54 protein-coding genes and 1 riboswitch are annotated in these 57,671 nt (G+C 37.8%); of the genes, 48 read left to right on the forward strand and 6 right to left on the reverse strand.

What is annotated here, in order from left to right; genetic code table 11:
- Positions 1 to 190 precede the first annotated feature (190 nt).
- From ACOMCU_RS15160 to ACOMCU_RS15210, 11 genes are all read left to right on the forward strand, one after another.
- A complete protein-coding gene (locus tag ACOMCU_RS15160) occupies positions 191 to 451 on the forward strand; it encodes a metal-sensitive transcriptional regulator (RefSeq protein WP_010860421.1) in 261 nt (86 codons plus the stop codon).
- A gap of 44 nt (positions 452 to 495) precedes the next feature.
- Positions 496 to 837 (forward strand): rhodanese-like domain-containing protein, encoded by a 342-nt coding sequence (locus ACOMCU_RS15165; RefSeq protein ID WP_010860420.1) that lies wholly within the window; start codon positions 496 to 498, stop codon positions 835 to 837.
- 12 nt (positions 838 to 849) lie between these two features.
- The gene (locus ACOMCU_RS15170; protein ID WP_010860419.1) at positions 850 to 1,146 is read left to right on the forward strand and encodes a rhodanese-like domain-containing protein; all 297 of its coding nucleotides are present in this window, start codon (positions 850 to 852) and stop codon (positions 1,144 to 1,146) included.
- Positions 1,147 to 1,229: 83 nt separating this feature from the next.
- Positions 1,230 to 1,784 carry a sulfurtransferase TusA family protein gene (locus ACOMCU_RS15175; RefSeq protein WP_421050586.1) on the forward strand — a complete coding sequence of 185 codons (555 nt, stop codon included), beginning with the start codon at positions 1,230 to 1,232 and terminating at the stop codon, positions 1,782 to 1,784.
- 15 nt (positions 1,785 to 1,799) lie between these two features.
- Complete coding sequence (locus tag ACOMCU_RS15180; protein WP_421050587.1) at positions 1,800 to 2,195, forward strand: DsrE/DsrF/DrsH-like family protein; 396 nt, start codon at positions 1,800 to 1,802, stop codon at positions 2,193 to 2,195.
- Between the two features lie 84 nt (positions 2,196 to 2,279).
- Positions 2,280 to 3,407, forward strand: a complete 1,128-nt coding sequence (locus ACOMCU_RS15185; protein ID WP_421050588.1) for an MBL fold metallo-hydrolase — start codon at positions 2,280 to 2,282, stop codon at positions 3,405 to 3,407.
- Positions 3,408 to 3,471: 64 nt separating this feature from the next.
- Positions 3,472 to 4,248, forward strand: a complete 777-nt coding sequence (locus ACOMCU_RS15190; RefSeq protein WP_421050589.1) for a sulfite exporter TauE/SafE family protein — start codon at positions 3,472 to 3,474, stop codon at positions 4,246 to 4,248.
- 10 nt (positions 4,249 to 4,258) lie between these two features.
- Entirely contained in the window at positions 4,259 to 4,963 is a 705-nt protein-coding gene (locus ACOMCU_RS15195; RefSeq protein ID WP_421050590.1) for a DsbA family oxidoreductase, read from the forward strand.
- 232 nt (positions 4,964 to 5,195) lie between these two features.
- Positions 5,196 to 6,146 carry a c-type cytochrome gene (locus ACOMCU_RS15200; RefSeq protein WP_421050591.1) on the forward strand — a complete coding sequence of 317 codons (951 nt, stop codon included), beginning with the start codon at positions 5,196 to 5,198 and terminating at the stop codon, positions 6,144 to 6,146.
- 500 nt (positions 6,147 to 6,646) lie between these two features.
- Positions 6,647 to 8,635 (forward strand): ABC1 kinase family protein, encoded by a 1,989-nt coding sequence (locus ACOMCU_RS15205; RefSeq protein WP_010860412.1) that lies wholly within the window; start codon positions 6,647 to 6,649, stop codon positions 8,633 to 8,635.
- Between the two features lie 356 nt (positions 8,636 to 8,991).
- Positions 8,992 to 10,122 (forward strand): NlpC/P60 family protein, encoded by a 1,131-nt coding sequence (locus ACOMCU_RS15210; RefSeq protein ID WP_421050592.1) that lies wholly within the window; start codon positions 8,992 to 8,994, stop codon positions 10,120 to 10,122.
- A gap of 180 nt (positions 10,123 to 10,302) precedes the next feature.
- On the opposite strand, the gene ytvI is transcribed toward ACOMCU_RS15210, so the two are convergent.
- A complete protein-coding gene (ytvI, locus tag ACOMCU_RS15215; protein WP_010860410.1) occupies positions 10,303 to 11,361 on the reverse strand; it encodes a sporulation integral membrane protein YtvI in 1,059 nt (352 codons plus the stop codon).
- A gap of 92 nt (positions 11,362 to 11,453) precedes the next feature.
- Between ytvI and ACOMCU_RS15220 the strand changes: the two genes are divergently transcribed.
- The 19 genes from ACOMCU_RS15220 to ACOMCU_RS15310 all read left to right on the forward strand — a co-directional run bounded on the left by ACOMCU_RS15220 (position 11,454) and on the right by ACOMCU_RS15310 (position 30,289).
- Positions 11,454 to 12,002, forward strand: a complete 549-nt coding sequence (locus tag ACOMCU_RS15220) for a hypothetical protein (RefSeq protein ID WP_010860409.1) — start codon at positions 11,454 to 11,456, stop codon at positions 12,000 to 12,002.
- Positions 12,003 to 12,099: 97 nt separating this feature from the next.
- Complete coding sequence (locus ACOMCU_RS15225) at positions 12,100 to 12,645, forward strand: glutathione peroxidase (RefSeq protein ID WP_421050593.1); 546 nt, start codon at positions 12,100 to 12,102, stop codon at positions 12,643 to 12,645.
- A gap of 153 nt (positions 12,646 to 12,798) precedes the next feature.
- A riboswitch (cobalamin riboswitch) is annotated at positions 12,799 to 13,019 on the forward strand.
- Between the two features lie 174 nt (positions 13,020 to 13,193).
- Complete coding sequence (locus ACOMCU_RS15230; protein ID WP_010860408.1) at positions 13,194 to 13,736, forward strand: hypothetical protein; 543 nt, start codon at positions 13,194 to 13,196, stop codon at positions 13,734 to 13,736.
- 1 nt (position 13,737) lies between these two features.
- On the forward strand, positions 13,738 to 14,691 hold the full coding sequence (locus tag ACOMCU_RS15235) for an ABC transporter substrate-binding protein (protein WP_421050594.1): 954 nt from the start codon (positions 13,738 to 13,740) through the stop codon (positions 14,689 to 14,691).
- Positions 14,692 to 15,013: 322 nt separating this feature from the next.
- Positions 15,014 to 15,781 carry a tyrosine-protein phosphatase gene (locus ACOMCU_RS15240; protein ID WP_010860406.1) on the forward strand — a complete coding sequence of 256 codons (768 nt, stop codon included), beginning with the start codon at positions 15,014 to 15,016 and terminating at the stop codon, positions 15,779 to 15,781.
- A gap of 203 nt (positions 15,782 to 15,984) precedes the next feature.
- Positions 15,985 to 17,364 carry an MATE family efflux transporter gene (locus ACOMCU_RS15245; protein ID WP_421050595.1) on the forward strand — a complete coding sequence of 460 codons (1,380 nt, stop codon included), beginning with the start codon at positions 15,985 to 15,987 and terminating at the stop codon, positions 17,362 to 17,364.
- Entirely contained in the window at positions 17,365 to 18,195 is an 831-nt protein-coding gene (locus ACOMCU_RS15250) for a putative RNA methyltransferase (RefSeq protein WP_421050596.1), read from the forward strand.
- A 78-nt stretch (positions 18,196 to 18,273) separates the two neighbouring features.
- On the forward strand, positions 18,274 to 18,882 hold the full coding sequence (locus ACOMCU_RS15255; RefSeq protein WP_010860403.1) for a lysophospholipid acyltransferase family protein: 609 nt from the start codon (positions 18,274 to 18,276) through the stop codon (positions 18,880 to 18,882).
- Positions 18,883 to 18,939: 57 nt separating this feature from the next.
- Positions 18,940 to 19,404, forward strand: a complete 465-nt coding sequence (locus ACOMCU_RS15260; RefSeq protein ID WP_010860402.1) for a low molecular weight protein-tyrosine-phosphatase — start codon at positions 18,940 to 18,942, stop codon at positions 19,402 to 19,404.
- Positions 19,405 to 19,638: 234 nt separating this feature from the next.
- On the forward strand, positions 19,639 to 20,358 hold the full coding sequence (locus tag ACOMCU_RS15265; protein WP_421050597.1) for a YebC/PmpR family DNA-binding transcriptional regulator: 720 nt from the start codon (positions 19,639 to 19,641) through the stop codon (positions 20,356 to 20,358).
- A 217-nt stretch (positions 20,359 to 20,575) separates the two neighbouring features.
- On the forward strand, positions 20,576 to 21,871 hold the full coding sequence (locus tag ACOMCU_RS15270) for an arsenic transporter (RefSeq protein ID WP_421050598.1): 1,296 nt from the start codon (positions 20,576 to 20,578) through the stop codon (positions 21,869 to 21,871).
- A gap of 434 nt (positions 21,872 to 22,305) precedes the next feature.
- Positions 22,306 to 24,048, forward strand: coding sequence for a methyl-accepting chemotaxis protein (locus tag ACOMCU_RS15275; RefSeq protein ID WP_010860398.1), 1,743 nt, complete (start codon positions 22,306 to 22,308; stop codon positions 24,046 to 24,048).
- Positions 24,049 to 24,129: 81 nt separating this feature from the next.
- Complete coding sequence (locus tag ACOMCU_RS15280) at positions 24,130 to 24,711, forward strand: YdcF family protein (protein WP_421050599.1); 582 nt, start codon at positions 24,130 to 24,132, stop codon at positions 24,709 to 24,711.
- 82 nt (positions 24,712 to 24,793) lie between these two features.
- Positions 24,794 to 26,491, forward strand: coding sequence for a M3 family oligoendopeptidase (locus ACOMCU_RS15285; protein ID WP_010860396.1), 1,698 nt, complete (start codon positions 24,794 to 24,796; stop codon positions 26,489 to 26,491).
- Between the two features lie 472 nt (positions 26,492 to 26,963).
- Positions 26,964 to 28,043 carry an AI-2E family transporter gene (locus ACOMCU_RS15290; protein ID WP_421050600.1) on the forward strand — a complete coding sequence of 360 codons (1,080 nt, stop codon included), beginning with the start codon at positions 26,964 to 26,966 and terminating at the stop codon, positions 28,041 to 28,043.
- Between the two features lie 13 nt (positions 28,044 to 28,056).
- Entirely contained in the window at positions 28,057 to 28,671 is a 615-nt protein-coding gene (locus ACOMCU_RS15295) for an NUDIX hydrolase (protein ID WP_010860394.1), read from the forward strand.
- Between the two features lie 307 nt (positions 28,672 to 28,978).
- The gene (locus ACOMCU_RS15300; protein ID WP_010860393.1) at positions 28,979 to 29,443 is read left to right on the forward strand and encodes a hypothetical protein; all 465 of its coding nucleotides are present in this window, start codon (positions 28,979 to 28,981) and stop codon (positions 29,441 to 29,443) included.
- A 21-nt stretch (positions 29,444 to 29,464) separates the two neighbouring features.
- Complete coding sequence (locus ACOMCU_RS15305; RefSeq protein ID WP_010860392.1) at positions 29,465 to 29,656, forward strand: hypothetical protein; 192 nt, start codon at positions 29,465 to 29,467, stop codon at positions 29,654 to 29,656.
- A gap of 18 nt (positions 29,657 to 29,674) precedes the next feature.
- Positions 29,675 to 30,289, forward strand: a complete 615-nt coding sequence (locus ACOMCU_RS15310; protein WP_421050601.1) for an alpha/beta hydrolase — start codon at positions 29,675 to 29,677, stop codon at positions 30,287 to 30,289.
- Positions 30,290 to 30,376: 87 nt separating this feature from the next.
- On the opposite strand, the gene ACOMCU_RS15315 is transcribed toward ACOMCU_RS15310, so the two are convergent.
- From ACOMCU_RS15315 to ACOMCU_RS15325, 3 genes are all read right to left on the reverse strand, one after another.
- Positions 30,377 to 32,488: an MMPL family transporter gene (locus ACOMCU_RS15315; protein WP_010860390.1), complete on the reverse strand. Its 2,112-nt coding sequence runs from the start codon at positions 32,486 to 32,488 to the stop codon at positions 30,377 to 30,379.
- Positions 32,489 to 32,650: 162 nt separating this feature from the next.
- Positions 32,651 to 33,667, reverse strand: coding sequence for an inorganic phosphate transporter (locus tag ACOMCU_RS15320; protein WP_010860389.1), 1,017 nt, complete (start codon positions 33,665 to 33,667; stop codon positions 32,651 to 32,653).
- A 20-nt stretch (positions 33,668 to 33,687) separates the two neighbouring features.
- A complete protein-coding gene (locus ACOMCU_RS15325; protein ID WP_010860388.1) occupies positions 33,688 to 34,308 on the reverse strand; it encodes a DUF47 domain-containing protein in 621 nt (206 codons plus the stop codon).
- A gap of 420 nt (positions 34,309 to 34,728) precedes the next feature.
- Between ACOMCU_RS15325 and ACOMCU_RS15330 the strand changes: the two genes are divergently transcribed.
- Together ACOMCU_RS15330 and ACOMCU_RS15335 are read left to right on the forward strand one after the other, a co-directional pair.
- Positions 34,729 to 35,415 (forward strand): ABC transporter ATP-binding protein, encoded by a 687-nt coding sequence (locus tag ACOMCU_RS15330; protein ID WP_010860387.1) that lies wholly within the window; start codon positions 34,729 to 34,731, stop codon positions 35,413 to 35,415.
- A gap of 1 nt (position 35,416) precedes the next feature.
- Positions 35,417 to 36,736: an ABC transporter permease gene (locus ACOMCU_RS15335; RefSeq protein ID WP_421050602.1), complete on the forward strand. Its 1,320-nt coding sequence runs from the start codon at positions 35,417 to 35,419 to the stop codon at positions 36,734 to 36,736.
- Between the two features lie 514 nt (positions 36,737 to 37,250).
- Here the strand turns inward: ACOMCU_RS15335 and ACOMCU_RS15340 are convergent.
- The gene (locus ACOMCU_RS15340) at positions 37,251 to 38,411 is read right to left on the reverse strand and encodes a class I SAM-dependent methyltransferase (RefSeq protein WP_421050603.1); all 1,161 of its coding nucleotides are present in this window, start codon (positions 38,409 to 38,411) and stop codon (positions 37,251 to 37,253) included.
- Between the two features lie 194 nt (positions 38,412 to 38,605).
- Between ACOMCU_RS15340 and putP the strand changes: the two genes are divergently transcribed.
- From putP to ACOMCU_RS15400, 12 genes are all read left to right on the forward strand, one after another.
- Positions 38,606 to 40,090, forward strand: a complete 1,485-nt coding sequence (gene putP / locus ACOMCU_RS15345; protein WP_010860384.1) for a sodium/proline symporter PutP — start codon at positions 38,606 to 38,608, stop codon at positions 40,088 to 40,090.
- 182 nt (positions 40,091 to 40,272) lie between these two features.
- A complete protein-coding gene (hflX, locus tag ACOMCU_RS15350; RefSeq protein WP_421050604.1) occupies positions 40,273 to 41,559 on the forward strand; it encodes a GTPase HflX in 1,287 nt (428 codons plus the stop codon).
- 329 nt (positions 41,560 to 41,888) lie between these two features.
- Positions 41,889 to 43,376, forward strand: coding sequence for a peptide MFS transporter (locus tag ACOMCU_RS15355; protein ID WP_036131633.1), 1,488 nt, complete (start codon positions 41,889 to 41,891; stop codon positions 43,374 to 43,376).
- A 161-nt stretch (positions 43,377 to 43,537) separates the two neighbouring features.
- Positions 43,538 to 44,683 (forward strand): M20 peptidase aminoacylase family protein, encoded by a 1,146-nt coding sequence (locus ACOMCU_RS15360; RefSeq protein WP_010860381.1) that lies wholly within the window; start codon positions 43,538 to 43,540, stop codon positions 44,681 to 44,683.
- Positions 44,680 to 45,507, forward strand: a complete 828-nt coding sequence (locus ACOMCU_RS15365) for a GNAT family N-acetyltransferase (protein WP_010860380.1) — start codon at positions 44,680 to 44,682, stop codon at positions 45,505 to 45,507. The genes ACOMCU_RS15360 and ACOMCU_RS15365 overlap by 4 nt, the downstream gene beginning before the upstream one ends.
- A 23-nt stretch (positions 45,508 to 45,530) precedes the next feature.
- Positions 45,531 to 46,637, forward strand: coding sequence for an o-succinylbenzoate synthase (gene menC, locus ACOMCU_RS15370; protein WP_421050605.1), 1,107 nt, complete (start codon positions 45,531 to 45,533; stop codon positions 46,635 to 46,637).
- Between the two features lie 65 nt (positions 46,638 to 46,702).
- The gene (locus ACOMCU_RS15375; RefSeq protein WP_421050606.1) at positions 46,703 to 47,758 is read left to right on the forward strand and encodes a hypothetical protein; all 1,056 of its coding nucleotides are present in this window, start codon (positions 46,703 to 46,705) and stop codon (positions 47,756 to 47,758) included.
- A 287-nt stretch (positions 47,759 to 48,045) separates the two neighbouring features.
- On the forward strand, positions 48,046 to 48,996 hold the full coding sequence (locus tag ACOMCU_RS15380) for an ABC transporter permease (protein ID WP_010860377.1): 951 nt from the start codon (positions 48,046 to 48,048) through the stop codon (positions 48,994 to 48,996).
- On the forward strand, positions 48,989 to 49,942 hold the full coding sequence (locus ACOMCU_RS15385; RefSeq protein ID WP_010860376.1) for an iron chelate uptake ABC transporter family permease subunit: 954 nt from the start codon (positions 48,989 to 48,991) through the stop codon (positions 49,940 to 49,942). The genes ACOMCU_RS15380 and ACOMCU_RS15385 overlap by 8 nt, the downstream gene beginning before the upstream one ends.
- Positions 49,939 to 50,700 carry an ABC transporter ATP-binding protein gene (locus ACOMCU_RS15390; protein ID WP_010860375.1) on the forward strand — a complete coding sequence of 254 codons (762 nt, stop codon included), beginning with the start codon at positions 49,939 to 49,941 and terminating at the stop codon, positions 50,698 to 50,700. Before ACOMCU_RS15385 ends, ACOMCU_RS15390 begins: the two co-directional genes overlap by 4 nt.
- A gap of 59 nt (positions 50,701 to 50,759) precedes the next feature.
- Positions 50,760 to 51,770, forward strand: coding sequence for a siderophore ABC transporter substrate-binding protein (locus tag ACOMCU_RS15395; protein WP_010860374.1), 1,011 nt, complete (start codon positions 50,760 to 50,762; stop codon positions 51,768 to 51,770).
- Position 51,771: 1 nt separating this feature from the next.
- A complete protein-coding gene (locus ACOMCU_RS15400; RefSeq protein WP_010860373.1) occupies positions 51,772 to 52,086 on the forward strand; it encodes an antibiotic biosynthesis monooxygenase family protein in 315 nt (104 codons plus the stop codon).
- Between the two features lie 443 nt (positions 52,087 to 52,529).
- Here ACOMCU_RS15400 and ACOMCU_RS15405 read toward each other — a convergent pair whose 3' ends face one another.
- Complete coding sequence (locus ACOMCU_RS15405) at positions 52,530 to 53,201, reverse strand: hypothetical protein (RefSeq protein WP_421050607.1); 672 nt, start codon at positions 53,199 to 53,201, stop codon at positions 52,530 to 52,532.
- A gap of 324 nt (positions 53,202 to 53,525) precedes the next feature.
- Here ACOMCU_RS15405 and ACOMCU_RS15410 point away from each other — a divergent pair, with 324 nt between their 5' ends.
- From ACOMCU_RS15410 to ACOMCU_RS15425, 4 genes are read left to right on the forward strand one after another with little or no spacing between them, the layout of a single operon-like run.
- The gene (locus tag ACOMCU_RS15410; RefSeq protein WP_421050608.1) at positions 53,526 to 54,428 is read left to right on the forward strand and encodes a polyprenyl synthetase family protein; all 903 of its coding nucleotides are present in this window, start codon (positions 53,526 to 53,528) and stop codon (positions 54,426 to 54,428) included.
- Between the two features lie 12 nt (positions 54,429 to 54,440).
- Positions 54,441 to 54,599: a competence pheromone ComX gene (comX, locus tag ACOMCU_RS15415; protein ID WP_010860370.1), complete on the forward strand. Its 159-nt coding sequence runs from the start codon at positions 54,441 to 54,443 to the stop codon at positions 54,597 to 54,599.
- A 35-nt stretch (positions 54,600 to 54,634) separates the two neighbouring features.
- Entirely contained in the window at positions 54,635 to 56,875 is a 2,241-nt protein-coding gene (locus tag ACOMCU_RS15420) for a sensor histidine kinase (protein WP_421050624.1), read from the forward strand.
- A gap of 1 nt (position 56,876) precedes the next feature.
- The gene (locus ACOMCU_RS15425; RefSeq protein ID WP_230491904.1) at positions 56,877 to 57,491 is read left to right on the forward strand and encodes a response regulator; all 615 of its coding nucleotides are present in this window, start codon (positions 56,877 to 56,879) and stop codon (positions 57,489 to 57,491) included.
- The last annotated feature ends 180 nt before the right edge of the window (positions 57,492 to 57,671 follow it).

Here is a 57,671-nt window from a genome sequence, read left to right on the forward strand (position 1 = left end):
ATAGAACTGGCAAAGTGACGGATAAACCATTTGAAGCGGCGGATAGAACTCGCGAACTGACGGATAAACCTTAACAACAATTTCAACAAAATAAGTTTGAGCTTACACGTTGACATTATACCTGGTGGGGTATAATATGAATCTCGTAAGCAAGTTAAATATCTTGAATCGGAAGGAGGCGTGCACAAGAATGGCATACGACGCAAAAACAGCAAATCGAGTGAAGCGAATGGAAGGCCAATTGCGTGGAATCTTACGTATGATGGAAGATGGGCAAAACTGTAAGGATGTTATTACACAGCTATCTGCCGTACGTTCAGCAGTTGATCGGACTATTGGCGTCATTGTCAGCGAGAACTTGTTGAATTGTGTAGCGACTGCTGAAGGAGATTCGGAGAAGGTGAATTTTGCTATTCAAGAAGCGATGGATTTAGTCGTGAAAAGCAGATGAATTTAATATACCCTTTATAGTATGTGATTGAGAGGAGCTATCACTTGGAAACATGGATTATCATTGTTATCGTTATTGCATTTTTGGTTTGGCGAATGAAGCCGACAAAAGGTGTCCAGTCAATATCTGCAGCACAATTAAAAAATATGTTGAACGAAAAGGACAAAATTTTTGTGGACGTGCGAACACCAGCTGAGTACAAGGGACGCAATATTCCACAATTTAAAAATATCCCACTAGGCTCTAACTTTGATAAATTACCAAAGGACAAAGAAATTGTTGTTATTTGTCAAAGTGGTATGCGTAGTAGTCAAGCCTGTAAGCAACTAAAGAAACAAGGATTTGAGCGTGTAACAAATGTTCGTGGAGGCATGAGCGCTTATTAGGAGGTTGGTATCATGAAAGAGATTTCAGCAAAAGAAGTACAACAAGCGTTAGAACAGGGGCGAGTTTTAAAACTGGTCGATGTACGTGAACTAGATGAAGTGGAATCCGGTCATATCCCAGGCATCATTCATATTCCGCTGAGCTTATTGGAATTCCGTATGCATGAGTTAAATAAAAATGAAGCGTATGTAATGGTTTGTCGTTCAAGTGCTCGTAGTGGTAGGGCAGCTCAATATTTAAGAAGTCGGGGCTTTGATGTCACAAATATGATTGGGGGCATGCTTGCCTGGGAGGGTGAAGTGCAGTAAGAGGTTTGCGGGGGAGATTTTCTTTGCGCCACTCTATATTTTTTTGCCTAAAACAATACCTGTATAGGTATAAGGAGGAAGTTATGCGTATTAAAGCAGATTTTCAGCTAGATGCAAAAGGGTTATCGTGCCCTATGCCTATTGTAAAAACAAAGAAGGCGATGGTTGATTTAGTAGATGGTCAGATTTTAGAAGTATCAGCAACAGATAAAGGCTCTAAGGCGGATATTGCTGCATGGGCGGAAACTGTAGGACATCAATACATTGGTACAACGGAAGAGGATGCTGTGTTAAAGCATTATATTCGTAAATGCGTAAATGATACGGTAGTTGGAAAAGCGTTTGAACCGACAATTGAGTTGGCAGAAATGGTTGGAAAAAACGGGCTTATCCTAGATGTGCGTGAAGAGGTGGAGTTCGCTTTCGGTCATATTGCTGGAGCAAAATCTATTCCGCTGGGTGATCTTGAAGCACGTATCTATGAGCTTGACCAAGAACAAGAGATATATGTGATTTGCCGTACAGGAAAGCGTAGCGATTTCGCGGCGCAAAAGCTTGTTGCAAATGGTTTTACAAAGGTTTATAACGTACTTCCAGGTATGACAGCTTGGACGGGCGAACTAATAAAAACTATCTAATTGGGGGAATTTAATATGTCAAACAAAGTAGCAATTATTGCAAGTAATGGTGGTCTCTTTGACGCGTATAAGGTATTCAATATCGCAACAGCAGCAGCGGCTTCTGACAAGGAAGTTGCCATCTTCTTTACGTTTGAAGGGTTAAAATTAATTCATAAACAAGGTATGCATGCACTACCAATGCCTGACGGAACAGAACATTTCGCTGAAGGCTTTGCAAAAGCGAATGTCCCTGTCATACCGCAGTTAGTAGAGATGGCGCAGGAGTTAGGTGTAAAATTTATTGCGTGTCAAATGACAATGGATGTAATGGGCTTAACAACAGACGATTTTGTAGCTGGTATTGAGGTTGGAGGTGCTGTAACATTTTTAGAATTTGCTAAAGATGCAGCCCCATCTTTAACGTTTTAATTTTCGTGTATATAAAAATTAGCGGAGAGGCTTGTCCTTCCCGCTAAAAAAATCAGAAAAACAATACCTGAGGGGGTACATTCAGTGACAGTACAACAATGGAGCGCTGCGGATGTAGCGAAAAAAGTAATTAATAATGAAGAATTATTTATTTTAGATGTACGAAATGCGGATGCATTTGAGGATTGGAAAATTGATGGACATAAGTTTGAGTACCTTAATGTTCCGTATTTCGAGCTATTAGACGGTGTAGAAGGTATTTTAGCAAAAATCCCGACTGACAAAGATGTATTAGTTGTTTGTGCGAAAGAAGGCTCGTCGCTGATGGTTGCCGATATGTTAGCGGAAGCGGGGCTAAGAGCCAGTTATTTGGCTGGCGGTATGAAAACGTGGAGTGAATATTTAGAGCCGATAAAAGTAGGCGATTTAACAGGTGGCGGTGAGCTTTATCAATTTGTGCGTTTAGGTAAAGGTTGTCTTTCTTATATGATAATCTCTGAGGGCGAGGCAGCAATTATTGACGCTGTTCGTTTCACAGAAGTATTTACAAACTTTGCGAATGAGAAAAACGTAAAAATTAAGCATGTATTTGATACGCATTTACACGCTGATCATATTTCGGGAGGGCGTCATATCGCAGCGACAACAGGTGCGACGTATTATCTACCTCCGAAAGATGCAGAAGAGGTTGTGTTTGATTTTACCCCGTTAGTAGATGGTACTACGGTACAAATTGGCGCAGCTAGAATTGATGTGGGTGCAATTTATTCGCCAGGGCATACAATTGGTTCAACTTCGTTTGTTGTCGACAGTAACTATTTGTTGACGGGTGATATTTTATTTATCGATTCAATTGGACGTCCAGATTTAGCTGGTCTTGCAGCAGACTGGGTTGGGGATTTACGTGAAACGCTTTATAAGCGTTACCGCGAACTTTCGGATGATTTAGTTGTGTTACCTGCTCACTTTATGATCATTGATGAGTTAAATGAAGATGGTGCAGTGGCCAAACGTCTCGGTGAATTGTTTGCTGAAAACCATGGCTTAACTATTGAGGATGAGGCAAAGTTCCGTAGCGTTGTAACGGATAATTTACCACCACAACCGCATGCATATCAAGAAATTCGTCAAGTGAATATGGGTAAAATCACACCAGCACAAGATGAGCAAACGGAAATGGAAATTGGCCCTAATCGCTGTGCAGTAAGATAGGTGGCTAAATTGTGTGCGTAGTGTGCGTGCCTGGCACTCACACAAAAGAAAGAAGGAAAAATAAATGGATGTAACATGGATTATTACTATATTTTTAATTGGTTTTGTAGGTTCATTTGTGTCAGGGATGCTAGGTATTGGTGGTTCGATTATTAAATATCCAATGTTATTATACATTCCACCTTTACTAGGTTTATCAGCGTTTACAGCACATGAGGTATCGGGTATTAGTGCTGTGCAAGTACTCTTTGCTTCGATTGCTGGAGTGTGGGCTTACCGTAAAGGTGGCTATTTGAATAAATCGCTCATTATTTATATGGGAGGGGCTATTTTAGCCGGTAGCTTTGTTGGTAGTTATGGCTCCCAGTTTTTATCGGAGACAGGCGTTAATGTCGTTTATGGTTTACTAGCACTGATTGCGACAGTCATGATGTTTATTTCGAAAAAGCAAATTGATGATAAGCCAATGAATGACATAAGTTTTAATAAAGCATTAGCTGCATCTCTAGCCTTTGTCGTTGGTATTGGTTCAGGAATTGTCGGAGCGGCGGGTGGTTTCCTGCTTGTCCCGATTATGCTTATTGTATTAGGGATTCCTACGCGCATGACGATTGCATCAAGTTTAGCAATAACCTTTATTTCATCCATCGGTGGAACAATTGGCAAGTTAATGACAGGGCAAGTCGATTATTATCCAGCAGCGATAATGATTGTGGCTAGTTTAATTGCTGCACCATTAGGAGCAAATGCGGGGAAAAGTATGAATACGAAGGTATTGCAATGGATTTTAGCCATACTTATTTCGGCAACGACTATGAAGATTTGGATAGATATTTTATAGGGAGGTTCCAATGAAAATTGAAATATTTTCTGATTTCTCCTGCCCTTTTTGCTATATAGGGGAGAAAGAATTTGAGCGAGCGATTGAAGAGGCTGGGTATACTGGCCAAGTAGAGATAGAATTTAAAGCGTTCCGGATCGCTCCGGAGGCACCAAAAGAGCTAGGTCAAAACTTTTATGAGTATTGGATGGCTCATCACCAGGTGACACTGGAAGAAGTGAAGCAAATGACTGCCGGTATTGTAGAGCGAGCAAAGGAAGTGGGACTTGCCTATAATTATGATGAAATAAAAACGGCGCACACAGAAAATGCGCATCGCTTAGCGAAATGGACAAAGCAGTATAGCAAAGACGTGGATTATAATGAAGCCTTGATGGCTGCCTATTTTATTGAAGGTAAGGATTTAAATGATGAGGCTGTTTTGCTAGCAATTATCAAAAACTTAGGCTTAAACATTGCTGAAGCAAAAGAAGTGCTTTCTTCGAGTGATGCTTTTATGGAGGAATTGCATAAGGATCGTTACGATGCGCAGCAAATTGGTGTACAAAGTGTACCGTTCTTTGTATTTGAAAATCGTTATGGAATCAAAGGAGCAGAGCCGAATGAAGTATTCGTACGCACATTGCATCAGACAGCTGAAATGGTTGGCTTAAAGTCTTCGGTGAAGATGGTTGGTAATGGAAAATTGGCGTGTAAGGATGGCTGTAAACTTTAAAGGAATGTTGGCAACCGGGTACAGCAATGTACTCGGTTTTTTGGCATAAAAATAAATATACGTAAAGGGGTATTAAGTCTAGGTTTTTCTGTTATAGCACATTAAATACTTCCGTTTTTATCCAACTTTGTTGTATATAAGGTTCAAATATTAGGGGGTGTGAGAAAAATCACATCCAAAAATACATTATTTTGCTAAAGTAAAGTTAATGATACAGAGGGGGGTATGAAAGATGAAAGCTATAGTAACGGGGATTGCAGGAACGGTATTAATAGCTGGTTCACTTTTTGTGGGAGCAGTCGTAAGCGATAAAATCTTAGGTGATGCGAATGGAGAAACAGAAGATGCAACGGTACAAACACAAGTACCGACAACAGCAGCTTCTCAGAAAGTTGTCTACGCACCACCTAGTATCGAAGAAGTGCCAGATGGACCTATGAAAGAAGCGATTTTATATGGCTATGAGCTTGTGAATAATACACATGTTGCTGCAGATGAATACGTTGGTAATCAATTATCTTGCACAAGTTGTCATGCAGGTGCAGGTTATGATGAACAAGCTTCTTCTTTAGTAGGTGTTATGGCAAATTATCCGCAATACATTGGTCGCTCAGGAAGTATTGTCACGATTGAAGAACGAATTAATGGCTGTATGGTACGAAGCATGAATGGCAAAAAATTCGAAATGAATAGTGACGAGTTGGAAGCGATGGTAGCGTACTTTGCATATATTTCAAAAGGTGTTCCAATAGGGGCAGAACGTGAATGGGCTGGTACGAGTAATATGAAGAGTGTTCCTATTCCGGATGTAGCAAATGGTGAGGAACTATATGCACAGTCTTGTATCGCTTGTCATGCTGCAGATGGCTCAGGTACTGGAGCAAATTCAGGTCCAGCATTATGGGGTGAAAATTCCTTTAATGATGGTGCGGGTATGGCACGTATGACCAAAATGGCTGGTTATATTCAAAATAACATGCCGGTTGGAGCAGGAGGTACCTTAACAGATCAAGATGCTTCCGATTTAGCGGCATATATTTTAACGCAGGATCGACCGGAATGGGCAAATCATGATAAAGATTGGCCAAAAGGTGGCCGTCCGAACGATATTATGGACAAAGATAAACGAGATCAAGTGAAAAATAACACGATTGATTGGGAGCAAGTGCTTTCAACGAATTAAACGAAAGGGATGCTGCTATATGGCGGCATCCCTTTCATATTATGTGAAGTTATATGCTGTAAACAATTTGTTGTCTCGTCACTAAAGTACACGTCTAAGCAAATGCCTAGGGATGCTGCTGCTACCTTATAGACGGTTAGTGAGTAACCACTATTTTGTACAGTCATAACGGCGTTACAACTAAGCTGACTAGATTAACAGTGCATATAACTGGGTCCACCTTTGGGATGTCGTTTATACGTTCACGAAAGCTCGCCTAGTGGAAGGTCCAACCTGATATTCTTTTTTCTTACTAGTCCTCGAACCCCAGCTTCATCCACTAGCTGAGAATGACCGAATAACTGATTTTGTGCTAATGGCTGTACGAAACAATGGCTGTAATGCATAAAATGATTGTTGATTTCACTTATTGTTTACTAACTTGAGGCTAGTAAAAGAAAGTACATGCATGAATTTGTTATACTAGCAGTATTAGGAAGAAACAACGGGGGGTGGCACTGTTGATTTTTGTGAAGTTTCTGATTCAAATCATAGTTGCTTCGGGAATCATTTACTTTGTCAGTGGTCGTTTAATAGGTTCGAGTATTAATTTTGTACGAAGAGTGCTATCTGTTGTTATTAGTGTGACGCTCACGTCCTTTGTTTACTGGTATTCATACTTGCGTCATACAGACTTTTTATCGGAATCGATGATGCAAACTGTGACAGAGGTGAGTACGCTTATTTGGATAGGTAGCATGCTACTTATTTCCATGCTGCTTTACCTTGTATTTGAACTCTTTGATTCGAGTGGTATTGCCGGTGGAGAACGACGAAACGGTCAGCGGTCGATTCTATTAAGATTACGAAGCTACTGGCGTCAGCAAAAGCGATTACGTCAAGTATTAAAAATAGCAGTCACAAACGGGGTTGTACAAACAATTAAATATGCAAGACAGCGCGAAAATGAGAAGGAGCTTGCAATAGCACTAAGAACGACATTAGAGCAGTGTGGTGGAATATTCATCAAATTTGGTCAAGTATTATCTACACGCAAAGAATTGTTTTCGCCCATATTCATTGATGAGCTAGAGCGGCTACAGCATAGTGTAAGGCCATTGCAACCTGAGCAAGTGACAAAGATTTTGGCATATTCTCTTCCAAAGCCTGTAGAAGAGGTATTCACTACTTTTCATATGGAACCTTTAGCGGCAGCATCTATAGGACAAGTACATAAGGCACGACTGAAAAATTCCGATGAAGTTGTGGTGAAACTACTGCGTCCAGAAGTGAAAGGCATAATGCGTGATGATCTGGATATATTAGAGGAATTTGCGAACTGGCTGACAAGTAAGTCAACATGGGCAGAGTCACTTGGTTTTCGAGAGTTGGCTGGTGGATTTGCCGATGGTTTACGTGAGGAAATTCATTTAGACATTGAGGTACGCAATACATTACAGGTGACCAATGCGCTTGCGAAAAGTGATTATAAGGTGCGAATTCCTAAAGTTTATACACAATACAGTGATGAAGATATAATTGTCATGGAATACGTACGTGGAAAAAGTGTATCAGAAGGCGCAGCAGAATTTAGACGGTTATCAATAGATCCGAAGCAGTTTGCACAGACGGTTCTGTATTCATTTTTTGAGCAAATGCTTTTTTCTGGTATATTTCATGCAGATCCGCATCCAGGCAATATTTACATTGATGAGAAGGATGGTGCGCCGATTTTGCTCGATTTCGGAGCGGTCGGTCGTTTGGGCGCTACTCAACAAGAAGGCTTAAAGCTATTTTTAATGGGTATTCAGCAAAACGATTCGAGTATCTTATATGACGGCTTAATGCTATTAGTAGAAAATGCTGCTCATGCAGAACGGTCAAGAATGGAGCAAGCAATCGATCAAATATTGCTAAAGATTTCTTATGTCGATCGTATTCCAACTGAAGAATTGATCCATTCGTTATTTACCGTTGTACGTGATTTCGGCCTTGCGTTTTATCCCTCTGTCGGACTGGCGCTTCGATCATTAGTGACGTTAGATGGTACGTTAAGAATCATAGATGCGCAATTTGATATTTTCACAGAGGCAAAAGATTTTTCTTCCTCCTATATGCGCGCAGCATTTTTAAAGCCTTTTAAAGAACCAATGGCTACAAAGGAACGTGTGCAAGAAGAGCTATCGATGTTAATTCCGACATTACGAAAAATGCCAAGAAGAGTGGATCAACTCATTCAACGAGTCGAAAGCGGGAAAATAATATTACATCATGATATTTTTTCAGATGAACATAATGCCCGTTTTATAACGCAGTTGTTTTCGCGTTTTGTCCTATTACTAGTTGGTATTACGTTTGGCATTATTTCCGTAGCGCTATTAGCTATCTCGCAATTTATACATGATTCCTATGCGGTTTACTTAAATACAGCAGCGTACTTAGGATTGTTCTTGTGTGCAATCCTGTTAGTACGGCTCTCCATTCAAGCATTACGTTCAATGAAACAATAGGTAGGGGGAAAATGCCCCTGCCTTTTTTTACTTACTAATAATTAGATGAGCGTATATTACAAAACCATTACAAATACGTATTGGTTAGTTGTCGTGAGAGGAGCTAAATAAGTGTTGTTGCAGTATATAGTTGTTTGTTGTAGAAGAATTAAGTGTTTTCGATAATATTACAAAAATGTTTCGAGTTTTACTAAACTATTAAAACGACGAGAAATAGTATAAAAGTTATGCTATTAATGCTAAACTTTAAAAGGCTAATAAAAGTATAAATATAAATTTGAATATAATAGAAATCGTTCAAGTGATTACATAGAACACCGAGAGCGAAATTGATGGATGAAGGGAAATGAAGTTTAGTGGGGAAGCGCAATAAATGGCGTAAGTCGATGGTGCTAACATTAGCACTTGCGGGCGGCTTATTATTTAATACAGTACAACCAACCGAAGTACATGCAGAAGAAACTTCTCAACAAATGATTGAGAAAAAAGCTCAGATTGATGCAGAAGTTAAAAAATTAGAGGCAGAGTTGACAGATCTGCAAAACGATATTGATGAAAAAGTTAAAGTATTTAACCAAGTACAAGCAGAAATTAAAGAAGTTGATGCTAGTATCGTGGAAACAGAAAAGCGTATCGAGCAACGTTCTGCTATTTTAAATGAACGTATGGCTGCATACCAAGCGCAGGATAACACAGTAGGGGTTTATTTAAGCGTAGTCCTTGAAGCGAAAAGCTTTGCAGATTTAATGGACCGTGTCGTAGCGGTTAAAACATTAATGGATGCTGACCAAGAATTGGTCAATCAACAAGAGGCAGATAAAGTAAAATTAGAAGAACAAAAAGCAACTTTAGATGAAAAACAAAAAGAATTACAAACGCAATTCCAAGCGCTTCAACAAAAAGAAAGCGAAATGGAAGTTAAAAAAGCTGAAAACGAAGCAAAATCACTTGCGTTAAAGGCTCAAATTGCTACTAAACAAGAAGAGGAACGCTTAGAAGCGGAACGTAAAGCAGCTGAAGAGGAAGCGGCTCGTTTACGTGCACTTCAATCAGCTACACCTGTAATGCAAACAACTAATAATGGTGGTGGTAAACCGCAATCAATCGTTGTTGGTTCAGGTTCAGGCACAGCTTCTTCAGGTGATGCTATTTCAACAGCTAAACAGTTTTTAGGTCGTAGTTACGTATGGGGCGGTAGCAATCCGTCAACAGGCTTTGACTGTTCGGGTCTTGTACAATGGTCATACAAGCAAGCAGGCGTTTCATTACCACGTACAGCATCCCAGCAATATTTAGCAACACAACGCATTTCTGCAAGTGAAGCACGTGTAGGTGACTTAGTATTCTTCAGCTATGGTTCAGGCGTAGCACATGTCGGTATTTACCTAGGCAACAACACGATGATTGACGCTCAAAACAAAGGTGTTGTCATCGAATCACTTGATTGGTGGAATCAATATTTAGTAGGCTTTGGTCGCATTCAATAATCCTACTATTTTATAGACGATTTAAATAGCAAAAAGGTCATCTTTGTAGAGTAAATTACAAAGATGGCCTTTTTTAAAGGTTCGAAAATATAAATTTCTTTATTCAAGTCAAGACATTCGTGCTAAAAATTGCTGACCAACGCTCACCGCAATTAAAGGCCACTTGTGCGTTTTTATATCTTAAATTTTGAAATTAAACTTGATAATACCTGTTTCTTTTAAAGCAAAGAATAAAATAATAAAAAATGGTCCAGTCAGCAAACCGATAATACCAAATAGCTGAAGTCCGATAAACATGGCTATTAATGTTGGTAAAGTAGACAAACCAATATGATCTCCCATCATCTTAGGCTCGACTACTCGACGAATAATGAGTAAAATAACTGCTAAGATGAATAATTGAACAGAAATGGAGGTGTTTCCCATCAATAAATGATAAAGCCCCCAAGGTGCCAAAATAATAATTGATCCAAGGAATGGAATAATGTCGATAAGCCAAATGATAAAAGTCATAGTAATCGCATATTTTGGCTGAATAAAAAGAAGTCCAACAAGTGTGACACCTCCAATTATAAAGCTAACGAGTAGATGTGCCTTCATAAAACCAAAAAATGCGTCTTTTAAGCGATTCGAGATTATTTTCATTTTTTTTGCGGTAGATGGCTTTAAATATTTGTAAGTTATCTGTTTTAATTTTGGTAAATCTAGCATAAATAAAAATAAAACAATCATATATACGAGAAGACTAATAAAGAGGCTTGGAATTTCAGAAAAGAATGCGGTAACTTTGGTATAATTAAAGAAGTTTAGAAAAGATTCTTCAATTTTCTTAATGAAATCCATCGTCGTATTTTGAAGTGATATACTCACTTCATCGGGGAAGTCTTCGGTATATTTAGAAATGTTATCTTGCATGTGAAGCCACATTTCCGATATTTTGGAAATATAATAGGGAGCTTGCTTAGAAATAACTATTATTTGCGACATGAGCTGTGTAATAGTAAAGTAACAAATAATAGAAATAAAGATAACGCTCATTATGTAAATGAAGGCGACTGCAATTTTACGTGACATTTTCCACTTACGTTTAAAAAACATAACTATTGGCTCTAAGAAAAAAGCCGTAATCCCCGCCAATATAATAGGCACGGAGACTGGTATGATAAAATATGCCGCAACTATTAGACATATAATCACAAGCGTTCGTAAAATCAACTTTCGGGTAATAGATTTATTCATAAACTCTCCTTCTTGCTATAAATTAAGTTAAGTGTAACATAAAAAATTTAAAATTTTATAACGTTCTGACAGAATAAAGGTAGGGATGAATCATGGAAAAAGAGATTTTGCAACTTTTTAGTAAATTAACAGAGCATGACCGTGAAATCCAATTCGAGTCTTACGAAGAATTGATGAAAATTATGCAAGAACCAGTTGATTGGACATACGCAGTCTGGGAGCAGCTCGTTCAAGCCCTTACATATAAAGATGGACATGTACGTGCGCGGGCAGTACAGTTTTTATGCGCATTGGCGGCAAAAAGTGATCCAGAAGAACGTGTATTAGAAGATTTTTTGAAAATCTGGGCAGTAACATATGATGATAAAACCGTAACAGCTAGACATAGTCTGCAAGCAATTTGGCAAATTGGTCTTGCGGGACAGGTGCAAAGGGATTTAGTTGTTTCGTATTTAGCAAAAAGATTCCAAACATGTATTGATGAGAAACATTCGACACTCATTCGATATGATATTATTGTATCCTTTAAAAAGTTGTTTGATGCCACAAGCGACAAGAAGCTATTGGAAATTGCACAGAGATTAATTGAAGAAGAGCAAGATGCAAAATATAAAAAGAAATATAAGACAGCCATTCGTTAAACAAGCGTAATGGCTATTTTTTTATGTTAAACCTCTTTTATTGGAGAAAATAGGGTTTATTGCTATAATCATAAAAAATATAAAAGGGGTTTAAAAAATGAGTATTTATAATTATTTAGTGAAAAAGCCAAATGGTGAAATTTTATCAATGGAAACCTATCGTGGAAAGCCTATGCTAATTGTCAACACAGCAAACCAATGTCGTTTTACCTATCAGCTTGAGGATTTGCAAAAAATGTATGAAAAATATGGCGAGAATAATTTCGTTGTTTTAGGTTTTCCTTGTGATCAATTTGACAATCAAAATCCTGAAGATGGCGAGGAAACAACACAACTTTGCAAGATTAACTACGGTGTGACGTTCCCAATTTTTGAATTAGTGCAAGTAAACGGTGAGACGACACATCCGTTATTCAATTATTTAAAACATGAAGTGGGTTTTCGCGAATTTGGGAAGGCAAATATGCAAGAAAAAATGTTGGCGCAAGCTATTTTCCAAATAGCACCTAGTTTTTTAGATGGTCGTAATATTCGCTGGAACTTTACAAAGTTCTTAGTAGATGGCAATGGTAAAACGATTGCGCGCTTTGAACCGACTGATTCACAACTAGATATTGAACAAGTTATCGAAAAAATATTATAGTCAGTAATTATTATAGAATTTTCAGGGGAGAACTACAAATAGCTAATCGTTATGTGGAAATAGTGCTAGGTTCTGTATGTTTTTGAGCGAGTTTTCTGCAATTTCGCAACTACTTTTTCATCACAATCTATGATAAACTGCTTTACAAGTGAATAATTCTTGCAGAATAAGGGTGCTAGTCCATAGCATAATCGGGAATTCGGTGTAAAACCGGAGCTGTTTCCGCAACTGTAAGTGCAGAAAAAATCATAAAAATAAGCCACTGTCGAAGATTCATAACTTTAGTAGATGGGAAGGTTATTATGATAACATAGCTACATACAAGGTAGTGAACTGTACAAGCCAGGAGACCGATCTTTATTTGAGCGTATAAGTACTCTTCGGAAGTTAGGAGGATATGCGGCAAATACATAGGCAATGTCGTGTCACAGCGACGCTACTTATGCATTTTCGTCGTTCCACTATTAATGGGGGAGGGCGTTTTTTTTATGCACGTTTAGCTCAAATCCAGTAGGAATATTTTCACGAAAGAAAGTGGGGTTTCAGGATTGAAAAAAGATGCGCGTTATTCATGTTATCCGTTTATGCGTGAAAAAGTATCGACGGTCGATTATGAGATTCGAACAGATAGCCTAACAACGCATGTGGGCGTAGCCTTGGCTGCTGTAAAGAAAGAAACAGTTGAGGTTGTTGCGGTCGATTTGATGGCAATTTTGCCAATGGCTTATCATGTGAATGGTTCAGTACGTGGCAAATTAGCTGTAACTGATGGAGATTTAGCATGGCTGAGCGATCGTTATGATTTTTACGTTGAACATGTTAGAGATGAAATTCAAAACTTTGTTTTACCACAAGGGACGGAGGCTGCCGCTGCACTTCATCTATGTCGAAGTGAAGCAAAAAAATCATACCGTGCCTTGCACAAAGTGTCAGAGGAGCGAGAAGTACCAGCCATTCTTTTCGATTATTTAGGATTACTGGCCAATGTATTTTTCGTTATGGCTGTATACATGAATCAACAGGCAGGAATTGCTGAAATTCCGTTTATAAGTAAATCATACCCAATGAAAAAGAAAAAGGAGATTGAGTGAAGTGAAGAAATTCGTTAATTTTCAATGGCTTTCGATTTTAATGTTAGCGCTTGTCCTAGTAGGTTGCGGTACAACTGATGAAGCGAAAAGTGGGGACACATCGAAGGAAGTAAATACAGCTGAAGAAACAGGCTATAAAGTGACAGATGATCGTGGTGTAGAAGTGACATTTGATGCTGTACCAAAAACTATTGTGTCTTTACAGCCAAGCAATACAGAAATTTTATTTGCATTAGGTGCGGGTGATAAAATCGTAGGCGCTACAGAATATGATACATATCCAGCAGAAGCACAGAACATTGAACGTGTTTCAGATTCTATGACGTTTAATAGCGAGCGCATTGTGTCATTAAAACCGGATGTGGTGATTGCTTACACTACTGATGGTAAAGTTGATGCGTTAAAAGGACTTGAAGATGCAGGTGTGAAAGTATTTGTTATTAAATCAGCAGCTTCATTTGAAGATGTTTATGGAGATATTGAACAAATTGCTACTGTCATGGGTGTTGAGGATAAAGGTGATCAACTAAATGAAGACATCAAGGCTAAAATAGCTGATGTTCAAGCAAAAGTAAAAGATGTAGAAAAACAAAAAAATGTTTACTTGGAAATTAGTCCGAAGCCAGAGATTTATACAGCAGGTTCAGGTACATTCCAACAAGAAATTTTAAATGCGGCTAAAGTGAACAATGTATTTGCTGACAAAAAGGATTGGGTAAAGGTTTCTGAGGAAAACGTCATTGCTAAAAACCCTGAAGTCATTCTAACAACTGTAAATTACGGCGAAGACCCTGTGGCAGAAATCATTGCACGCAATGGTTGGAATACGATTACAGCCATTCAAAACAAAGTTGTGTTTTATATAGATGCTGATATATCCAGTCGACCTGGTCCACGTATCGGCGAAGCGGTTGAGCTAGTAGCCAAAGTTGTCTATCCTGAGTTATTTCAATAATTGAAGACTTTTTAAAGCCGTCCCATAAGTTAGGACGGCTTTTTGATATGTTATGAATCATACCCCGCCCCAATTACATCAGGAAATGACGAGAAGCGCTCGGGTAAAGGCGAGAACTGCTCAGGTTCAGCAGCGCACCGATCGGCTGGCGTGCACACAGCATTTACTTTTAGAAGCCGTTTTTACGTACGCATAGATGTTTAGTGATTCTGAAAAGGCATTGCTGTGTGCAGAAATGCATTAGTGTGAAAATTGGTATTATCCTTATTGGTTCTATAGAATAGAGGATAAGGTGATTGCTAATATAAGGGAGGCGTAGTGGATGACACAGTTTGACATGAAGGTTATTCCGTTTGAAGCAGTCTATAATTTCCGCGATATGGGTGGCTATAAAACAAAGGATGGGCGTACTGTCAAAAAAGGCTTGATCTATCGTTCGGCAGCACTTGGAAAAATGACGTTGGCGGATAAAGAACGTTTTGAGACACTAGGTGTGAAAACGATTTTTGATTATCGGGACAAACATGAGGCGCAGAACAACCCTAATCCGACATTTCCAAATGCGAAGTATATACAAATTCCTGCCAAGGGGAACCATGCTTTTGAAATGCCTACGAATACTGGCGGGCAAAATTTCTATAAAGTTGTAAGTCCAGAAATGTTCTGCGAATTTTATGCGCAGATGCCTTTTAATAATGCTTCGTTTAAACAATTAATCACAACGATTCAAAATCCTGAAAATTTAGGGCTTGTCCATCATTGTGCAGTCGGGAAGGATCGAACAGGTATAGGTGGTGCGCTGATTTTATTAGCCTTAGATGTACCTGAGGAGATTATTATGCAAGATTATTTAGATACGAATGCACTTTTACGCCCGATGGTAGATCGTATGGCCCAGACTATTCAGAAGGATTTTAATGATCGTGAATTACAGCAGTTCTATGCATTAATGTCTGCACGAGAAGATTATTTACAAGCAGCATTCGATGCAATGGATGTACGTTATGGCTCAAAGACAGCCTTTTTAGAGCAAGAGTTGGGTCTAACGAAAGACAAACGTCAACAATTACAAGCTAATTGCTTAAGTTAATAAGTCACCCTTTCACACGAGCTTTGTGAGAGGGATTTTTTTTGTTAACTTTCACGAGTCGAAGCGTTTTTGTATTTGAGCTCACTGAGGAATATTGCGACAGATTTTGCTACTCATTCTCACCGTATTATTCTTTACAGCAGAGAAATCTATGATAAGATACAATAGATTTTTATGTAATGTAGAGAGAGAAGTGACAAGGCTTGGCAAGTACGATTAGAGAGAAAAAAACGGCTGACCATTTGAGTTTATTTCATTTAACGTGGCCGATTTTTTTAGAAGTTTTTTTATTTATGCTAATGGGGCTGGCCGATACGTTTATGCTTAGTGCTTTATCTGATAATGCTGTATCAGGTGTTGGCGCGGCCAATCAATATATTCATATTGCAATTTTAATACTTGAAGTTGTCGGAAACGGTGCTTCGATTGTTGTGTCGCAGTATCTAGGTTCAAAGCGTTACTTTGAGGCGGCAAAGATTTCAGCATTGGCAGTGACCATGAATTTATGCGTAGGACTAATTATGAGTGTCGTGTTCTTTTTTGGTGCCAGCAACTTAATGTCAATGATGAATTTAAAGGGCGATGTCTTGGCTTATGCCCAGAGCTATTTAGTTATTATTGGTAGTTTTATTTTTTTACAAGCAATTATCAATGCGTTAGCAGCAGTGATTCGTGTACATGGTTGGACAAAGCAAACGATGTATGTTTCCCTTGGCATGAACGTGCTCCATGTTGTATTAAATTATGGCTTAATTTTCGGTAATTTAGGGTTACCAGAGTTAGGAGTAAAAGGTGCTGCTATTTCCTCTGTTATTAGCCGTGGACTCGCAGTAATCGTGTTTTTATGGCTGTTGTATCAAGTGATGGAGGTTCGTGTAAAGATTGAATATTACTTCACCTATTCAAAAGAATATGTCCGGAAAATATTAAATATCGGCTTACCGTCAGCTTTTGAGCAGGTGCTATATCAGTTCTGTCAAATTATATTCCTTTACTATGCTACGTATTTAGGAGCTGAAACCCTTGCGGCAAGACAATATGCTATGAATATTTCTATGTTTACGTATTTATTTGCTATTGCAATTGGTACAGGGACAGCGATTATCATAGGTCGTAATGTAGGTGCTGGCAAGAAGGATGAAGCGTACCATCAGCTGTGGTCAAGTGTACGGGCAGCTTTTATTTTCACATTAATAATGGTGGGAGTTGTGACGATTATCCGTAAACAGCTTATGGGCATTTTTACGGATAATCCTGAAATCATTGCTATTGGGGCGTCTGTCTTAGTATTGAGTATTTTGCTTGAAACAGGACGTACAATGAATATTGTTGTCATTAATTCATTACGTGCCTCAGGCGATGCAAGATTTCCTGTGAAAATTGGTTTCCTATCAATGGTCTGTATGAGTCTACCGCTTGGCTATTTGCTTGTATTCGTTTTAGACTGGGGATTAATAGGGATTTGGTTAGCTATTTCAGCGGATGAATGGATGCGAGCAATTATCGTATACTTTAGATGGAAAAGTCGGAAATGGGAGCGTTTCGCACTCGTTTCACCAACAGAGCACAAGGAGGCGAATTAAATGGGAGCATTATCTAAACGAGCGGCCGGAGCGGAATTGACGAATAAAAATATCATGCTATTCGCTTGCCCAATTTGTCAAGAGCCTATGAAGGTGCATGAACAAGGAAGACTGGAGTGTGCAATGCATCACTCTTTTGATATTGCCAAGCAAGGCTATGTTAATATGCTGACACATGGCGCTGCTTCAAAATATAGTAAGGATCTTTTTGAATCTCGCAAAGCTGTTATTGATAGTGGTATGTACGATTTACTTGAAGAAAAAATTAGAAATCTAATTGCTACTGCGGAAACAGTACTGGATACTGGCTGTGGTGAGGGCTCACATTTAGCCCGCATTATGGCGCATAAGGGAGGTATCGGCATTGGAATTGATATCGCAAAGGAAGGTATTCTAGCCGCAGCTCGACATTATCCAGAGCAAATTTGGTGTGTTGGCGATTTAGCGAAGAGTCCATTTGCAAAAACAAACTTTGATGCTATTTTAAATATTTTATCGCCAGCGAATTATGAGGAATTTAAGCGACTACTAGTACCAGGTGGCTGCGTGATAAAAGTTGTACCGCAAAGTGGTTATTTACAAGAGCTTCGCACACAGCTATATGCTGATTCAGCTAAAGAAACGTATTCGAATGAACAAACGGTAGAACGTTTTAGAGAAAGTTTTGCGGATGTGATGGTTGAGCGTGTTACCTATTCTGTTAGACTCACTTCAGAGCTGGTTCCTGCACTCCTCGAAATGACACCGATGGGCTGGCATAAATCAGAGGAAGCAAGAATTATACTAAATGAAATAACAATTGATGTCGATGTGTTAGTGGGAAAGGTCTAATTTTGTTTACCTAATTGCAGTATACTAGTCTTTTCGATTACAATAGTGGTAACTATTCAATAAGATAGGAATGAGACAGTGTATAAATTTGTAGCAAGCCTCGTCAAGATAATATTAAAGTTAATGGGCTCGAAAGCTCGTGTGTATGAGGAGCAGAACTTACCAAAGGATGATGGGTTTATTATTGCCTGTACACATACAGGGTATGTTGATATTTTAAACTTAGGTGTTTCGATGTATCCACGAGAAATTCATTTCATGGCAAAAAAGCAGTTATTTGATATAAAAGGCCTTGGCTGGCTTATTGGCCATTTGAATGCCTTCCCAGTTGATCGTGATAATCCAGGACCGAGTGTCATTAAAATTCCTTCACAGTTATTAAAAGAGGGAAAAATTGTTGGGATTTTCCCATCTGGTACACGTAATTCGGAAGGGGCCGATTTAAAGCAAGGTGCAATTACGATTGCACAGTTGTCAAAATCGCAAATTGTTCCAGCCGCTTACGTTGGTGCACGTAATGCCGGCGATGTATTTAAGCGTGGCAAGGGCTATTTAATTTATGGTGAACCTTTTTATGTAACAGGTAAGGGTAAAGACGGACGTGAGGAATTTATGAATCATTTAGAGCATGAACTAATTGCGCTGACTGAAGAGTTACATCAGCGGATTGCAGCAGAGAAAAAGTAAAAAGTAAGCACTCAAAATCATGTGATTTTGAGTGTTTTGTCGTAGGAGGACAGTGACATGATTCGAGTACTTTTCGTTTGTTTAGGTAATATATGTCGTTCACCAATGGCCGAAGCAGTGATGCGTGATTTAATAGGGAAAGCACATCTAAGTGATGCCATTGAAGTGGATTCTGCCGCGACAAGTGCGTGGCATATTGGGGAACTGCCACACCGTGGTACGCAGGACAAGCTTCGAGAGTATGGGGTTTCGACGGTAGGGATGAAAGGACGCCAATTACAAAAGATTGATTTCGAGCAATTTGATTATATTGTTGGAATGGATGGTAGTAATATTCGTAATATCCACACTATGTTGGGCAATTCAGAGTCACCGAAGATTTTTCGCTTTTTAGATTTAACAAGCCACCGAAAAGACGTACCCGACCCTTATTATACAGGGGATTTTCAAGAAACCTATGACTTAGCCGTAGAAGGATGCCAAGCATTATTAGAAAAAATTACACAAGAAAATAAATTGTGAAGATGCCTCTATTTATTAGAAAGTAGCATAAAGAGAGTCTCTAAATCATGAAATTATCACTAACTGAAGTCTCATAAAATAGCACCTTAAACATTGGTATATCTAGCTTTGTAAGCATCATTGTGTTATTATTTGCAGAGTAAAGATACGATAAGTATTTAAATACCATTTATAGATGTGTAGTTGTGCATCTAGGATTTTTATAAACTTTATTTTCGAAAGAGAGTGGAAACAATGGGTCGTAAGTGGAACAATATTAAAGAAAAGAAGGCGTCTAAAGATCAAAGCACAAGTCGTGTAAATGCAAAATTTGGTCGCGAAATTTATGTAGCAGCAAAATCGGGCGAACCAGACCCTGAATCAAACCGCGCCCTTAAAGTTGTCCTTGAACGTGCAAAAACATATAGTGTCCCAAAACACATCATTGAAAAGGCAATTGAAAAAGCGAAAGGTGGCGGCGATGAAAACTTCGATGAATTACGTTATGAAGGTTTTGGTCCTGCCGGGACAATGCTCATCGTGGATGCCTTAACAAACAATGTAAACCGTACAGCATCTGATGTGCGGGCAGCATTTGGTAAAAATAATGGAAACATGGGTGTAAGTGGTTCAGTAGCTTACATGTTCGATTCAACAGCTGTTATTGGTTTAGAAGGTAAGTCAGCAGACGAAGTACTTGAGATTTTAATGGAAGCAGATATTGATGCTCGTGATATTCTTGAAGAAGAAGAAACGGTCATTATTTATGCAGAGCCAGATCAATTCTTTGCTGCTCAAGAAGCACTGAAAGAGGCAGGCGTACAAGAATTCACAGTAGCCGAGCTTTCTATGTTACCGCAAACAGAAGTTACATTAACTGATGATGATGTCGCGAAATTTGAAAAATTAATTGATGCATTAGAAGATTTAGATGATGTACAAAATGTTTACCATAATGCAGATTTAGGCGAATGATTTCTGGAAAATGGTAATGGGGCTGTCCCAAAAGTAACAATAGTATGCTAGGAGTACTCCTAGTATGCTATTTTTTTGCTGAATAGAGAAAAAATTGGCGTACACTCCTACAGCTCGTACGTTGCCCCTGAAAAATGCTGGTTTTTAACATATAGGATAGTTGGACGTTATTGTTTAAAGTGCTTTTAGACAGACCCTTTAATTAGGGAGGAGAATTATGCAGGCTTTTTTAGCAATCGTAGTATTTTTGGTAACGTTATGTTTAGTTATTGTGCAGCCACGTAAATTGTCAATCGGTTGGTCGGCATGTATTGGGGCGTCAGTTGCTCTCACATTGGGTGTTGTGACATGGCATGATGTTTTTGAGGTCACCGGTATTGTATGGAACGCAACATTATCGTTTATAGGCATTATATTAATTTCGCTTATTTTAGACGAAATTGGTTTTTTTGAATGGGCGGCGCTACACATGGCACGACTTGCAAAAGGTAGTGGGGTTCGTTTATTTATTTATAGTGCCTGCCTCGGCGCAATCGTGTCAGCTTTATTTGCGAATGATGGTGCTGCGCTCATTTTAACGCCGATTGTTTTGGCGATGGTACGTAAGTTGAAATTGACAGAGAAGATGGTTTTTCCTTTTATTATAGCGAGCGGTTTTATTGCGGATACAACTTCACTCCCCCTAGTGATCAGCAACTTAACAAATATTGTTTCAGCGGATTATTTTGGTATTGGTTTTATGGAATATGCTGTACATATGATAGTGCCAAATATCTTTTCGTTACTAACAAGCGTAATTGTACTCTATGTATTTTTCCGAAGATCGATACCAAAGCATTATTCGATGGAAGCAGTAGAACAACCAGCAACTGCCATCCGTGATAGCAGGCTATTTCATTTATCGTGGTATGTCATAGGGATTCTACTAATAGGTTTCTTTTCGAGTGAGTTTTTTAAAATTCCCGTATCATTCATTTTGTGTGGTGTCGCGCTGATCTTTTTATGGCTAGCACGGGGCAGTCAACATGTAAATACGAAGCGAGTTGTAAAAGGCGCGCCATGGAATATTGTGTTTTTCTCTATTGGTATGTATGTGGTTGTATATGGCTTAAAAAATGTAGGCATGACAGGTTTACTAGCAGAATTATTAGAGCATGCCGTACAGCAGGGCTTATTTGTAGCTACTATAACGATGGGCTTCGTAGCAGCGATTCTATCAGCTGTTATGAATAATTTACCTACTGTTATGATAGATGCGTTAGCCATTTCTGAGACAAGCGCAACAGGCACTATTAAAGAAGGGCTTATTTATGCAAATGTTATTGGCACTAATCTAGGACCGAAAATGACGCCGATTGGATCACTGGCAACATTAATATGGCTTCATATATTAGCGCAACAGGGCATTAAAATAGGCTGGGGGCAATTTTTTAAGATAGGTATTATTTTAACTATACCGACACTTTTCGTTACATTAATAGCATTGATTGTTTGGATAGCCATAATAGCGTAGGAAAGAGCTCAAAGTTGAAATAGAGTTATAGGTACTAGTGTTGTACTACAATCAATTACAAGGATATCTACAGTTAATCTAACGTTGGACAAGTTGTCAAAATTCACTTAAAAGGAAAACATGAAATTTCGATTTTTGCATAGGCCTTTTTACAAGTAGCATAGTTGATTTGCTAGGGCAAACGTCAAAAGAAGTAATTGAAGTTAGTTATTCTGTTAAATTATGAAAAAAATCAAAAAACTATTTTTTTACGGACCAAATTCCTGTAGAAAGATAGTTTTTTTCTATACACAAAGATATGTATATTAGCATATTACGACAATAATGCAACTAATTTGCTTATTTTTTGTGATTTACCCATTGTGTAAACTTTGAAACCATACCATAATATAAACTAATACATTTTGTGAACGAGAAGAAAAGGGGTGTAAAGCATGAAATTTTTACGTTCAATACAGGGGAAACTAATTATCATTTCATTAGCATTACTAATAGTGCCAAGCCTAATTATTGGTATAGTTAGCTATGGGACAGCAAAAGATGGTATGGAAGGTCTTGGAGAACAAGTTATTCAAAATAGCGTTGAATCTGCTTTGCAATTAATTGAACTGGCGAATGAAAGTGTAGAAAAAGGCGACATCCCGTTGGAAGTTGCGCAAGAAAGAGTACGCGAGGCATTTCTTGGTCCAAAGGACGATGACGGAAAGCGACCAATTAATTATCCAGGAAATTTGGGTGAGTACGGATATATATATGTGTTAGATGATAAGGGAACATTAACTACCCACCCTACTCGTGAAGGGGACAATCTTTGGGAAGATCAGGATAGTAGCGGCAAGTATTTTATTCGTGAAGTTACTGATAGAGCACTTGAAGGTGGCGGTTTTACACAATATGAGTTTGAATTACCAGGACAAACAACATTGGCTGATAAAATAATCTACTCCGAAAAAGACCCTCATTGGGGTTGGATTATTGCATCGGGTACATATATGCAAGATTTTAATAAAGAAGCGCATTCTTTATTATTAGTGATTGGACTTACATTATTTGGGGCAGTTATTATTGGGAGTATAATTGTTATCTTAGTTTCTAGACATTTAGCTCTACCTATCGGTCGTTTGTCGAAACGTGTTCGTGAAGTGGCAAAGGGAAATCTGACTGTTGAAATCGAAAATTTACAACGTTCCGATGAAATTGGCCAATTAAATGAAGGCTTTAATGAAATGGTTAATCAATTAAAAACATTAATTACAGATGTTGAAGAGTCGATTGTAGAAATACAAGCAACTTCTTCTAATCTTACAGCGGTGGCAGAGGAAACAAATGCATATGGTGATGAAATCGTAAAAGCAATTAATGAAGTATCAAAAGGCGCAGTGCAACAGGCATCAGATGCTGAGGATACAAATCGCACAGCGCTTGAGTTTGCACAGCAAATCGTCGTTTTACACGATAAAAACACATCTATGTTGAGTTCATCACAATTGATGAAGCATTCCAATGAAGAAGGTTTAGCAAATTTAAGTAAATTGAAGGAAAAGTCATTGGAATCGTCAGCACTAATAAATAATGTGCAAACTGTTTTCGACAGTCTTATTGTAAAAGTTAGAGAAATCGAAGGCATTGTTGGAACGATTAATGAAATTTCCGATCAAACAAACCTTCTGGCATTAAATGCATCGATTGAAGCAGCTCGTGCAGGTGAACATGGGAAGGGCTTTGCCGTAGTGGCAGAGGAAGTACGTAAACTTGCAGATCAAACATCAGTAGCAACAGAATTAGTCCGTACAACGTTACGAGGTATTGAAAGTGAAACACATCTAGTGACGGGCGAAATGCACAAAACGAATGCCATCGTTCAAGCGCAAAATGATTCGGTTGCGATTACAGAATCATCATTTAGGGAAATTGAGTTAGCAGTTGAAAAAATCATTTCTGCAATTGAAGAAATGGCAACTGGCGTAGAACATTTAAATCAGTCGAAGGATGAAATCATGCATTCTATTGAAAGTATTGCACATATCAGTGAGAAAAATGCAGGTACATCAGAGGAAGTAACTGCATCTGTTGACGAGCAACAGCGTGCAATACAACTTGTAAGTGAATCCTCAAATGATTTAACGGATGAAATCTCTGCATTACAAGAGTCTATAAAACGCTTTATATTACGATAACTGATCGGATGTTTGTACAGTAGTAGTACTTTGTACAAGCATCCTTTGTCATTTTCGGACGTTGATAGTAGTAAAGGGGTGATGCATTTGAAAAAGTGGACAATGAGGGTAACGATTCTGCTATTGTGCATTGGCGGTGTGACTTATATATGGCTAGGACAAGAAATGAGACGTGGTGCTCAGCCAGTCGCAAATGGGACAGCTACATATATGATTGTACTTGGGGCCAAGGTAAAACCAGATGGAGTGCCCTCGCTCTCTTTAAAAAACAGATTAGAGGAGTCAATTGAGTATTTAACTAAGTATCCACATGTCAAGGTGATTGTATCAGGTGGGCAAGGCTCTGATGAGGACAGGACAGAGGCTTCCGTTATGCTCGACTATTTAGTGAAAAGGGGTATCCCAGCTGAACGTATTTTACTAGAAGATCAATCCACATCGACATACGAAAATTTACTATTTTCAAGAGAGTTATTACCAGAGGGGACAAAGCACATTACGATTGTTTCAAATGATTTTCATTTACAACGGGCGAAGTATTTAGCAAAATCTCTAGGCTTTGAGGTGGATGTTGTTGCCGCGAAAACCCCTAAGTCTGTTGAAACGAAGCTCAGAATACGAGAAAGAGCAGCGCTATTAAAAACATATATTTTTGGCTATTAATGCTATTTTTAGTTTCTTAATATTATGTATTTGGCATATAATAGAAATATCACTGTGTATACGACAGAAAGAGGGGACTTCTATGACAACGTTTAAAGATTATGAATACCAACGTCCGAATGTGGAGGCATTGAAAGAGCAGCAATTAGCTTTAATTGTGGAATTTAAGGATGCACAAACTGTTGAGGAACAAAGTATTCTTATTGAGAAATTAAATAAGCTAAGTAATGATTATGCTACCATGGCAAACTTAGTTTATATTCGTGCGTCCATTGATACGAATGATGACTTCTATCAGGCTGAACGCGATTATTTCGACGAAGTTGGCCCAGAGTTAGAAGAAGTTACTACGGAATACTATAAGGCATTAGTTGCTTCACAATTTCGCGGGCAATTAGAAGAAAAGTGGGGACAACAGCTATTTGATTTAGCTTCCTACCAAATCAAAGGCTTTTCACCAACTGTCATCGATTTAATGCAAAAAGAGAATAAAGTGATTTCTGAGTATAATAAGCTAGTTGCCTCAGCACAAATTGAATTTAATGGGGAAACATTAACACTTGCACAGCTTGGCCCATATGCTGAATCGACTGATCGCGCTATGCGTAAAGCTGCAACAGAGGCAAGGTTTGACTTTTTCGCAGAGCATGAGGAGGAGTTTGACCGATTCTATGACGAACTAGTTAAGGTACGTCACGAAATCGCTGTGAAACTTGGCTATAAAAATTATGTTGAACTTGGCTATATACGAATGAACCGTATTGATTATGATGCGAGTATGGTAAAGAAATTCCGTGATCAAGTGCGTGATTTAATCGTACCGCTTGCAACAAAGCTATTTGAACGTCAAGCAACGCGTATCGGTATCTCTGATTTCAAGTTCTATGATGAAAACTTAAATTTCCTAACAGGGAATGCTACACCAAAGGGTGATCCAGAGTGGATTGTTGCCAATGGTAAAAAAATGTACGAAGAATTATCAGCTGAAACAGGTGAATTCTTCAACTTTATGATTGATAATGATCTGATGGATTTAGTGGCGAAGAAGGGGAAAGAAAGTGGCGGTTATTGTACATTTATTGAAAATTATCATGCGCCGTTTATTTTCTCGAATTTCAATGGAACGTCAGGTGATATCGACGTACTAACACATGAGGCTGGACATGCCTTCCAGGTGTATTCAAGCCGTAACATTGGCATTCCTGAATATTTATGGCCAACATATGAATCTTGTGAAATCCACTCTATGAGTATGGAATTCTTCACATGGCCATGGATGGAATTATTCTTCAAAGAGGACACAGAGAAATATAAATTCACACATTTAAGCAGTGGCCTATTATTCCTTCCTTATGGAGTTGCTGTTGATGAGTTCCAGCACGTTATTTATGAAAACCCTGAAATGACACCTGCTGAGCGTAAAGCAGCATGGAAAAAAATCGAGGAAACCTATTTACCACATCGTGACTATGATGGTAACAGCTATTTAGAAGCGGGTGGTATATGGCAACGACAAGCGCACATCTATGCAAGCCCGTTCTACTATATTGACTATACATTAGCGCAAATTTGTGCATTCCAGTTCTGGAAACGCTCACGTGAAGAATTTGCTGCAGCCTGGAAGGACTATCTACATTTATGTGGTTTAGGCGGTTCTATGTCATTTACCAAGCTCGTAAAAGAAGCTGGACTAATTTCGCCATTTGAAGATGGCTGTGTCGAATCGGTAATTGGTGATATTGAGAGTTACTTAAATTCGGTTGACGACACAAAGTTATAGCATGTGGAGGAGACAGTCCGAAATGGATATAGTTGCTCCTAAATTATTATAGAATATTTATGTAAAAATTTCGCGATACTCCTGCGGGACAACGAGCCGAGCGATACTTCACAGATGCTTTAGCATTAGCATCTGTAGGGGCTTGCGGATCCCCGCGGGAAGAGAGCGAATTTTTTTGTTTAAATCTAACGGGTCAACTAGTAAAAAGGGTTATCTTTTAAGTAAAAACAGCAGTGTTTCTCTTTGTTATTTTTTATTATCAAAAAAGTAAGGAATATGCGAAATTCTTGCAAATAGTATCTACAATGAAACAATGAGTGCTATCATCGTCTATAAGGAGTGGAAATCTTCGGTGTTTGGTGTTACTTTGGAGTTGTGAATTATTTGCTGAAGAAGAAATACTAGGATACTTGCGAAATGGTGAATATATAAGTAGTATTTTCAGTAGCTGTGATAAAAGGAAGTGACGAGAGTGACGAGGAAAGTCTGGTTTCAGGTTGGAGTAGGAATTTTACTAGCTCTACTAATTGCAAAATATTTTATAGAGATTCATTGGATTTTTTCACCACTCGCTATTATACTAAAAACTATTTTTGTGCCATTGTTATTAGGTGGCGTTTTGTATTATGTGACAGAGCCAATCCAGCGGTTTTTAGAGAAACGCAGATGGCCTAGGTGGGCAAGTATACTGACGATTGTCGTTGGTCTCATAGCGCTTGTAGGAGGTTTTGGTTGGATTATTGGGAGTCCCATCGCGACACAGGTAAATAATCTTGTGAAAAGTGCACCTATGATTGGAGCAAGCATTCAAGATGCATCGGATTATGTATTAAAAAACAGGGAAAATTTCCCTCCGCAATTAACATCCATGATCAATCATGTAGCCAATTCAGTACAAGATATTGCAGTAGTGGCAAGTAAGGGGCTTGTTACGTTCTTACAATCTATTGTATCCGCTTCATTATTGGCTATTTTAATTCCATTCTTCTTCATTTTCATGTTGAAGGATCATGAGAAATTTGCGCCCTCCATTTATAAATATTTTAGTGGTGAACGTCGTGAATGGGTGAAAAAAACGTTAAGTGAAATTGACGATGTGTTACGTAGCTATATTCAAGGGCAACTACAAATTAGTTTTTTATTGGCATTAATTATGTATGTGGGCTTTTTAATTATTGGTTTAGAGTATTCGCTGTTACTCGTTATTTTTGCTTTTTTTATGAATATGATACCGTTTATCGGACCTTGGATTGCATTAGCGCCAGCGATTGTTGTGGCTGTAATACAAGAGCCGATGCTTGTTATTTGGGTATGTTTAGTTACGCTTGTCGCACAGCAAATTGATAGCAATTTTATTACGCCAAATGTGATGGGGAAATCACTTGATATACATCCGTTAACGGTTATTACTATCATTTTAGCGGCAGGAAATATTGCAGGATTTGTCGGTATTATTATTGCGGTACCGTTTTATGCGGTGTTGAAGGTCATCGTGTCCAATATTTATGATCAACGTAATGCGATTAAGAAAAAGGCTACGAAGTCAGTATAGGGGTCGAAATAACATGGAGCAAGAAATCGTTAAAGTTTTTAATGAACAGTACGAACAAATTGGCACAGCTACACGAGCAGAAGTGCATGAAAAGGGCTTATGGCATGAAACATTTCACTGCTGGCTTGTAAATGAGGATTATATTTATTTCCAAATTCGTAGCTCTCAGAAGAAGGATTACCCTGGTTTACTTGATATTACTGCGGCAGGACATCTGTTAGCGCTTGAAACAGTTGAAGCTGGTATTCGAGAAGTGAAGGAAGAGCTAGGGCTTAATATTGATATTCAACAAGTTGTGAGGATGGGCATGACGTCTTGTAGCATTGTATCTGAAAAGATGATAGACAATGAGTTTTGTCATGTATACTTGTATCCGTTTGAGCATGATTGGGATTCTTTTGAGTTGCAATATGAGGAAGTGTCAGGTGTCGTTAGGGCGCGACTTGATGAAGCAGAATCCTTCTTTTTGGGAGAAACTGTGACGCTTAATATTGAGGGTTATGAATACTTCCCAGACGGTAAACGAGGTAGAGTAGTACGACCTGTAAGCACAGCTCAATTCGTACCGTACCGAGAGCTCTATGTTGCACAAGTCATTCAGTTTGTCAAAAATGAGATGTATAAATAGCGCTATATAGTCACATTAACTAATAGTAGGACAAGCCAAGAACAAGGTTTGTGCTACTATTTTTAAACGGAGAAGGTAGAATTTTTTGTCCCTAGTATGTATCATCATATGAATTGCTTAAAACAGCAAGTATCATGGTCCATAAACCGCGAAGGGAAATGTAGGTTCTAGCTAGTTCCGTTTAGAAACTAAGCGTAGGCCACTATGTTCAAAAACAGCTATATTTTGACTATAATTTTATAGTACGATTTAACAGGTGAAATAAGTTATACTGTAAGGTAGATTGATAGAAAAGGAGCATTTTTAGATGCTAACATTTGAACAAAAACAAACTGTTATTGAATCATTTCCAGAACTAACGAAAAAGGAAATTTCATTGAAACGCGTAAATTATCATTTCAAGGATAGCCTTTACGAAAAGACCATTATCGTAGAAAAATTACATCCAAACGGCAATGGCTTTGTCTTTGTGGGTGATTTATTGCGTTACGAAAACGAAGCAAATGATAAAGGACTAGTGAATATTCGCGATTATGATGAGCAACAGTTACGAGAAATTATCGAAGATGCTGTTCAATATTTAGCGGAGGAGCAAGAAAAAGAAGAACCTATAGTTGAATTATGGCGCAATCGTGAGGGCGATAAATTAGAGCTTGCCTACGAGCAGCGTTCTTGGAATATTTATCATGGAGAAAATTTAGAGGAAGCCTTTGGCACATATGATGCGGCAAAGGAATATTTACTGGAAGAAGGCTTTCGCAAAAAGAACTGAGTAAGGCGGGGGAAACTTACGATGAATGGGAAAAAACTAGTAGGAATTGTTATTGTTGTTGTTTTAGCTGTCTGTTTAATTTCAGTGATTACGATTATGAATTTTTATAAAAACAATGAAGAACAGCCAAATAGCGAAAATCGTGAAATTAATAAGTCAAAGAGCTTGAATTTAATTTTGCCACAAGCTACAATTATCTCGAATTCAAGATAATTGAGAGGTGGTCTGTTTATGCAGCACGTTTTTCATAAGGGAACCGACGAGACTAAACCAACCTTATTATTGTTACATGGTACAGGTGGCAACGAGCAGAGCTTAATTGGCCTTGCAAAGGAAATTGATGAGACAGCGAATATTTTAAGTGTTCGTGGGAATGTACTAGAAAATGGCATGCCACGCTTTTTCCGTCGATTAGCAGAAGGTGTTTTTGATATAGAAGATTTAATCTTCCGTACACAACAGTTAAATGATTTTTTGACTGAGGCTGCACAACAGTACGGTTTTGATCGTCAACGTATTGTAGCTATTGGGTACTCAAATGGCGCGAATATTGCAGCGAGCTTGCTATTCCATTATAAGGATGCATTAGCAGGTGCAATATTACATCACCCTATGGTACCTAGACGAGATATCGAACTGCCAGTATTAACTTCAATGCCAGTGTTTATCGCTGCAGGTACGAATGATCCGATGTGTACAGCTGAGGAATCGCAGGACTTGGAGGCACTTTTGTCTGCTGCCGGGGCCGAAGTAATGACGAATTGGTTTAATTACGGCCATCAATTAACAATGCCTGAGGTAGAAGCGGCGAAGGCATGGTATAAAAATAATTATAGTGAAGTTTAGTATTTTTATTTAGTAAAGCTAAAAGTAATTAAAAAACCGAGACATCTGTAATCGATGTTCTCGGTTTTTCATGTTCCACATGCGGCATTATTTATTTTTTTTCGTAAATGGAAGCCACCAGTTCCAATCTCCAAATAGCTTCATTAGACTTGGAACTAGCATAAGGCGAATAATGGTTGCATCTATGGCAACGGCAAGCGCAATACCAACCCCGATTTGCTTCACTGGCATAACATCCGTGAAAGCGAATGCGCCTGTAATAACAATCATAATGAGCGCAGCAGAAGTAATGATACGACTTGTAGATGTTAGCCCATCAATTGTTGCGCGTGTATTATCTGAGCCCTTTAGATATTCTTCTTGAATACGTGATATTAAAAAGACTTCATAATCCATACTCAAGCCGAATACAAGACAGAATACGATGACAGGAATAATAAGTACGATTGAACCAGCCTCTAACCCCAAATGACCGTATTGGAAAATATACACGAGTATCCCGAATGCTGAAGATAACCCAATGATATTCATAATAATCGCTTTTATTGGAATGAGAATAGAACGGAAAGCAAGCATTAAAATAAAGAAAGTTGAGACGATAATAATCGATACAGCTAAAAAGATTTTACTAGCAATTTCATCAAAAATTTCTTGGTTAAATTTCGCATGCCCGCCAAGTGCAAAATCGACGCCTAAATCTTTATTCATCCATGTTCTAGCAAATTCTTGAGCAGCAGTTGATGAACCTGCGACATTTAATGTAATCGGTATAAACATTTGTGTATCCTTTGAAAAAGCATTCAGAAGTGGTTTTAATTGTTGTGCCGCTTGTGGGATCTTTAACGAAGCAGCTAAATCCTCTGGTGATTTGATTTGAGCAGCCGTATAAATAGTTGATACTTTGTCTACGAGCGGATCGTCGAGTAGCTTTTCTTGAATGTCGTAAATAAGGTTTCTCGCCTCATCATCTTCCCAGCCACTAGGGCGCTCCGCAAGTAAGTACATAGTGGAAGTTTCGCCTAGCCCAAATGTTTCATCTAACTTATCGTATGCCGCACGTGCATCGTATTTTGTTGGTAAAGAATCCACCTGTGGAATCGTCAGTCGAATATCCTTTAGTGGAATCATGCCGATGCCAAGTAAAAGTAAAGCTGCTATAACAATCGTTACTGGACGTTTCATCACGAAGCCTGCAAAGCCACGCCAGCGATTTGCGCCTCCTGGCTTCACACGTAGTATACGCCACTTATTCAAACGATCCCCTAGAAGCATCATTGTGGCTGGTAATAACGTGAGGCCGGAAATCACTGCAAGTAACACAACGATTGTGCCACCAAGTGCGATATTGTGAAAAATTTCTACATCAATGACAATCATTGCACCAAGACCAATCATTACACAAACCGCAGAAAATATAATGGAACGACCAGCAGTTTGAATCGACGTTTGAATAGCTTGAGCGATTGTTGCGTGTCCTCGTTCTTCGCGATAGCGATTGATAAAGAGTAGCGCAAAGTCAATGCTTAATGCGAGCCCTAGCATAGGGACAATATTTAATACGAAAATGGATAAATTAACACTACCGGTTAGTAATGTTAGAATACCGAATGCTGAGATAACTGTAACGACACCAATGATAATTGGTAATAGTGCAGCTACAACAGTCCCAAAAGCAAGTAGCAACACGACAATGGCAATAGGGAGACCAATGGCTTCAGCTGATGCTAAATCTTTTTGACTAGCTGTATTAATGTCCTCTGAAATTACCGGTCCACCCGTTATGCTGACACCATCTTCCTCTATTAAGGAACGAACCTCTTTGACGACCTCAGGAAGGTTTTTAACATCATTCTTAAAATGAACCATCGCATAGGCAATGCCATTCTTTCGCAAAGAGGTATCTTCTAGCGGGGACTGAATAGAATGAATGTCTTCGATATCCTCTAACTTGTGCAATGTCTCTTGTATTTTTTTATCTTCTGCGGGATCAAAGAGCACTAAAACTGTATCAGCAGGTAAATCAAATGTTTTTGCTAGCTCATTTGTTACATAGGAATGATCCGCTTCGACAAAAAAACCATCACCTTGGAGTTTACTTGGAAGTTGTATTGCAAACACTACCATTGCAATGAAAAGAACAAGCCATACAGCAACGATGGCCTTCGCATGTGCAGTGATGAAATTTGAGTAAGCTTTCATATTGAGTATGTTTCCCCCTTTTTAAACTAGTGTAAAGGATGTGTCACATTTTGTCGTGTGACAAAGCAAAGACTCCTGCCCATAAAGGAACAGGAGTCTTCAAAACATCCGTTGGAGATTTTAATTTTATTGAGCAGGCGTTGAAACGCATATTCAATAAAATTAAAAGAAAAGTGATAAGCACAAGTAAATAATAGATGCCATCACTGCCGAAATTGGCATTGTAATGATCCAAGTTGTTACAATCTTACGTGCCATGCCCCAGTTTACACCACGTACACGTTGTGCTGAACCAACACCCATGATAGATGAAGAAATTACATGGGTTGTAGATACTGGCAAGTGAATTAAAGTAGCACCGAAAATAACTGTTGCCGAAGCTAAGTCTGCTGCCACCCCGTTAACAGGACGAATTTTCATAATCTTACCGCCAACAGTTTTAATAATTTTATAACCACCAATAGAGGTACCAAGACCCATAGCAGTCGCTGCTGCAGCGCGGACCCAGAAAGGAATTTCGTCTCCTGTGTGCAAGCCGCCTGCGATTAATGCCATTGTCATAATACCCATCGCCTTTTGCGCATCGTTTGTACCGTGCGTAAACGATTGAATAGCAGCAGTGAAAATTTGCATTGTACGAAAGCCTTTATTTGTACGATACAAATTTAAGTTTTTGAACAGTAATTTAAACAGAGTCATCATCAGAAAACCAGCGCAAATGGCGATGATTGGCGACAGTATTAACGCCGTTAAAATTTTTGTAAAACCACCATAGTTAAGTACATTGAAACCAGCGGACGCAATAGCTGCACCAGCAATTGAACCGATTAACGTATGGGAAGAGCTTGATGGTATACCAAAATACCAAGTAAGTAAATTCCAAATAATAGCCGAGATTAATGCCGCTAAAATTACGACAGAACCCGTTGTATCTCCTTCAAAGGCATTTAAAGCAAATGGATCTACAATGTCTTTTGTAAGTGCCTTTGCTACACCCACGAAGGTGATAGCACCGATGAAATTCATTGTAGCAGCCATAATAATTGCCACACGTGGTGGTAATGCTCTAGTAGAAACCGAAGTAGCAATAGCATTTGCTGTATCATGGAAACCATTGATAAAGTCAAATGTTAGGGCAAAGATGACGACTAGTACGGTTAGTATAATAATTGTGTCCATTGTAAGTGCCCAGCTCCTAATTACGCGTTACGCATGATAATTGTTTCCATTGTGTTGGCAACGTTTTGACAATAATCAGCGATATCTTCTAATTGTTCATAAATATCTTTAAACTTAATAATTCGGATTGGATCTTTTTCATTTAAAAACAATTGCTTAATAGAAGTACGTTGCACTTCGTCACATTCGCGCTCATAGTCTTTAATTAAAATTGCATGTGGGCGCATGCCGATAAGATTCTTTTTCTTTAACTCTTCAGTTGCTTTAACAATTTCGTCAGCACTTTTAGAAATGTAGCCTAAGAAGATACGCATAGATTCGTCTACTTCTGTTAAGGAGAACATTTCAAAGTGAGCGATACAATGCTCCGTACCATCTAACACATCGTCCATACGAATCGCAAATTCTAAAATATCCTCGCGCTCGATTGGTGTCATAAACGATTTATTTAGCATAACGATAAGCTCATGAATCAGTTTATCGCCAGCTGTTTCGTAATTTTTCATTGTAATGCTAATCTCTTTCAGGTCAGCTACACTGTTAATCCGGAAATCATTTGCGTAATGTACGGCCTCTCTCATGTTCTCAGCAATTTTATGCAATGCAACAAAGAAAGGGTCTTGTTTTTTTGAGTTAAGCATGTAAATCGAATCCTCCTGGATGTATATAAAATAATCGACCTTTAAACTTTACTATCATAACAAAATCTTTAGTTTATCTACATAAAATTTATCTAATCTCCACAAAACTTTACATTGCTGTAATATGCAAAATATTCACAATTATTATTGGTGTGTATTGTCTCTATTTTTATAGATACAGAAAAATGGCTATAAAATAACATTTTTTAAAAAATGAATAACTGTTTAGTACAGGAAAGAACATGTTGTATCGTAGTTTTTTACAAATATAACAGATTCAATTGTAAAGGTATTGTAAAGGCGTTCGATTATTATTAGTGTTCCCTGTTTTCTTAAGAATATCTTCACTTTTATCCTTCGTTATTATTAAGAATTCTTCTCTACAATGGAAAAAGAAGAGAAAGGGGCGTTTAAACAATAATGATACAAGTCGAGAATTTACAACATACATTTTTAATAGGAAAAAAGGGCAAGGAAAAGCGTGTGCCAGTATTAAAAGGCGTAAACTTCGAAGTCAAGGAGGGCGAGATTGTTGCAATTGTTGGCAAAAGTGGCTCTGGTAAATCAACTTTACTACAAATTTTAGCGGGGTTTATGAAGTCAGAACAAGGCTCCATTAATGTAAACGGACAGGAAACTGCGACGCTTACGGAAACGGAGAGCGCTGCTTTTCGCTTGCAACAGTTCGGATTTATCTTTCAAAACTTTCAACTAATGCCGGGCTTAACAGCTTTTGAAAATATTGAGTTACCTTTGAAATTACAAAGTACTAGCAAGGCAGTACGAAAAGAGAAAGTAAAAAAATTAATGAACAAGGTCGGACTAGCAGAGGTAGCAGACCATTATCCGAATGAATTATCAGGTGGTCAGCAACAGCGTGTTAGTATTGCAAGGGCCTTGATTACGAATCCACCTATTTTACTAGCGGATGAGCCAACAGGAAGTCTAGACTCTGAAACAGAGCAGGATATTTTACTACTGATTCAAAGCTTGAATCGGGAATTGGGCTTAACGTTTGTCATCATTACGCACGATGAAGAAGTAGCGTCGATTGCACATCGTCGTTTTCGTATGTATGATGGCGAACTTGTAAAGGAGGAGGCGTAACATGTTATTTAAAGACCAACTAGACTTTGTCACACAGCATATTAAGAAAAATAAATTACGAGTTTTTATGACAGTATTAGCGGCAACAATGGGTTGTGCATTTTTGATTGTACTAGCATCCATAGGTTTTGGCTTACAAGATTCCATTCGCAATGAAATACTTTCAGATGAAAAGGTTACGAAAATCCAAGTACATGGTGACGGGCAATTTACAGATGAACAAATAGATGAAATTAAAGCAAATGAGCATGTAGAAACTGTTCTAGAAACCGTTACGGTCAATGCAAGCGCGCACTCATTTTTTGAGAATCGTGATACAAACGGTAATTTATTTGTAACAAATATGAAGGATTTCGAGAGAGTGACGGGGAAACTATCGGAAGGGAAATATCCGACAAAGGCAAATGAAATCATTGTAGGGTACCACTTTGGTCAAACATTATTAAATGATGCCGAACGTGATGTGATTCAAGATAAAAATAAAAAAGCTGAGGCAGAGGGAACATATTATGATGGCCATGAGGAAGGTTATAAAGACTCCTTAATTGGTAAAGAAATTGAAATGTCTTTATTGCCGAATACTTCCGAAGCGACTGAGACTGAAAAAAAGAAATATACAATTGTCGGTGTGACTAAAAAACCCTCTTATGATTGGATGATTGACAACGCTGTTTATATGGATACACAACAGCAAGCGGTATTAGCAACAAACATGTCAACAACAGGAAATCTACAAGCCGATGAAATGTTCTATTCGGAATTTAACATCTTTGCAGACAGTATGGAAAATGTAAAACCGATTTTAGAGAAGTTGAAAGAAAAAGGCTATAGTGTTTTCTCTGTAACAGAACAATTAGAGCAATTGGATGTATTTTTCCTTGTATTGAAGATTGGATTAATATTTGTTGGGACAATCGCAGTATTAATTGCTTCAATTGGGATTTTTAATACGATGACGATGGCTGTTACAGAGCGTACACGTGAAATTGGTGTATTAAAGGCAATTGGGGCTAGTCCAAAGCTTATTCAACGTTTGTTCTTAATGGAGAGCACGTTTATCGGGCTTTTGGGAACACTGATAGCTGTAGTGATTTCATATGTCATTAGTTTTGCAGCTAATGTGGTATTACCATTAATTCTAAAAGCAGCAACTGGAGAAGATGCTTTTAGTACGAATGACATTACGTTTTCGCTCATTCCGTGGCAACTTGTCATTATTGCATCGGCTATAAGTATTGGAGTAGCGATGATTTCCGGCTACCGACCAGCCCGTAAGGCAACGAAAATAGATGTCATTCAAGCATTACGACAAGAGTTATAATTCACAGCCCATCAATATAAAGACTAAGCTGATGGACAGGAATATCGCGTAAATTTTTGATAGAAACCTTATGAGTAATAAAAGTATTTTTCTATTAGTGACATATATCTTGTCTAAGGTCAGATTGAAGACAAAAGGTTTCGGGAATGCTAGGCATTCCCGAAACCTTTTTCTGTGCTCTTTTGTTCTAAACTAGTGTTGCCCTGTACAGTCTGTGTCTCTTATGATAACTGTTACAGCAGTTTGTGCATCGGAGCGAGCTTCTTTGAAATTTATTGTATCAGTTTAGAGAGGAACAAGCTGCGAGCCTCCTGCGGAAGAAAGAACCAGCTAGAACCCGCACAGAGCATTCAAAGGGGACGCTAGATGGTTCGTCCACGGAAAGGTAGTGGCTTTTTCCGGGCCTGATTATTATTACTTCCTTAAAAAAACAAAGACTGTAGACAAACTCGACTTTGCCAATTTGAACTGTGCCACAATGAGTAAAGACATTTCTTGTCACGGGTTTTCATAATTATAAGTATGATTTTAGTTCATTTGCTAAAAATGGTTTTGCATTCAACAATGTTACAAAGGCATCATATTCGGCACGTTGTTCGAGACTTGGCTTTTTGCCAGTACGATACGCTCGTATGAGAATATTTTTTGGAGTGTTTTCCATGTCTATAAACTCCAGCAATTGAGCTTCATAGCCTACGAGTGATAGTATTTCTGCGCGAATTGAATCGGTTGCTAAAGCAGCAAATCGTTCACGTACAAGCCCGTGCTGTAACATAATGTCGAGCGCCGGAGTATGAAGTTGCTGGTTTAACTCATGTTGGCAACAAGGTACACTTAAAATAACGCTTGCTCCCCATTTGACAGCGCGCGATAAAGCCATATCTGTTGCTACATCGCAGGCATGTAATGTAACCACCATGTCCACTGTGGACTCATCATTATAGTCATTAATATCCCCGACTAAAAATTCAAGCTGTTCATAGCCTAAGTCCTGCGCGATACGGGAGCACTCCTCGATCACTTCCTTTTTTAAATCCAAGCCAGTGACGCGAATGTCCAAGCCCTTTTCAATTTTTAAATAATGGTATAAAGCAAAGGTTAAATAGGATTTTCCTGAACCAAAATCTAAAATACGGACTGGGCGATCCTTAGGTAAATAAGCTAGAGCATCATCGATAAATTCAATGAAACGGTTAATTTGCTTAAACTTATCGTACTTTTGTTTTTTTACCTTACCTTCTTCTGTTTGTACACCAAGTCGAATTAGAAAGGGGTAAGGTGTCGCATCATCTAGTAAATAGTTTTTCTTACGATTATGGGAAAGGTTAACTTGTTTTGGTACCGCTAAATTATCGGATTTCCATAATACTTTGTTTTTTTTCGAAAGTTGTACTTGTACTTTTTCGCCAATAAAGTCTACATGTGCTTGGCGAAAATCTTCGAAAAAAGCTTCAAGCTTTGTGGAGAAATCCGTCAAATGGACGTTTTCATGTTTCAAGATGCGTTCATATTGGTATTCAATCTGTATATGGTAAGCATCTTTTAACATTAAAGGTTTTAGTTTAATACGTTTTACTTCATTCGATTTCATGCGTGGCTGGCTAATTGTTGCCGCTACAAGTTGCTGTTGTAAAATTTGCTCTAGAAGTTGAGCTTTCATTTCTTCAAATGTCATGTTTTCTCCTTCTTTATTGTGTGATAGATGGCATTAGTGTAACACAATTTATAAAGTACATTGCTACTTTGAAATTCAAAAATAATTTCATGATTTTTCTGAATGTTTATGGGTGAAATTGTATATTCGTGGTATCTTTAGTATAGTAATTCTTTTTAATTTGGTGATACTAAAGACGAATAGGGGGAGAAAATATGTCAGATAACATGTATCAATTACTTGCGATTACTATTTATATGGTCGCTATGCTTGCAATCGGATGGTACGCTTTTGTTAAAACGTCAAATCTGACGGATTATATGCTTGGCGGTCGTTCGCTAGGTCCAGCAGTAACAGCGCTTAGTGCGGGTGCAGCGGATATGTCTGGCTGGCTTTTAATGGGCTTACCGGGTGCTATTTTTTTATCAGGACTTGTTGAAGCTTGGATAGCCATTGGATTAACAGTCGGTGCCTATTTGAACTGGTTATTTGTCGCACCGAGGTTACGTGTTTATACACAAGTTACCAATGATTCAATTACCATTCCGAGTTATTTGGATAATCGTTTACGTGACAGTACAAAGCTCATAAGAATTGCTTCAGGTATTATCATTCTAATATTTTTTACATTTTATGTATCTTCAGGAATGGTAGCAGGAGGCAAGTTCTTTGATAGTTCATTTGGCTATGACTACCATACTGGTTTATTAATTGTATCTGGTGTTGTAGTTGCCTATACATTATTTGGAGGATTTTTAGCGGTTAGTTATACTGACTTTTTACAAGGTCTCATAATGTTTTTAGCACTTGTTACAGTTCCGTTAGTTGGGTTGTATTTAACAGGTGGATTAGGAGATACAATTGCATCTATTAAGGCGGTTAACCCAGAACATTTGAACTTATTACCGACAACGGCAACAGCCGCAGCTATTATTTCCTCATTGGCATGGGGATTAGGTTATTTTGGACAACCGCATATTATTGTTCGTTTTATGGCGATTAGCTCAGTGAAAGAGACAAAGCAAGCTCGTCGTATTGGTATTGGTTGGATGATGTTAAGCCTTTTTGGTGCGATTGGCACAGCGTTGGTAGGTGTTGCTTATTTTGAACAAAATGCTGGAGAGTTAAAGGATGCTGAGACTGTCTTCATTGTGCTCGGTCAAACTTTATTCCATCCATTTATTGCTGGTATTATGTTAGCTGCCATCTTAGCTGCTGTTATGAGTACCATTTCATCACAGTTAATTGTTACTTCTTCGGCACTTGTGGAAGACATTTATAAAGCATTATTTAATAAGACGGCCGATGATAAGCATTATGTCTTTGTGGGTCGTGCGGCTGTGTTAGTTGTTGCAATTATTTCAGCCGTTTTAGCATGGAACCCCGACAGTTCTATTTTAAGTTTAGTAGGCTTCGCTTGGGCTGGCTTCGGTGCGGCGTTTGGTCCAGTGATATTACTGTCATTATATTGGAAAAAGCTAACGAATTACGGAGCCCTAAGTGGTATGGTGGCAGGTGCGGCTACAGCGTTTATCTGGGGAAAAATCGATGTATTAGCTGATGCATTATACGAAATTGTTCCAGGATTCTTAGTGTGCTTAATCGTTGCCGTTATTGTCAGTATTTTGACATATAGACCAAATAAAGATATTGAGAATGAATTTAATCGTACGGAAGAATTATTAAAAGAAGAAAGATAAATCAACTACATGCGCCCTAAGCTTAGAGGGCGCATTTTTTCAGATGTGTCTGGACGGGGTGTTTCATCACTTTAATCCGTTCGTATTCTATATCTTCTAAAAGACATAGATTGGGGGCATTATATGGTAAGATGGAGAAAATTTGTCGTAGCGTTACCAATGCGTTGGTGGGAGGTTTGTGAATGGATAGAATTAAGGAAGTAGATGTATTACAGGAAAAGGCAATTTTAGTTGGCGTGAATTTACGTAACGATGCGCATTTTGCTTATTCCATGGAAGAGCTAACGAATTTAGCAGAAGCTTTAAATGTAGAAGTCATCGGCACTGTGACACAAAACTTAGAGCGTGTCACGCCTTCACATTATGTGGGAACTGGGAAAATAGAAGAGATTAAAAATTTCTATGATGAGGCACAAGCCAATCTTGTCATTTTTAATGATGAATTGTCCCCTTCGCAAATCCGCAATCTAGAACGTGATTTAGCAACAAAGGTTATTGATCGGACGATGTTGATTTTAGATATTTTCGGTCGTCGTGCTAAAACTCGTGAGGCACAAATGCAGGTAGAATTGGCACAGCTTCAATATATGTTGCCACGTTTAGTCGGATTACATGCTTCACTTAGCCGTCAAGGTGGAGGTACAGGTGGTGGCTTTAAAAACCGTGGAGCTGGTGAAACAAAACTTGAGTTAGATCGCCGTAAAATTGAGGACCAAATCTCGAAAATTAAAAAAGATTTAGAGCAAGTGAAGGAACAACGGGAGACACAGCGTAAGCAGAGACGTAAAAATGATATACCCGTCGTATCCCTTGTCGGCTATACGAATGCAGGGAAATCAACTATCATGAATCAGCTTCTTACGAAAATTGGACAAGAAGACCATAAACAAGTATTTGAGAAAGATATGCTATTTGCTACACTTGAGACGTCTGTCCGTCAGATTGAGTTAGCTGATAACAAATCGTTTTTATTAACCGATACAGTCGGCTTTGTTAGTAAATTGCCTCATCATTTAGTGAAGGCATTCCGCTCGACATTAGAAGAGGCTCGTGATGCAGATCTACTGCTCCATGTTGTGGATGTTTCAAATGAAGAACATGGTTTTATGATGGATGTTACAAATGAAACGTTAAAAGCAGTGGGTGTTGAAGGAATCCCAACTATTTATGTTTATAATAAAGCGGATTTAGCAAATGTTCCTCATCCTGTAATCAGTGGTGACAATATTTGGATTTCTGCAAAGCAGGGTGTTGGCTTAGACGATTTAATACAAATGATACGTCAGCATATTTTCTGTGATTATATATCATGTAAAATGCTCATTCCTTATGAGCAAGGAAATGTGGTGTCTTATCTTAACGAAAATGCATCCATTCATGAAACGGCATACGAAGAAGAGGGCACATTACTGACGCTTGAAGCAAAAGAGGTAGATTATGCAAAGTTTCAGCAATATGTCATTAAATAGCAGTAATGGAGTCAACGGCGATTATTCGTCGTTGATTTTTTTATGCGTAAAAAATGGAAAATTCAGACTTTAAATTATTTTAAAATAATTTAAAGTAAGAAGCCAAAGGGAGGCTGGTGAAAGTGTAAGAAAACTTAGATATATCAATGAGTTTGGCGAAAATAATTGGAATCAATCAGAATTTAAAGAAAAATGATAAATTTTCAACATTTTTAAAAACTGTTGATAAAGTCATGAAAACGCTTTAGTATGATGAAATATAGTTTTTTATCCTTATTAATGGGCAATAATATTTTTAAGGAATAATGAAAATGGGAGAGGATATTGTTATGTCTACTAAAGATGAAATTGTAAAATCCGTCCCTCAAAAAGGCTTTGTCGGACATCCTAAAGGGCTCTTCACTTTGTTTTTCACTGAATTTTGGGAACGTTTTTCATACTACGGTATGCGAGCGATTCTAATATTCTTTATGTATTATGAGTTGCATGAAGGCGGTTTAGGCTTAGATCGTGGTACAGCAAACTCAATTATGGCCATTTATGGATCACTTGTCTATATGTCAGGTATAATCGGTGGTTGGATTGCCGACCGACTTTTAGGTACACGTAGAACTATATTTTATGGTGGCGTGTTAATTATGATTGGTCACTTACTGTTAGCGTTGCCTGGAGGCGTAAGCATGTTGTTTGTCTCAATGGCCTTTATTGTTATTGGTACTGGGTTATTAAAACCAAATGTCTCAAGTATTGTTGGAGATATTTATGCTCAGACAGATAGTCGTCGCGACGCAGGATTTTCAATTTTCTATATGGGTATTAATATGGGTGCATTTATTGCGCCGTTTATTGTCGGAACAATTGGACAAAAGTATAGTTTCCATTTAGGGTTCGGTTTAGCAGGCATTGGGATGCTAATTGGTTTAATTGTTTATAAAGCAACTGAGAAAAAGTATTTAGGTTTAGCGGGCTTACAAGTAAATAATCCGTTAAAGCCTGAAGAACGTAAAAAAGTATTCACGCAATTCGGCATTATTGCCTTACTTATAATAATTGCAGGTGCGATTGGCATAAAAACGGGCATACTAACGATGAATGTCTTTAGTTTAATCATTACTGCATTAGGTATTATCATTCCAACGGTGTTCTTTATCTATATGTATCGCAGTGAGAAAACAACAAAGGACGAAAAATCTCGTCTGCTTGCTTATATTCCACTGTTTTTATCTGCTGTAATGTTCTGGGCCATACAAGAACAAGGCGCAACTATTTTAGCAACGTATGCAGATGAACGTACACGTTTAAACATTGGTGGTTTCCAACTTCAATCGTCTTGGTTCCAATCGTTAAACCCGTTATTCGTTATTACCATGGCGCCGTTATTTGCAATGCTATGGCTAAAATGGGGCGATAAGCAACCGTCGACACCACGTAAGTTCTCGTATTCATTATTCTTTGCAGGTTTGTCGTTTTTAGTTATGATGATTCCAGCGCACTTTTCAGATGGACAAGCATTGGTGAGTCCTTGGTGGTTAGTGTTGTCATTTTTCTTAGTCGTAATAGGCGAATTATTGCTATCGCCAGTAGGTCTTTCAGCTACAACGAAGTTAGCACCACAGGCTTTTGCAGCGCAGACAATGTCACTTTGGTTCTTAACAAGTGCCGCAGCGCAAGCAATCAATGCCCAGCTTGTAAAAGTATATGAAGTTGTAAGTGAATTCACCTACTTTGGCTTTTTAGGTTTCTTGTCGATTATTATTGGTGTGATCATATTATTGCTGTCACCAATTATTTCTAAAGCAATGCGTGGTATTAATTAGTATAAGGATGTCGGGGTAGTCTAGTGATGGACTGCTCTTGGCATCTTTTTTGTCTTTCTTGAGGTTGAAATGCTAAATAAGGCAATAAGTTTCTGTGTAGAAAAGAAACTTTTTTCGTTATAATAGTCTTAATAGTATGAAAATTAAAGGGGTGGTTTGGTATGAAAGAAGCGTTGGATCGCTTGAGGCCTAGATTAATGGAGATTTTCACGTACTTACACGCGCATCCAGAGAAAAGCTGGTATGAGGTAGAAACAACTAATTATATTTTTGAGCTATTAACGCGTGAAGGATATTCACCAAAGCGCTTTGAAAATTGTACAGGACTTTATGTGGACGTAGGTCGAGGAAAACCGAAAGTTGGTTTGCGTACCGATATTGATGCACTGTGGCAGGAGGTAGATGGTGAGTTGCGCGCCAATCACTCCTGTGGACATGATGGACATATGACGATGGCCATTGGTGCTCTGTTACTGTTGAAAGAACAACCACAAACATTCAATGGTACGATTCGTGTAATTTTCCAACCCGCAGAAGAAAAGGGCACAGGTGCATTAGCTATTCTACAAGAAGGAATAATTGATGATTTAGACTATTTATTTGGCGTTCATTTGAGACCTGTGCATGAACTAGAGGATGGTGCCTATTGTGCGGCATTGTACCATGGCGCTTCAAGATTGCTTGAAGGAGAAATAATTGGCGAGGATGCCCATGCGGCAAGACCCCATCTAGGTGTCAATGCAATTGAAGTAGGGGCAACAATTATAGAGGATTTACGTACGATTCATACTGACCCTATGATTCCTGTGTCAATAAAGATGACGAAGTTTCAAGCAGGGGGAGAGTCTGGCAATATAATTCCTGGTAGAGCATCTTTCACCATTGATATACGCGCACAACAAAATGATGTAATGGATACACTCGCTCAAGGTGTAAAACGTGTAGTAGATTCTTCAAAAATCTTGCATAAAGTTCAGATTGAATTACGTACAGTGGCAAATATTGTGGCGGCAGAGGTAGATTCAACCGCCCAATATATTATGGAGCAGGCTATTGTAAAAGCGACAGGTTTATCGAATTTAAGAAAGCCTATTCGAACACCGGGTGGGGAGGATTTTCACCATTATGCTGTTCAACGACCACATTTAAAGACGACAATGTTAGGTTTAGGTTGTGGTTTAACACCAGGGCTACACCATCCAAAGATGAAATTTAAGCAGGCGAGGCTTGTGACTGGAGTTGAAATTCTTACGAATGCCGTATTACTGGCATTAAAAACAAAGAATATAGGGGAGGCGTCAGTATGATGTTAGAAAAAGTATGTATAAAGAAAGTGATTACACCAGTGGAAATTGCTAAGGTGCAACACCTTAACGCAGAAATATGGGGAAGTCAGGCCATTCCCTCTCACCAGTTGCTTGCTGCTGTGCAAAATGGGGGACTATTACTTGGTGCATATTTAGAAGGTCGGCTGATTGGCTTTAATTATTGCTTTGTGGGCTATCAAGAGGGGGAAATGTATCTTCATTCGCACATGATTGGCGTGGAGAAAACATATCGTGAACAAGGTGTAGGGGAATTATTAAAACATGCTCAACAAGAATATGCCAAAGAAAATGGGTTTCAACTTGTCCGTTGGGTATTTGACCCATTAGAAACACGTATGGCTAATTTATCATTTTTGAAATTAAATGCTGTTAGCTATCAATATAAGACGGATTATTACGGTCCGTTACAAGATGATTTTAATGATGGACTACCTTCAGACCGGCTTGCTGTTGAGTGGTGGATTGAACGCAAACATGTAGACGATTGCTTAGACGAATTTGCAGAAAGTGCAGAAGAAATTGTTTCGTGGTCAATGACGGTGGATGGTTTGCCAGTACTTGATAAAGATGGTGAATTTCAGCGTGATCAAGTATTTATTAGGGAGGCTTACTTATTAGCAATACCACAATATTTGCAAAAAATGAAAGTAGAGAGTCCGAAGCTTGCGGAAGACTGGCGTTATAAGGTTCGTACAATTTTAACGACCTTATTTGAACAGGAGTATGCCATCGTTCGAGTGAAGAAACACAAGGAATATGTGAACTTCTATCTATTAGTCAGACGCTCTTTATTAGCTTTATAATTAAGGATAAGGAGTGAATTTTTGTGAGAATAGAAGAAGTTACAATTAGACATTTGAAAATAGCCATGAAGTCCCCATTTAAAACAAGTTTTGGCACGATTCATGACAAAGAATTATTGCTTTTAGAAGTGAAGGATCTATCAGGCACGATAGGCTGGGGAGAAGCGGTAGCCTTTGTGGCGCCGTGGTATACAGAGGAGACATTAAAGACGACATGGCATATGCTAGAGGACTTTTTAATGCCAACCTTGCTACATAAAGATATTGTGCATCCAGATGAGATCAGTGCGATGTTCGCCCCTATTCGGCGTAATTGTATGGCAAAGGCCTCGATTGAAGGAGCGGTTTGGGATATATATGCACAACAAACGAAGCAGTCACTTGCTCACGCATTAGGTGGTCGTAAGGAAATGATTGAGGTAGGCATAAGTGTTGGCATTCAATCCTCTACCCAAAAATTAATCGATTTGTTAAAAGTCTATGTAGAAATGGGTTATAAACGTGTAAAAGTGAAAATCAAACCAGGCTATGATGTTGAAGTGATTCGTGCTATTCGTACTGAATTTCCAGACTTACCATTAATGGCTGACGCCAATTCTGCCTATACCTTAAATGACATTGACGTGTTACGGCAACTGGATGCCTACAATTTATTAATGATTGAGCAGCCACTTGCAGCTGACGATATCATAGATCATGCTACGTTACAAAAGCAGTTGACAACACCCATTTGTCTAGATGAAAGTATTACGTCTTTGGAGGATGTTCGGAAGGCAATTGAACTTGGAAGCTGTGGTGTCATAAATATTAAAATTGGACGGGTAGGTGGCTTAACTGAAGCCAAGAGAATTCATGACTTGTGTCAAGAAAAAGGTATTCCTGTGTGGTGTGGCGGTATGTTAGAGGCTGGAATCGGACGAGCGCATAATATTGCCTTAACGTCACTCGCTAATTTTGTATTACCTGGAGATACAGCAGGTTCAAGCCATTATTGGGACGAGGATATTATTACACCTGAAGTGGTTGTAGAAAATGGCTATATTCGTGTACCACAGTGTATAGGTATTGGATATATGCCTAATATGGACGTCATTGAAAAGTTGACAATCAGTAAGAAAAGTTATAAATAGGAACTTTCATTGGTGGGAGTCGTAGTACCAGCTGGCACGGGATAAATAAACGGGGAGAGAATTGATTGAAAAAAAGTTTGCAAATCGGTGGTGCCTATGTAGGAATTATCGTCGGTGCGGGGTTTGCATCAGGGCAGGAAATCGTGCAGTACTTTACGAGTTATGGCTATAAGGGGATTTTCGGAGCACTTATTGCCACATTAGGATTTGCCTTTGTAGGAATGTGTATTGCGCAAATTAGCTCAAGATTGCGGACAACATCACATAAGGATTTGATTTATTTAATTTCAGGTAATACGGTTGGTTTTGTGATGGATTATTTACTGTCACTCTTCTTATTTGGTGTGGCTGTAATTATGTTTGCTGGAGCGGGTGCTACATTTGAACAAATGTTTGGTCTGCCAGTGTGGATGGGGAGTATTTTTATGATTGCCTTAACCATTGTCACAGTGATGATGAATGTTAAAAGTATCATTAACATTATTGCTATTGCTACACCCTATTTGTTAGCCGTTGTAACAGTGATAGCTGTGTATTCATTAGCAACGATGGAATTATCCTTTGCAGAACAAGTTGTGATTGCTGAACAACAATTACGAGTAGAATCTAAAAGCTGGTGGGTCACAGCTTTACTGTATATGTCTTTCAACATTGGCGTATGTTTCTCACTTCTTACCGTGATGTGTGGATCTATACGAAATGAGCGAGTTGCAGGAATGGGAGGCATTATCGGGGGAATGCTGTTAGGTGCATTAATCTTTCTCATAAATCTCTCATTACTTGCAAAGATGAATATCATAGGTGGAGTAGATATCCCGATGCTCGCCTTAGCGAATGAAATACATCCGATAATTGGTCTATTAATGTCATTATCGTTACTGGGCATGATCTATAATACGGCGGTTGGGATGTTCTACTCGTTCATGGTACGTTTCTTTAAGCCAACAAAGCCTAGCTTTAAGGTTGCCGTCATCTTCATAGGTGCTTTAGGCTTTTTAGCAAGCCTTGCAGGTTTCACCACACTCGTATCGAAATTATATGCTGTGATGGGTTATCTAGGTTTTATTTTAGTCGTGTCTATTGTACTTGCATGGTTAAGAGGGATTCGTCGATTTGCTTGAATAAAAAGGTGATTGAGAAAAGCATACTGCTTTATTCTCAATTACCTTTTTTATTTGGATGAAAAATAGATGAATTATTGAATTATTTTTGTCTTTGGAAAAGTCAAAAATGTCGATATATCATCATTTATACTAGTTTATTAGAGAATATTAAATAAAGCGAGAATAATTCTCATTTGAAGGTTGACTGATATTCCAAACACGCTTATAATGAGAATCGTGAGTAGTGATAATCATTTTCACTAGAAAATGGTTTGCGAATAAAAATGAATCTACCGGGGATTACAATGAAAATTAGATATCTTTTAACAGCAACTATTGTGTTGTCTATTGTGTCGCTGTTTATCGGTGTAGTGAATATTAAGCCGAGTGACTTATTAGACTTCCAATCAGAAGAAACGAGACTATTTTTAATTAGTCGTATACCAAGACTTGTTGCAATTTTGCTTGCAGGTGCAGGTATGAGTATTGCTGGTTTAATTATGCAAAGCTTAAGTAGGAATAAGTTCGTGTCGCCAACGACAGCAGGAACGTTAGATGCAACGAAGTTAGGTATACTAATTTCGATGATGTTTTTCACGAATGTCACGTACTTCCAAAAAATTTCTTTCGCTTTCATATTTGCTTTAGCCGGCACGTTATTGTTTATGCAAATATTAAATCGAATCAAGTTTAAAGATGCGATATTTATACCGCTTATTGGCTTAATGTTCGGAAATATTCTTTCATCTATTACGACATTCTTTGCGTATAAGGCGGATATTATCCAAAACATTTCTGCATGGTTACAAGGAGATTTTTCATTAATGATGAAAGGCCGTTATGAGCTTTTATACATAAGTGTACCTGTGCTGATTTTAGCTTACATTTATGCAAACCGCTTCACTGTAGCAGGGATGGGCGAGGATTTTGCTAAAAACCTTGGTCTTTCCTATAAGTTCGTTTTGAATTTAGGTTTAGTGTTAGTAGCACTTATCTCAACGACAGTGGTGTTGACAGTAGGTGTGATTCCATTCCTTGGTTTAATCATTCCGAATATTATTTCGCTGTTCAAAGGGGATAATTTAGCGAAGACATTACCCCATACAGCCTTGCTAGGTATGTCATTCCTATTATTCTGTGATATTTTAGGCAGGATATTAATTTTCCCATATGAAATTCCGATTAGCATGACAGTTGGTGTTATCGGAAGTGCAATCTTCCTATTTATGTTGTTTAGGGGGAAAGCGTATGCGTAATAGTAAGAAGCTGTTAATTTTAGTAGGACTGGCTATAGTCTTTGTGTTGCTTTATGTATTTTATGAACTAAATGGTAACTATCATTACGCGTTCCCACGCCGCATAATTAAAGTGGTGGCAATGACGTTAACAGGGATAGCAATTGCTTATTCTACAGTTGTTTTCCAAACGATTACACATAATCGTATTTTAACGCCAAGTGTAATGGGTCTCGATGCTTTATATATGTTGGTTCAAACAATTATTTACTACTTCTTTGGCTCGATGTCGGTGTTCGTTATTAATGCACAATATAATTTCTTACTAGCTGTTTCAGCAATGATTGTTTTTGCGTTAATTTTCTATCGCGTATTGTTTAAAGAAGGAAAACGTCCAATTTACTTCTTGCTGCTTGTCGGCATGATTGTCGGAACGTTTTTAGGTAGCGTCACAACGTTCTTCCAAGTATTAATTGATCCGAATGAGTTTTTGAGTTTACAAAGTAAAATGTTTGCAAGCTTTAACAATGTCAATTCGGATTTAGTATGGCTAGCAGGGCTTGTTATTGTGATTACCTTTATTTTTGGCTGGCGTCACATGAGTCAATTAGATGTTATGTCTCTTGGTCGAGATACAGCGATAAACTTAGGGGTACCCTATGATAAACTTGTACAGCGCATGCTTATATTATCTTCGGTATTAATTGCCGTTTCTACTGCACTTGTTGGGCCAATTACGTTCTTCGGCTTAATCGTGGCGAATTTGTCATATCAGTTTTTCAAGACATACAAGCATTCTGTATTAATTGCAGGCTCTTGTATAATGAGTATTGTTGCTTTAGTCGGTGGGCAGTGGGTGGTCGAACGTATTTTTAATTTCGATACAACACTTAGCGTTATTATAAACTTTATAGGTGGCGTATATTTCATCTACCTATTACTAAAGGAAAGTAGGTCAGCAGGATGATCCAAGTTAAAGAAATTTCTAAGTATTTTGGAAAAAAACCGGTCATTCAAGATGTCAGTGTCGAAGTAGCAACAGGAAAAATTACGTCCTTTATTGGACCGAATGGTGCTGGTAAATCAACACTGCTTTCAATGGTAAGCCGTTTACTTAATGCAGACACTGGAGAAGTATTACTCGATAAATCGGATGTACGTCGTTGGAAATCAGATGACTTTGCAAAGCGCGTATCGATTTTAAAGCAGTCGAACTATATGAATGTACGTCTAACAATTCGTGAGCTTGTATCCTTTGGCCGTTTCCCCTATTCAAAAGGAAATTTAAAACCAGAGGATGAGATAAAAGTAGAAGAGGCGCTTCAATATATGAATTTGGATGATCTCCAACATAATTATTTGGATGAATTATCAGGGGGTCAGCGTCAACGTGCCTTTATCGCAATGGTGATTGCACAAGACACAGACTATATCTTACTCGATGAGCCACTGAACAACTTGGACATGAAGCACTCGGTGCAAATCATGAAAATCCTGCGCAAATTGGTGGACGAGTTAGGAAAAACGGTTGTCATTGTATTACACGATATTAACTTTGCATCGGTGTACTCTGACCATATCGTAGCATTAAAAGATGGACGAGTTGTTAAAGACGGTCCAACGCATGACATCATTACTTCGGATGCGCTTAAGGAAATCTATGATATGGATATCCCTGTTCAAGAACAGAACGGTTGCCGTATTTGCGTGTATTTTAACTCTTAGGAACAAAGATGATTAAAGTCATCTGAAAAATATAAAACAAATAAAGGAGCAATTTCACTATGAAGAATTGGAAGTTACTTACAGTATTAATGGCTATGATGCTATTAGTATTAGCTGCGTGTGGTTCAAAAGATGAAGCAAAAGAAGAAGATAAAGGTTCAACAACTGATAACAAGCCTGCAGAGGAACAAAAGGACGAAGCAACTGCGTACCCACTTACAATCCCAGGTAGCACAGTTGATGAAAGCACTTTTGCTGACGTTACTTTAGAAAAAAAACCAGAGAACGTTGTTGTTTTTGACTATGGTTTCCTTGATACTTTAGACGCTTTAGGTGTTGAAGTTGCAGGTGTTGCACAAAAATCAGTTCCTGAATATTTAAGTAAATACACAGACACAACTTATGTAAATGTTGGTTCTTTAAAAGAGCCTGATTTTGAAGCATTATCTTCTATGAATCCAGATATTATTTTCATCTCTGGTCGTCAAGCATCTGCTTACGAAGAATTATCTAAAATCGCTCCAACTGTATACATTGGTGTGGAGAACGCTGATTTCGTAAACTCTTTCAAAACAAATACTGAATTAGCTGGTAAAATCTTTGGTAAAGAACAAGAAGCTGCAGATGCATTTGCTGCATATGAAGCGAAAGTAGAAGAAATCAAAGCTAAAACTGCAACTGCTGAAGAAAAAGCATTAATCGTTTTAGGTTCTGAAGGTTCATTATCTGCATATGGTCCTGGTTCACGTTTCGGTGTGATTCACGATGTATTTGGTGTAAAACCTGCTGATGAGAAAATTGAAGTATCTACACATGGTGCAAACGCATCATTCGAATATGTGCGCGATACAAACCCAGATGTATTATTCGTAGTTGACCGTGATGCTGCAGTAAATCCTGAAGGCGAATCTGGCACGAAAGCGGCAATTGAAAATGAAATCGTTGGGGCTACTAATGCAGCGAAAAACGGTAAAATTTTCTATCTAGATCCACAATACTGGTACCTATCAGGTGGCGGTATCACTTCTGAAACTGCAAAAGCTGACGATGTTTTAAAGGCTTTTAACTAATATGTTTGTACAAATTAAACGTATGGTCGTTACGGAAGGGAATTCGGACAAAGTTGTTGAGCGTTTTGGTACTAAAAAAGATGGTCCATCATTGCTAGAACAACAACCAGGGTTTATTGATAAGCAAGTATTAGTTAAGAAAGTACGTCGTGGTGATGAGGAAGTGCTTATTGTGGTTCGATGGGAATCAGAAGAAGCATGGAAAAATTGGGAGAAGAGCCCTGAGCATGTTGCGGGTCATAAAGCAAATGCCGGTAAGCCAAAGCCCGAATACATCATTGAAAGCGGACAAGAAGTATATTATGTAAAAGCTTAATAAACTAGAGGTGTCTCAAATCTTTTGAGGCACCTCTTTAGACTGTGACAAACTCAAAAATTGAGTTTGTCACAGTCTTTTTTCTTTTAAAATAGAAGTATCTTTATGAACCCGTTGATTTGCGCTACGGTGGACGCTTTTCGCGTGCATGGCTTCAGTCTCCTCATGCCATTTCCGCAGAAGTCGCCGCCTGCGCTCCAATCAACTCGTGTACGTAAAGTTGGGCGACTAAGTATTGATCCGATTGTCCTGTTAAAAATGATCTTTATTCAATAGGTATTTGGTATTTGTTCTATGCGGCAGACGTGTTTCTATTCTTGCGGGTATTTTAGTAGGGGGGGCAAGTACAAAAAAACAGTTTAGTTTTTTGTGCCTTACCCCAATGTATGAGTAGTTTAAGGGGATTTCATAAGTGGTCATGCTAAACAGTTAATTCCGATATGTTAATGTTTAATGGATGCCTTATTCCATGTGTTAAATGCTGAGGCAATATTAAATGAGATACCGCTTTCACTTATTGAAACGCCAGTAAATTTCGAACTAGATCGTGTTTGTTCACAATAAATATTATTTTCACCAATATCTGCAGAAGGAATAGCAATTTCTGCCTTCGAGTCTTTGTAGTAAAAAGGTAAGTCAACGTTTCCCCCTATTTTAACGGTATTACCTATAGAGGAAGTACTAGAACAATTGTGATTAGTGGTGTCCCTATTTAATACCCCTCTTGCATTGATAATACTAAACTTTGCTGCTGTATAGATGCTAGGTTTACTTATATTTAATCCAGAGGTAAATGGTGTTACTAAGGGCATAATTGAAAGACTGTCTTCAGCTACTCTTCTAATCCCGTATTGATCAATAGTATTGTCTAGCTTTTGCTGAAACGAATTATCAAATCCAGGAATATCACTAATAAAATTTGAAAATGTAGATTTATTTTTATACTCAGTTAATGTTTCTTTATAAGCTTGTAATTCCGTTTGAATAATAATTTGCTCAACATATTGTTGTTCACTCGTCGGTTTTTTAATTGTAATTTCTTCTGCCGAGACAGATATAGTGCATGAAAAAGTAGCGGCAATTATTAAAACAGTTTCGTTTATTCCATTTTTCATATCAACCACTCCCAATATTGGAGAATTTCCTTATATGTTTCTCAGTAGTTTTCATTACTAGCCTATGTATCTTTAACCTAGTTTAAGCGTAACATCAATAAGGACGCCATTTCAACGGGGAGTTTACGCCAAAAAGTGGCGGTAGTAATTCAATACCGCCACTTTTTTTACTATTTGTTTGCAGAAATTGGCGTGAACTTCTTGAATACCGCCATTATTTGGCGGTATCTATGTACTACCATTTCTTTTACATTGCGATTCATAGTATTATTTCCCATTAATCTATATAATATTTATTAATATAATTAAGGGGGTAGAGGACTATTGAGGGAGCTGGATGAACGGATTAATGAATCATTGGACATGGTTATTGAAAACGAGGCATTGCTTGGTGTTGAATTAAAGACTATGCTTAAAAGTTTTAAAGAAGAAAAGACATTAGTAGGTTATTCATTTGGTAAACTATGCTTTTGGCATTATGAAGCATATACAGATTGTTTTAATGAAGATATTTATAAAGTTGCTACAGCTATTGAACTTTTAATTTTGTCCTTTGATATTATTGACGACTTGCAGGATAAGGATTCGGACTATAGTTGGAGCAAAACACCTGAACTATCTTTAAATGCAGCTTTAACTATGCTCGTTATGGCATCTAGAACAATACAGGAGACATCCTTTGAACACAAAAGTGTGGCTATACAACTGTTAGAAGAGTATGCATTACGAAGTATCAACGGCCAGCAATTAGATTTACTTAATAACTGCCGGGACGAACAGTCCTACTTACAAATGATTGAACTGAAGTCTGGATCATTAACAGCAATGAGTTGCTTAATTGGGGAAGCGCTTGCAAAAGGAAGAGTATCTTCTGAAATGGAGGAATATGGTAAATGCATAGGTGTTATCCAGCAAATAAAAAACGATATTCAAGGTTTAAAAACTTGGGGACCCAAAAATGATCTACTAAATAAAAGATACTCATTGCCTATTATTTATCTTATGTCTCAGAAAAATGATGTTTCAAAATCAGTAGTAAACTATTATAATAATGATATAGTTTCATTTTTGGATAATAATGCCACAAAAAATGAATTGACAAATGGCGGCGCAATACGTTATACGATTACTATAAAAAATGTCTACAAGTTCAAGGCGTTGCATAATCTGAAAAATGTTGCTATAAACGATTTAGGTAAAGAGTACGTATTAAAACTAATGAGATGAGGAGTGATTTGTATGATTAAAGTAATTCAGTATCTTGAACCAAAATCAGTACTAGTTACATTATTAAAGGACCAAAAAGCCTCATTAATTGGAATGTCGTTTATAGAAAAAAAAGCAATTTTAGATGCGTTTAGTGGTGAGATTGATTTAGAAAGTGATATTTGGAATTAAAAACATTGAATAGTAAGATATTCTGGCCCGCTATAATGCTTTATTTAGTAATTGGTCTTTATCTGAATTATGTAAATTATAGCGCGCCTTTTTTAGATATTGAGGTAGAAAAAGAGAATGGCAAGTGGGTAGTAACCAAACCTTATTATAAAGGCTGGGCAGAAGGGCAAAATATATCTGCAGGTGATGTTGTTTTAACTATAGATAATATGCCAATTGATAATCAAAAACAGGTGAAATATAAATCAGTAATATTATCTGCTAATTCTTTAACAATAAAGAAACCAGATGGAGAAATAATAGATATACATATTAAACATTTAGATATTCCTCAGCAATTTTACTATATATTAATAATTCCAGCTTGTTATTTTTTATTAACTCTATTCGTTACTGTCTTTCTACATTTTAAACAAAAAAATACATTGCTTACTAACTTGCTTATTCTTTTCATGCTTACTGTTTCATTAGCTTATGTAAGTAGTGGTGTCTCTGGTAGATTAAATGGTGTTGGGATTATAGTAAATCGTAGTAGTATGCTGTTATGTTTAGTCCTATTATTGCATTTTTTAAGAAATTATTTTTCATTTGTAAAGATAAATTGGGTGTTTACAAACCATATCAAATTCTTTTATATATTCCCTATGATGGCTTTAATACTGGGCTGTATGGGCACTATTTATCCTGCTTATAATAATGCACTTTCTAATGTAGTATTAGCTCTTTTCTTAATTCTTCTAATCATTATACTTAGTATTTTATTGTTTAGCTATTTCAAATACAGCTCACCTCAGTTGAAAATATTATTAAGTAGTATATTGATACCGTTTCTGCCATTTCTTTTTTTATATGCACTCCCTGAAATTTTATTCCATACACATATACTTAAGGCAGAAATTAGTTCATTATTTTTATTACTAATTCCATTTAGCTTTATCTTTACACAATTAGCGGAACGACTATTTGATATCGAATATCATATTACGAGATTGCGCTATTATGTAATATTTTCTTTAATATTTACGGTGTGGTTTACTGTTGGGTTGTATTGGATTGCAGGAAATTATCTAACAAAGACTGTCTTGTCAGGCGTGTCCTTCTTTACATTTTCATCGTTAGTTATACTTTTTTACATAAAAGAAAAGGTCGATTATCGCAAACGGAAAATCCTATTTTCAACAAAAGGGGATTATATACATCAGCTATATACTGCTGTCGATAGGATTGGTAAAACAATTAAAATGAACGAGTTACTAGAGAAGTTTGCTCAGGAGGTTTCACTGCACCTTGAGCTTGAGCATGTATTTGTATTAACCTATGACTATGGCACAAATCAATTTACTTCAATGGTTGAGGGAAAGGTTCCGATTAATCCTGAGTTAATGGAAGATATAAAATTAGGAGAAATACGGAAAATTGACAAGGTCTATCTAGCTTTCCTCCATCAAGATTCTCATTACAAAAGAGCCTTAGTATTGGGACATAACAATTCAATCCACTTAAAAGATGAAGAGCTTTTATGGCTGGAACTGCTCCTGTTATATGTAAATAATTTTATTGAAAATACAAAGATGGTGGAAGAACTGTTAGAGGAACTAAAGCATATGAAGCAAGCGGATGATAGTCAATTACCTTGGTTAAATAAGCTACTATGGTTAAGGTTTGAAGAGGAGAAATATCAATTAGCTCAAGAATTACATGACACTAACTTACAAGAGCAACTTCATATTGCTCGAGAAGTTGATGTCCTAGTGAATGCAAAAGACACTGCAGATATTCAACAAAAACTGGAGAATATTCATAAGCAAATGGTTGCATCTTTACACGATTTAAGAGCCTATTGTGAAAATCTGAAGCCCCCATTATTGGACACATTAGGGCTAAACGCTGCATTAGAAAAGCTAATTCGGAAAGTGACCGAAAGAGCTAGTTTTGTGTTAATTTATACAATTGATCGTCTTTATTTAGAGGACGAGCGCTTGAATTTAATGATTTATCGATTGTTTCAAGAATTACTTAACAATGCTTTGAAACATTCTTATGCAACAACAGTTGAGGTTTATCTCAAGGAAATGGACGATGGATTTGAGATCCTCTATAAGGATGATGGTGTCGGCTGTAATGTTGATGATATTATTGTTGCAACTTCAATGGGGATTCGAGGCATGCAAGAGCGAGTAAAGGCCTTTGATGGACACTTTTACATCAATACACGAGTTAATGAAGGGATGTCTATTAGAATTATAGTAAAAGAAGGAAGTGACACACTTGATTAAGATGCTCATAGTGGATGATCACCCTATTGTGTTAGAGGGAACTAAGAATTTATTTAAAGAAAATGAAGATATTTTAGTTGATACTGAAAGTGATGCAACTTCTGTAATACAGAGAATTAAGAACAAGCCGTATGATATTTATTTAATTGATATAAATATGCCTTTAGAAAATGGCATTAACTTAGCTCGAAATCTTAAAGCGATACAAACAGATGCTTCTATTATCCTTTATACAGGTGATGATATTACTGATTATTATCCACTTATTTTAGAAAGGAAAATTGAGGGCATATTAGCTAAAACGGCCTCGAAAGAGCAGATTTTACGGACAGTAAGAGCAATAGCGAATGGTGAAATTGTTTTACCTAAAAATTTCTTGGATTTTCTAGATAATCGATTTAAATTACAGGATGCAAAGCTTGATATTCATTTAAATGAAAAAGAAAAGAAGATATTAAGACTCATTGCACAGGGCCATACGAATCGAGCTATTGCCATTGAATTAAATATTCCGCAACGAACAACGGAGAGATATTTAACACAGTTGTTTACTTTACTAAATGTAGATTCTCGCACGGAAGCTGTGGATCTTGCAGAAAAAATGAATTTACTGTAGTTTTCTAATGTGCTATAATCCTTTAAAAATGGTATATATTCCTAGTAAAGAAAATTCCAGTTTGATTCCAAATAAATTACTTTTATTTACTTTGGATAAATAAAACATATTTATATTCTTAAAGACCTATACATTTCAAAAAACACCGCCAAAAAGTGGCGGTGTTTTTCTTGAGTCCGC

It is taken from the genome of Lysinibacillus sp. UGB7, from assembly GCF_049058285.1.
Taxonomy (GTDB): Bacteria; Bacillota; Bacilli; order Bacillales_A; family Planococcaceae; genus Lysinibacillus; species Lysinibacillus sphaericus_B.

Coding starts and splice junctions, on each gene's coding strand:
- ACOMCU_RS15385 (WP_010860376.1), top strand. CDS start 48,989: ATGCGTAATAGTAAGAAGCTGTTAATTTTAGTAGGACTGGCTATAGTC.
- ACOMCU_RS15200 (WP_421050591.1), top strand. CDS start 5,196: ATGAAAGCTATAGTAACGGGGATTGCAGGAACGGTATTAATAGCTGGT.
- ACOMCU_RS15250 (WP_421050596.1), top strand. CDS start 17,365: ATGGGAGCATTATCTAAACGAGCGGCCGGAGCGGAATTGACGAATAAA.
- ACOMCU_RS15310 (WP_421050601.1), top strand. CDS start 29,675: ATGCAGCACGTTTTTCATAAGGGAACCGACGAGACTAAACCAACCTTA.
- ACOMCU_RS15180 (WP_421050587.1), top strand. CDS start 1,800: ATGTCAAACAAAGTAGCAATTATTGCAAGTAATGGTGGTCTCTTTGAC.
- ACOMCU_RS15335 (WP_421050602.1), top strand. CDS start 35,417: ATGTTATTTAAAGACCAACTAGACTTTGTCACACAGCATATTAAGAAA.
- ACOMCU_RS15270 (WP_421050598.1), top strand. CDS start 20,576: ATGCAGGCTTTTTTAGCAATCGTAGTATTTTTGGTAACGTTATGTTTA.
- ACOMCU_RS15330 (WP_010860387.1), top strand. CDS start 34,729: ATGATACAAGTCGAGAATTTACAACATACATTTTTAATAGGAAAAAAG.
- ytvI (WP_010860410.1), bottom strand. CDS start 11,361: ATGAATAAATCTATTACCCGAAAGTTGATTTTACGAACGCTTGTGATT.
- ACOMCU_RS15295 (WP_010860394.1), top strand. CDS start 28,057: ATGGAGCAAGAAATCGTTAAAGTTTTTAATGAACAGTACGAACAAATT.
- ACOMCU_RS15405 (WP_421050607.1), bottom strand. CDS start 53,201: ATGAAAAATGGAATAAACGAAACTGTTTTAATAATTGCCGCTACTTTT.
- hflX (WP_421050604.1), top strand. CDS start 40,273: ATGGATAGAATTAAGGAAGTAGATGTATTACAGGAAAAGGCAATTTTA.
- ACOMCU_RS15170 (WP_010860419.1), top strand. CDS start 850: ATGAAAGAGATTTCAGCAAAAGAAGTACAACAAGCGTTAGAACAGGGG.
- ACOMCU_RS15265 (WP_421050597.1), top strand. CDS start 19,639: ATGGGTCGTAAGTGGAACAATATTAAAGAAAAGAAGGCGTCTAAAGAT.
- ACOMCU_RS15285 (WP_010860396.1), top strand. CDS start 24,794: ATGACAACGTTTAAAGATTATGAATACCAACGTCCGAATGTGGAGGCA.
- comX (WP_010860370.1), top strand. CDS start 54,441: ATGATTAAAGTAATTCAGTATCTTGAACCAAAATCAGTACTAGTTACA.
- ACOMCU_RS15280 (WP_421050599.1), top strand. CDS start 24,130: ATGCATTTGAAAAAGTGGACAATGAGGGTAACGATTCTGCTATTGTGC.
- ACOMCU_RS15355 (WP_036131633.1), top strand. CDS start 41,889: ATGTCTACTAAAGATGAAATTGTAAAATCCGTCCCTCAAAAAGGCTTT.
- ACOMCU_RS15260 (WP_010860402.1), top strand. CDS start 18,940: ATGATTCGAGTACTTTTCGTTTGTTTAGGTAATATATGTCGTTCACCA.
- putP (WP_010860384.1), top strand. CDS start 38,606: ATGTCAGATAACATGTATCAATTACTTGCGATTACTATTTATATGGTC.
- ACOMCU_RS15365 (WP_010860380.1), top strand. CDS start 44,680: ATGATGTTAGAAAAAGTATGTATAAAGAAAGTGATTACACCAGTGGAA.
- ACOMCU_RS15360 (WP_010860381.1), top strand. CDS start 43,538: ATGAAAGAAGCGTTGGATCGCTTGAGGCCTAGATTAATGGAGATTTTC.
- ACOMCU_RS15425 (WP_230491904.1), top strand. CDS start 56,877: ATGCTCATAGTGGATGATCACCCTATTGTGTTAGAGGGAACTAAGAAT.
- ACOMCU_RS15380 (WP_010860377.1), top strand. CDS start 48,046: ATGAAAATTAGATATCTTTTAACAGCAACTATTGTGTTGTCTATTGTG.
- ACOMCU_RS15195 (WP_421050590.1), top strand. CDS start 4,259: ATGAAAATTGAAATATTTTCTGATTTCTCCTGCCCTTTTTGCTATATA.
- ACOMCU_RS15220 (WP_010860409.1), top strand. CDS start 11,454: ATGGAAAAAGAGATTTTGCAACTTTTTAGTAAATTAACAGAGCATGAC.
- ACOMCU_RS15275 (WP_010860398.1), top strand. CDS start 22,306: ATGAAATTTTTACGTTCAATACAGGGGAAACTAATTATCATTTCATTA.
- ACOMCU_RS15300 (WP_010860393.1), top strand. CDS start 28,979: ATGCTAACATTTGAACAAAAACAAACTGTTATTGAATCATTTCCAGAA.
- ACOMCU_RS15400 (WP_010860373.1), top strand. CDS start 51,772: ATGTTTGTACAAATTAAACGTATGGTCGTTACGGAAGGGAATTCGGAC.
- ACOMCU_RS15325 (WP_010860388.1), bottom strand. CDS start 34,308: ATGCTTAACTCAAAAAAACAAGACCCTTTCTTTGTTGCATTGCATAAA.
- ACOMCU_RS15420 (WP_421050624.1), top strand. CDS start 54,635: ATGCTTTATTTAGTAATTGGTCTTTATCTGAATTATGTAAATTATAGC.
- ACOMCU_RS15225 (WP_421050593.1), top strand. CDS start 12,100: ATGAGTATTTATAATTATTTAGTGAAAAAGCCAAATGGTGAAATTTTA.
- ACOMCU_RS15175 (WP_421050586.1), top strand. CDS start 1,230: ATGCGTATTAAAGCAGATTTTCAGCTAGATGCAAAAGGGTTATCGTGC.
- ACOMCU_RS15395 (WP_010860374.1), top strand. CDS start 50,760: ATGAAGAATTGGAAGTTACTTACAGTATTAATGGCTATGATGCTATTA.
- ACOMCU_RS15315 (WP_010860390.1), bottom strand. CDS start 32,488: ATGAAAGCTTACTCAAATTTCATCACTGCACATGCGAAGGCCATCGTT.
- ACOMCU_RS15305 (WP_010860392.1), top strand. CDS start 29,465: ATGAATGGGAAAAAACTAGTAGGAATTGTTATTGTTGTTGTTTTAGCT.
- ACOMCU_RS15390 (WP_010860375.1), top strand. CDS start 49,939: ATGATCCAAGTTAAAGAAATTTCTAAGTATTTTGGAAAAAAACCGGTC.
- ACOMCU_RS15160 (WP_010860421.1), top strand. CDS start 191: ATGGCATACGACGCAAAAACAGCAAATCGAGTGAAGCGAATGGAAGGC.
- ACOMCU_RS15240 (WP_010860406.1), top strand. CDS start 15,014: ATGACACAGTTTGACATGAAGGTTATTCCGTTTGAAGCAGTCTATAAT.
- ACOMCU_RS15190 (WP_421050589.1), top strand. CDS start 3,472: ATGGATGTAACATGGATTATTACTATATTTTTAATTGGTTTTGTAGGT.
- ACOMCU_RS15320 (WP_010860389.1), bottom strand. CDS start 33,667: ATGGACACAATTATTATACTAACCGTACTAGTCGTCATCTTTGCCCTA.
- ACOMCU_RS15340 (WP_421050603.1), bottom strand. CDS start 38,411: ATGACATTTGAAGAAATGAAAGCTCAACTTCTAGAGCAAATTTTACAA.